At 72.3% G+C, this 57,671-nt stretch carries 35 protein-coding genes and 1 pseudogene (1 of these 36 running past the window's edge); 21 read left to right on the top strand and 15 right to left on the bottom strand.

What is annotated here, in order from left to right; all coding sequences use genetic code 11:
• Positions 1-965, bottom strand: partial view of an ROK family transcriptional regulator gene (locus IF45_RS0120880; protein ID WP_030308900.1) — the 5' portion only. The gene continues 325 nt to the left of window position 1, outside the view; 965 of the gene's 1,290 nt are visible here — the first part of the coding sequence; its start codon is at positions 963-965; its stop codon lies beyond the left edge, outside the window.
• A gap of 204 nt (positions 966-1,169) precedes the next feature.
• Complete coding sequence (locus tag IF45_RS0120875) at positions 1,170-2,234, bottom strand: mechanosensitive ion channel family protein (RefSeq protein ID WP_008408049.1); 1,065 nt, start codon at positions 2,232-2,234, stop codon at positions 1,170-1,172.
• A 395-nt stretch (positions 2,235-2,629) separates the two neighbouring features.
• On the opposite strand from IF45_RS0120875, the gene IF45_RS0120870 reads away from it, so the two are divergent.
• Together IF45_RS0120870 and IF45_RS0120865 are read left to right on the top strand one after the other, a co-directional pair.
• The gene (locus IF45_RS0120870; protein ID WP_003948086.1) at positions 2,630-3,208 is read left to right on the top strand and encodes an HNH endonuclease; all 579 of its coding nucleotides are present in this window, start codon (positions 2,630-2,632) and stop codon (positions 3,206-3,208) included.
• A 378-nt stretch (positions 3,209-3,586) separates the two neighbouring features.
• Positions 3,587-5,173 carry an extracellular catalytic domain type 1 short-chain-length polyhydroxyalkanoate depolymerase gene (locus IF45_RS0120865; RefSeq protein ID WP_242536811.1) on the top strand — a complete coding sequence of 529 codons (1,587 nt, stop codon included), beginning with the start codon at positions 3,587-3,589 and terminating at the stop codon, positions 5,171-5,173.
• 15 nt (positions 5,174-5,188) lie between these two features.
• Here IF45_RS0120865 and IF45_RS0120860 read toward each other — a convergent pair whose 3' ends face one another.
• A complete protein-coding gene (locus IF45_RS0120860) occupies positions 5,189-8,242 on the bottom strand; it encodes a glycoside hydrolase family 84 protein (protein ID WP_015507886.1) in 3,054 nt (1,017 codons plus the stop codon).
• A 351-nt stretch (positions 8,243-8,593) separates the two neighbouring features.
• Between IF45_RS0120860 and IF45_RS0120855 the strand changes: the two genes are divergently transcribed.
• The 5 genes from IF45_RS0120855 (at position 8,594) to IF45_RS0120835 (ending at position 13,946) form a co-directional block, all read left to right on the top strand.
• Positions 8,594-8,944 carry a hypothetical protein gene (locus IF45_RS0120855; protein WP_003948082.1) on the top strand — a complete coding sequence of 117 codons (351 nt, stop codon included), beginning with the start codon at positions 8,594-8,596 and terminating at the stop codon, positions 8,942-8,944.
• A gap of 1 nt (position 8,945) precedes the next feature.
• Complete coding sequence (gene malQ / locus IF45_RS0120850) at positions 8,946-11,240, top strand: 4-alpha-glucanotransferase (protein ID WP_030308896.1); 2,295 nt, start codon at positions 8,946-8,948, stop codon at positions 11,238-11,240.
• 20 nt (positions 11,241-11,260) lie between these two features.
• Positions 11,261-11,491 carry a hypothetical protein gene (locus IF45_RS0120845; RefSeq protein WP_003948080.1) on the top strand — a complete coding sequence of 77 codons (231 nt, stop codon included), beginning with the start codon at positions 11,261-11,263 and terminating at the stop codon, positions 11,489-11,491.
• A 1,081-nt stretch (positions 11,492-12,572) separates the two neighbouring features.
• Positions 12,573-13,484 (top strand): LysR family transcriptional regulator, encoded by a 912-nt coding sequence (locus tag IF45_RS0120840; RefSeq protein WP_008414245.1) that lies wholly within the window; start codon positions 12,573-12,575, stop codon positions 13,482-13,484.
• Positions 13,485-13,556: 72 nt separating this feature from the next.
• The gene (locus IF45_RS0120835) at positions 13,557-13,946 is read left to right on the top strand and encodes a hypothetical protein (protein WP_030308893.1); all 390 of its coding nucleotides are present in this window, start codon (positions 13,557-13,559) and stop codon (positions 13,944-13,946) included.
• Between the two features lie 52 nt (positions 13,947-13,998).
• Here the strand turns inward: IF45_RS0120835 and IF45_RS0120830 are convergent, their stop codons facing one another.
• On the bottom strand, positions 13,999-17,007 hold the full coding sequence (locus IF45_RS0120830) for a DNRLRE domain-containing protein (RefSeq protein ID WP_242536812.1): 3,009 nt from the start codon (positions 17,005-17,007) through the stop codon (positions 13,999-14,001).
• A 218-nt stretch (positions 17,008-17,225) separates the two neighbouring features.
• Here IF45_RS0120830 and IF45_RS0120825 point away from each other — a divergent pair, with 218 nt between their 5' ends.
• The 6 genes from IF45_RS0120825 to alc all read left to right on the top strand — a co-directional run bounded on the left by IF45_RS0120825 (position 17,226) and on the right by alc (position 28,516).
• A complete protein-coding gene (locus tag IF45_RS0120825) occupies positions 17,226-24,248 on the top strand; it encodes an RHS repeat-associated core domain-containing protein (RefSeq protein WP_242536813.1) in 7,023 nt (2,340 codons plus the stop codon).
• Entirely contained in the window at positions 24,248-25,075 is an 828-nt protein-coding gene (locus IF45_RS32485; RefSeq protein ID WP_078842902.1) for a hypothetical protein, read from the top strand. The genes IF45_RS0120825 and IF45_RS32485 overlap by 1 nt, the downstream gene beginning before the upstream one ends.
• 213 nt (positions 25,076-25,288) lie before the next feature.
• A complete protein-coding gene (locus IF45_RS0120820) occupies positions 25,289-25,750 on the top strand; it encodes a hypothetical protein (RefSeq protein WP_030308887.1) in 462 nt (153 codons plus the stop codon).
• 284 nt (positions 25,751-26,034) lie between these two features.
• Positions 26,035-26,424: a HEAT repeat domain-containing protein gene (locus tag IF45_RS31510; RefSeq protein WP_242536814.1), complete on the top strand. Its 390-nt coding sequence runs from the start codon at positions 26,035-26,037 to the stop codon at positions 26,422-26,424.
• Between the two features lie 14 nt (positions 26,425-26,438).
• The gene (locus IF45_RS0120810; protein ID WP_003948073.1) at positions 26,439-26,798 is read left to right on the top strand and encodes a hypothetical protein; all 360 of its coding nucleotides are present in this window, start codon (positions 26,439-26,441) and stop codon (positions 26,796-26,798) included.
• Positions 26,799-27,355: 557 nt separating this feature from the next.
• Complete coding sequence (alc, locus tag IF45_RS0120800) at positions 27,356-28,516, top strand: allantoicase (RefSeq protein WP_030308884.1); 1,161 nt, start codon at positions 27,356-27,358, stop codon at positions 28,514-28,516.
• Positions 28,517-28,603: 87 nt separating this feature from the next.
• Here the strand turns inward: alc and pepN (IF45_RS0120795) are convergent, their stop codons facing one another.
• From pepN (IF45_RS0120795) to IF45_RS0120780, 3 genes are all read right to left on the bottom strand, one after another.
• On the bottom strand, positions 28,604-31,180 hold the full coding sequence (gene pepN / locus IF45_RS0120795) for an aminopeptidase N (protein WP_030308882.1): 2,577 nt from the start codon (positions 31,178-31,180) through the stop codon (positions 28,604-28,606).
• Positions 31,181-31,329: 149 nt separating this feature from the next.
• A complete protein-coding gene (locus tag IF45_RS0120790) occupies positions 31,330-32,358 on the bottom strand; it encodes an aspartate-semialdehyde dehydrogenase (protein WP_018468136.1) in 1,029 nt (342 codons plus the stop codon).
• A 336-nt stretch (positions 32,359-32,694) separates the two neighbouring features.
• Positions 32,695-36,015, bottom strand: coding sequence for a S8 family serine peptidase (locus tag IF45_RS0120780; protein ID WP_030308880.1), 3,321 nt, complete (start codon positions 36,013-36,015; stop codon positions 32,695-32,697).
• Between the two features lie 441 nt (positions 36,016-36,456).
• Here IF45_RS0120780 and IF45_RS0120775 point away from each other — a divergent pair, with 441 nt between their 5' ends.
• Together IF45_RS0120775 and IF45_RS0120770 are read left to right on the top strand one after the other, a co-directional pair.
• Positions 36,457-37,653 carry a serine hydrolase domain-containing protein gene (locus IF45_RS0120775; protein ID WP_003948066.1) on the top strand — a complete coding sequence of 399 codons (1,197 nt, stop codon included), beginning with the start codon at positions 36,457-36,459 and terminating at the stop codon, positions 37,651-37,653.
• Between the two features lie 145 nt (positions 37,654-37,798).
• Complete coding sequence (locus IF45_RS0120770) at positions 37,799-38,218, top strand: peptidoglycan-binding domain-containing protein (RefSeq protein ID WP_018468133.1); 420 nt, start codon at positions 37,799-37,801, stop codon at positions 38,216-38,218.
• 85 nt (positions 38,219-38,303) lie between these two features.
• Here IF45_RS0120770 and pepN (IF45_RS0120765) read toward each other — a convergent pair whose 3' ends face one another.
• Positions 38,304-40,889, bottom strand: coding sequence for an aminopeptidase N (gene pepN, locus IF45_RS0120765; RefSeq protein ID WP_030308878.1), 2,586 nt, complete (start codon positions 40,887-40,889; stop codon positions 38,304-38,306).
• Positions 40,890-41,053: 164 nt separating this feature from the next.
• Here pepN (IF45_RS0120765) and IF45_RS0120760 point away from each other — a divergent pair, with 164 nt between their 5' ends.
• Together IF45_RS0120760 and IF45_RS0120755 are read left to right on the top strand one after the other, a co-directional pair.
• Positions 41,054-41,698, top strand: a complete 645-nt coding sequence (locus tag IF45_RS0120760) for a mycothiol-dependent nitroreductase Rv2466c family protein (RefSeq protein ID WP_003948063.1) — start codon at positions 41,054-41,056, stop codon at positions 41,696-41,698.
• A gap of 86 nt (positions 41,699-41,784) precedes the next feature.
• Positions 41,785-43,239: a pyridoxal phosphate-dependent decarboxylase family protein gene (locus tag IF45_RS0120755; RefSeq protein ID WP_030308877.1), complete on the top strand. Its 1,455-nt coding sequence runs from the start codon at positions 41,785-41,787 to the stop codon at positions 43,237-43,239.
• A gap of 159 nt (positions 43,240-43,398) precedes the next feature.
• On the opposite strand, the gene IF45_RS0120750 is transcribed toward IF45_RS0120755, so the two are convergent.
• The 3 genes from IF45_RS0120750 to IF45_RS0120740 all read right to left on the bottom strand — a co-directional run bounded on the left by IF45_RS0120750 (position 43,399) and on the right by IF45_RS0120740 (position 47,276).
• On the bottom strand, positions 43,399-44,037 hold the full coding sequence (locus tag IF45_RS0120750; protein ID WP_003948061.1) for a superoxide dismutase: 639 nt from the start codon (positions 44,035-44,037) through the stop codon (positions 43,399-43,401).
• A gap of 158 nt (positions 44,038-44,195) precedes the next feature.
• Positions 44,196-45,644, bottom strand: coding sequence for an amino acid permease (locus IF45_RS0120745; RefSeq protein WP_030308873.1), 1,449 nt, complete (start codon positions 45,642-45,644; stop codon positions 44,196-44,198).
• 186 nt (positions 45,645-45,830) lie between these two features.
• Positions 45,831-47,276, bottom strand: coding sequence for an amino acid permease (locus IF45_RS0120740; RefSeq protein WP_018894909.1), 1,446 nt, complete (start codon positions 47,274-47,276; stop codon positions 45,831-45,833).
• A gap of 326 nt (positions 47,277-47,602) precedes the next feature.
• Between IF45_RS0120740 and IF45_RS0120735 the strand changes: the two genes are divergently transcribed.
• Positions 47,603-48,196 (top strand): biotin transporter BioY, encoded by a 594-nt coding sequence (locus IF45_RS0120735; protein WP_008411875.1) that lies wholly within the window; start codon positions 47,603-47,605, stop codon positions 48,194-48,196.
• Positions 48,197-48,881: 685 nt separating this feature from the next.
• Here the strand turns inward: IF45_RS0120735 and IF45_RS0120730 are convergent.
• Positions 48,882-50,318, bottom strand: a complete 1,437-nt coding sequence (locus tag IF45_RS0120730) for an amino acid permease (RefSeq protein ID WP_003948057.1) — start codon at positions 50,316-50,318, stop codon at positions 48,882-48,884.
• A 372-nt stretch (positions 50,319-50,690) separates the two neighbouring features.
• On the opposite strand from IF45_RS0120730, the gene IF45_RS0120725 reads away from it, so the two are divergent.
• Both IF45_RS0120725 and IF45_RS0120720 read left to right on the top strand, forming a co-directional pair.
• Positions 50,691-51,182 carry a ribose-5-phosphate isomerase gene (locus tag IF45_RS0120725; protein WP_008411876.1) on the top strand — a complete coding sequence of 164 codons (492 nt, stop codon included), beginning with the start codon at positions 50,691-50,693 and terminating at the stop codon, positions 51,180-51,182.
• A pseudogene (locus tag IF45_RS0120720) lies at positions 51,182-51,982 on the top strand (Fpg/Nei family DNA glycosylase); the annotation flags it as partial. The gene IF45_RS0120725 and the pseudogene IF45_RS0120720, both read left to right, overlap by 1 nt.
• A 23-nt stretch (positions 51,983-52,005) precedes the next feature.
• Here the strand turns inward: IF45_RS0120720 and IF45_RS32480 are convergent.
• Positions 52,006-53,235 (bottom strand): GNAT family N-acetyltransferase, encoded by a 1,230-nt coding sequence (locus IF45_RS32480; RefSeq protein WP_078503808.1) that lies wholly within the window; start codon positions 53,233-53,235, stop codon positions 52,006-52,008.
• A 159-nt stretch (positions 53,236-53,394) separates the two neighbouring features.
• Between IF45_RS32480 and IF45_RS0120705 the strand changes: the two genes are divergently transcribed.
• Complete coding sequence (locus IF45_RS0120705) at positions 53,395-54,513, top strand: PP2C family protein-serine/threonine phosphatase (RefSeq protein WP_015507892.1); 1,119 nt, start codon at positions 53,395-53,397, stop codon at positions 54,511-54,513.
• Between the two features lie 234 nt (positions 54,514-54,747).
• Here IF45_RS0120705 and IF45_RS0120700 read toward each other — a convergent pair whose 3' ends face one another.
• Together IF45_RS0120700 and IF45_RS0120695 are read right to left on the bottom strand one after the other, a co-directional pair.
• Positions 54,748-55,950, bottom strand: a complete 1,203-nt coding sequence (locus IF45_RS0120700) for a cation:proton antiporter (RefSeq protein ID WP_003948052.1) — start codon at positions 55,948-55,950, stop codon at positions 54,748-54,750.
• Positions 55,951-56,283: 333 nt separating this feature from the next.
• Positions 56,284-57,486, bottom strand: coding sequence for an acyltransferase family protein (locus IF45_RS0120695; protein WP_008411881.1), 1,203 nt, complete (start codon positions 57,484-57,486; stop codon positions 56,284-56,286).
• Between the last annotated feature and the right edge of the window lie 185 nt (positions 57,487-57,671).

Here is a 57,671-nt window from a genome sequence, read left to right as displayed (position 1 = left end):
CGAGGGGCCGGGTCGCCGCCGGGCCGCGTGTACGCCTCGGCCGCCGTCCGCAGCAGCGTCGCCGCGACGGCCTCACCGTCGGCCGGGTCCGCGCCCTCGGGACCCGCCTGCGGCACCGCGACCCCCAGCTCCCCCGCCAGCCGGGGCAGCGCCTGCGCCCCCGCCAGCTCCTGAAAGCCGCCGCTGCCCGTCCTGGCCACACCCCGCACCAGCGGGGTGCCCGCCACGGGCAGGAAGCCGATCTCGCCCGCGCCGCCGGTCCAGCCCCGGTGCAGGCGGCCGCCGATGACCAGGGCGGCGCCCAGTCCGGTGCCGTTCCACAGCAGGACGAAGTCCTCGTGACCCCGGGCCGCGCCGAGACGCCGCTCGGCGACGGCGGCGAGGTTGACGTCGTTCTCGTACTCGACCGGTACGGGGTGCAGGGCGGCGGCCACCTCGGCCAGCAGGCCGGGGGAGTGCCAGCCCGCGAGGTGGCCCGCGTACCGCAGGCGGCCGGTGCGCGGGTCGAAGGCGCCGGGCGTGCCGACCACCACCCGGCGCAGGGCCGGGCGCTCGGTCCCGGCGGCCCGGGCCGCGCCGTCCAGGGCGGCGGTGAGCTGGGCCGGTACGCCGCCGGGGCCCGGCCGGGCGGGGGTGGCCAGGGTGTGGGTGGCGAGGACGGTGCCGGTGACGTCGGCGACCGCCGCCCGGATACGGCCGGGGCGTACGTCGAGGGCGGCCACGTGTGCCACCTCGCCGCGCAGGGCGTACAGCCGCGCGCCGGGGCCGGGCCTGCCCTCGCTGGTGCCGGCGGAGCCGACCAGTCCGGCCGCCTCCAGGCGGGCCAGGAGCTGCGAGACCGTGGGCTTGGAGAGGCCGGTCAGCGCGCCGATCCGGGCCCGCGAGAGGGCGCCGTGCTCGGTCAGCAGGTCCAGCGTGGCCCGCTCGTTCATCACCCGCAGTACCCGGGGAGTCCCCGCCACCATCCGCCGCCCGCCTCCACACCGAACACCGGGACGGCCGCGAGAGGCGGTTCCGGCAACTGACAGGAAACTTTCCTGCCAGTTGGCGAACCTACCGACCCGCGCCCCGCCGGGCAAGCCTCCGGAACCTGCCGGAGAACGCCGCCGCCCCGCCCCCGGAGGACCGGGAACGGGGCGGCGGTACGGAGCGGGCGGGCCGGAGCCGGGCTACTTGCCGAGCCTCGGGCCGGACGCGGGCGGCGGTATCGGGGAGGCGGCCAGCGACTGGGGCGAGGTCGCGGAGGCGTACGCCGAGGGCGCGGCCATCCCGGCCGACGGGTCGGCGGCGTCCTCCTCGGCGAGCTCCGCGGGGCCGCCCACGATGGAGATGCCGGCCGCGTCGAACGCCTTCTTGATCCGCCAGCGCAGCTCGCGCTCGACGGCCACGTCCTGGCCGGGCATGGTCTTGGCGGAGACGCCGACCACCATGGAGTCGAGCAGGACGGAGTCGAGGCCCAGCACCTCCACCGGGCCCCAGAGCCGCTCGTTCCACGGCTCGTCCTTGGCGATCTGCGCGCCCACCTCGGTGAGCGTGTCGCGGACCTTGTCGAGGTCCTCGTCGGAGCGGACGGTGACCTCGACGGCGGCGGTGGACCAGCCCTGGCTGAGGTTGCCGATCCGCTTGACCTCGCCGTTGCGCACGTACCAGACGGCGCCGTTGGGGCCGCGCAGCTTGGTGACGCGCAGGCCGACCTCGACCACCTCGCCGGTGGCGACCCCCGCGTCGATGGTGTCGCCGACGCCGTACTGGTCCTCCAGGATCATGAAGACGCCCGAGAGGAAGTCCGTGACCAGGTTGCGCGCGCCGAAACCGATGGCCACACCGGCGACACCGGCCGAGGCCAGCAGCGGCGCCAGGTTGATCTTGAAGGTGTCGAGAATCATCAGCGCGGCCGTGCCCACGATGAGGAACGAGGCGACCGAGCGCAGCACCGAGCCGATCGCCTGCGACCGCTGGCGCCGCCGCTCCGCGTTGACCAGCAGCCCGCCGAGAGCCGTACCGTCCACCGCCGAGGCGGTGCGGTTCATCCGGTCTATGAGGTTGGTGATCGTCTTGCGGATGACCATCCGCAGCGCCGCCGCCACGACGATGATCAGCAGGATGCGCAGCCCGGTCTCCAGCCACGTCGACCAGTTCTCCGACACCCAGCCCGCCGCGTCGGTGGCCCGCTCCTGGGCCTCTTCGAGCGTGACGGTGTCCTCCCGGCCTGCGGCCGGTGCGGATGGGAACACGGGGTACCTCCGGGCGGTGACGAGCCGCCCACCGGAGTACGTGTCCCGCCGCGCGGTGCGACGGGGTGAAGACGGTGTGGACGGCTCCTCCACACTAACGGCCCCTCACCCGCGCGCCGGGAGCCCGTCTCCGGCGCACCACCCCCGGCCTGCGGCGCTGCCCGCACGCCCCGCCACCGGTGTGGCCGACCGCACACGCGGGTACCCTTCGCGACCCCCGGACCGGTCGCACCCCAGGTCACAGCCGTCCGTCCGGCCCCACGGCGGGCCCGGTCGCGGAAAAACCCCCTCACCCCGTTACCCGGACATGGTGGCGCTCCGGCCAGGCGTGAGGGGAAACTGAAACAGATCGTCCCGGCGCGAGCCACGCGCCGCCGGCGTACAAGGAGGCACACGTGCCGCACGTCCTCGTCCTCAACGCGTCCTACGAGCCACTCGGCGTCGTACCGCTCCGCCGCGCACTCGTGCTCGTGCTGGAGAGCAAGGCGGTGTGCCTGGAGGAATCCGGCGCCTTCCTGCACAGCGAGAGCCGTACCGTCCCCGCGCCCAGCGTCGTCCGGCTCAAGCGCTTCGTGAAGGTGCCGTACCGGGGGCCCGTGCCGCTGACGCGGCGGGCGCTGTTCGCCCGGGACGGCGGGCGGTGCGTGTACTGCGGGGGTGTCGCCACCAGCGTGGACCATGTCATTCCGCGGAGCCGGGGCGGGCTGCACGTGTGGGACAACGTGGTCGCCTCCTGCCGGCGGTGCAACCACGTCAAGGCCGACCGGCACCTCATGGAGCTGGGGTGGAGGCTGCGGAACAAGCCGGCGCCGCCGACCGGGCTCGCCTGGCGGATCATCGGGACCGGGCACCGGGATCCGCGGTGGTTGCCTTATCTGCAGCCGTTCGGCGGGGATGATGCGCTGGCGCGCATCGAGAATGTGGGGGCCGGGGGTGAGGCTGTTGCTGTGCGGCCCGCCCGGGCCGGGGCCTAGCTCAGGCGCCGCTGGGCTCTTTCGGCCTCAAGCGCCGGCCGGGCTGGGGTTGGCCGGGGTCCGGCTTCGTGTGCCGGTTCACGATGGCCTCAAACGCCGGCCGGGCTTGAAAGGTGGCCTCAAACGCCGGCCGGGCTTGGATTGGGTCGGCCGGACTTGGAGTGTGCGGGCCGGGCTCGGGGATGCCGATGTGCAGCCAGGTTGAAGATGCCCGGCGCCCCCGAGGATGCGATGCCCGTCCGTAAATGGGCCCGGGCCCCATAGCCATCCCTCGGTCATGGGGTGTCGGCCCGTGCCGGTGGGGGTTTGGTGCGGCCTAGCGTGCCTGGCCAGTGCCCCGCCGGAGCCGGGTTGCGGGGGTGAGCCGAGGGAGTCGCGATGAGGGTGTCGTTCGTCCGCGCACGGGTGCGCGGGGCGGGGCGGGGGCCGGGCCGTCTGCGGAGGGTGTTCGCGGGGGCCGCGGTCGGGGCGTTGCTGGTCACCCTGGCCGGGGTGGCCGGGCCCGAGTCGGTGACCGCGTCCGCGCGGGCCGCCTCGCTGACCGAGGTGACGGGGTTCGGGAGTAATCCGGGGAACCTGCGGATGTTCCGGTACGTGCCGGACGGGCTGCCCGCGGGGCGGCCGCTGGTGGTGGCGATGCACGGGTGCACCCAGTCGGCGGGCGGGTTCGACGACGAGACCGGGTGGACGAAGTGGGCCGACCAGTGGGGATTCGCGCTGGTGCTGCCGCAGCAGCAGTCGGCCAACAACCTGAACAGCTGCTTCAACTGGTTCGAGGCGGGTGACATCCGGCGGGACGCCGGTGAGGCGCTGTCGATCAAGCAGATGACCGACCGGATGAAGGCGGACGTGGGGAGCGACCCGGCGCGGGTGCACGCCACGGGGCTCTCGGCCGGGGCCGCCATGACCAACGTGATGCTCGCCGCCTACCCGGACGTCTTCGCCTCCGGCGCGCCCGTGGCGGGACTGCCCTACGCCTGCGCCACCAGCGTCGTCGCCGCGTACTCCTGCATGAACCCGGGGAGCAACCTCACCCCGGCCGCCTGGGCCGCCAAGGTGCGCGACGCCTACCCCGGGTACGCCGGGCCCTGGCCGGCCGTCTCCGTCTGGCAGGGGACGACGGACACCACCGTCGTCCCGGCCAACCTCACCGAGACCGTCGAGCAGTGGACCGCCGTGCACGGCACCGACACCACCCCGGACGCCACCGGCACCGTGGGCGGCTACCCGCACGCCGTCTACCGGGACGGCGACGGGCGCGACGTCGTCGAGACGTACACGATCACCGGGATGGGCCACGGGCAGCCCGTCGACCCGGGGAGCGGGGCCGAGCAGTGCGGGACGGCGGGGGCGTACATCCTCGACGTGAACATCTGCGCCGCCTATCACATCGGGCGGTTCTGGGGCCTGGCCGAGGACGGCGGCGGCACCGACCCGGGCACCCCCGCCCAGCGGGCCGTCATCCCCAGCACGGCCGCCGACGACGGGTACGTGAAGGCGTCCGCGAGCGGGACCGGGGCCGCGGTCGGCGCGCTGGAGGGGACCATGGGCGCCGCCGTCGGACGGGGCACCGACGGGCAGCACAACCGGACGCTGCTCTCCTTCGACACCTCGGCCGTACCGGACGACGCCACCATCACCCGGGCCTACGTCACCGTCAGCCGGGCCGGCGGCAGCGGGGACCCGTGGGCCGGCGGGAACCGGCTGCTGATCGACGTGCGCAGCGGTTGCTTCGGCGCGAGCTGCGCCACCGCCGCCGACGACTGGGCCGCGCCCGCCACCGCCTCCGGCGCCGCCGAACTGGCCCGCTTCACCTCCGGCAGCGCCGACTCGACCGCCTTCACCGAGGTCAACCGCACCGGCCCGACCCAGCTGAGGCTGCGCCTCGCCGACGCGCCCGCCTCGACCGCGTACCTCTTCCTGCGCACGGGAGCGGAGGCGAAGCTCACCGTCGAGTGGGAGTGAGGTCCCGGACAGCCCCTAGTCGCGGCCGGGCTTCTCCTCGCCCTTCCCCTTGTCCTGGTCCTTGCTCTTCTCCTTCTCCGTGACCGCGTACGCCTCGACGGAGAAGAGGGAGTAGCCGTACTCGGTGGCGCGCTTGTCGCCCTGGACGCGGAGGAACCGTACGTTCTTCGCGTCCAGGCCGACCCGTTCGCGGCCGCCCTTGCCGTCCTTGACCGTCGCCGCCGTGCGCCAGATCCGGCCGTCCTCGGAGACCTGGACGCGGTAGGCGGCGGCGTAGGCGTCCTGCCAGTGGAGTTCCACGCGGCCGACGCGGGCCGGTTCGGGCAGTTCCGTCTGCCACCAGGCGTTGTCCTCGGCGGGGGAGGACCAGCGGCTCTCCGGGTCGCCGTCGGCCGCCGCCCGGGCCGGGAAGTCCTCCGTCTCGTCGGCCGAGGAGGTGGCCTTGCCGGAGCGGACCAGGTCGCGGTCGTCGGTGGGCGGGAACGCGCGGACCGTCAGCGTCGCCGAGCGGCCGCCGAACTCCACCGGCACCTCGTAACTCCCCGGGCGCACCCCGTCCGCGACCCGTACCGAGACCGGGATGCGGACCTCGGTGCCGCGCGGCAGGACCGACTCGCCGGGGGCGGAGACCTGGATGCCCTTCGGGGTCTTCGCCTTCAGCGCGCCGCGTACGGTGCCGGGGCGGTGGGCCGTCAGACGGGCCGTCACCTCGCTGGTCCCGCCGCCGATCTCGGCGTCCGCCTCGCCCCGGCCCAGGCGCAGCGCGGCCTCGGCGCCGTCCTCGTACCAGGGCACCAGCCGGTCGACCCGCTCCGCCTCGGGACCGGTGACCCGCAGCGCGTCGGCGCGCAGCCCCCGGCTCTCCACATCGGTCCAGCCGCCCGGCTCCAGCCGGGTCACCGGCTGCCACCCCTTGCCCGGGACGCGCGCCTCGACCAGCCCGGAGACGCCCGGGTCGGTCCGGACCGTCACCCCGGCCAGCGGGCGGACCCGGGGCAGCGCCACCGTGTACGCCGAGCCGGTGTCGGCGACCTTCTCGCCGTCGCCGCCGACCGTGCCGTGCCAGCTGTCGGCCGTCTTCTCCACCTGGTCGAGGAAGGGGCCCAGGACGCCGTCGCCGACCGTCACCTTGTTCCGCGAGGTCTCCGCGCGGACCGCCCGCAGCGCCCGCTCGGCGTGCCAGGCGGCCGTGCCGTCGCCGCGCGCCTGTGCTGCCAGCAGGTCGACCGCCAGCTCACCGGCGTGCCCGAACCGCGCCAGCTGCTCCGACCAGGGCCGCACCTCCTCGCCCAGCCCCGACCCGCCGCCGTCCAGCCGCTCGGGCGTCGCCCGCATCACCGAGAAGGCGGCGCGCAGCTCCTTGGCGGCCCGCGCGGCGGCGTCGGCGGCCTCGGTGCCGGGCCGCCCGGCCGCCCGCGCCGCGTCCGCCCGGGTCGCCCAGAACTTGGCCAGCAGCGGCCGCAGGTACGCCGACTCGTCGGCGCCCAGCACCGAGGAGGCGGTGTTGCGGGCCAGCGCCCGGACCGCCTCGCGGGTCTCGGGGTCCTCCCCGGCGAGCGTGTCCATGGCGGCCTGCCAGGACTCCATCGGCCGGTAGTCCTTCGGGTTCCACGCGTAGTCCCCCGAGGTGAACAGGGGGATGCGGGAGGCGGCCGGCTGCTCCATCGCGGTGGCGATCAGCGCCGCCGAACCGGTCGCGACGGCCGGTTCACGGCCCGTGTAGGGGCCGAGGAAGATCCGGTCCTGCGCGTAGTCGTTGACCGGGTAGTTGTCCAGGGTGACCAGCGGGTGGCCGAGCACCTCGCGGGTGCCCGCCAGCTCCCGGCCGGTGATGGTGCGCGGCACCACCCCGACCCCGGTCCACGCCACCTGCACGTCCGCCTCCAGCTCGGCGGCGAGCTTGCGGCGGTACTCCGTCGCGCCCTTCTGGTAGTACTCCGTCGGCATCAGCGACAGCGGGCGGGAACCGGGGTGACGCTCCGCCAGGTGCGCGGCGACCGCGTTGGCCACCCGCGCCTGGGCACGCGCCGCCGCGGCCGGGCCCGAGCCGAACTCCGCCTCGTCCTCGCCGCAGTGCCACTCGCTGTACGACACGTCCTGGAACTGGAGCTGGAAGGCGCGCGCCCCCAGCGCCCACATCGCGTCGATCTTCCGGTTGAGCGCCTTCACGTCGTCCTCGGAGGCGAGGCACATCGCCTGACCCGGCGCCACCGCCCAGGCCAGCGTCACGTGGTTCTCGCGTGCCCGCTCCGCCAGCGCCCGGAACGCCGCCCGCTGCCCGGCCGGGTACGGCTCCCGCCAGCGCGCCTGGCGGAACAGGTCGTCGCCCGGCGCGTACAGGTAGTGGTTCTGCTTGGTGCGGCCCAGGAAGTCCAGCTGGCCCAGCCGCTGCTCGGTCGTCCACGGGGTGCCGTAGAAGCCCTCGGAGAGGCCGCGCACCGGTGTGCCCGGCCAGTCGCGGACCACCACACCCGGCACCACGCCGTCGCGCACCAGCTGACGCAGCGTCTGGACCGCGTGGAACAGGCCGTCCTCGCCCACGCCCGCCATCGCCACCGTCGGCCGGCCTCCGGCCTGACCCGCCGCCAGCCGGTACCCGCCCTGCGGCAGATCGCCCCGGGCGCTCGCGCCCAGCGCGCGCAGCGTCTTCTCCAGCCCCGCCCCGCCCGCTCCCGGCCGGGCGGCGGACTCGCCGCCGACCCGCACCACCGGCGTCGCGCCCGCGGGCACGTCGCCCTCGGCGCTGACCTCGTCGACGTCACGGACCCCGGCCTCCCGCAGCACCTCCCGCAGCGCCTTCAGCGCGTACGGATCGGTACCGAGCGGCGCGACCAGCACCACCCGCGAGCCCAGCGCCACCTTGCCGTCGGCGGCGCGCAGCGACTGCGGGCGCGGCCAGACGGAGGGCAGCCCCGCCGTCTCGCCCTTCGCGTCGTCCGGGGCCTCGTCGGCGGCGGTGGCGGGGTCCGGGGCGGGCGGCGCGGCCAGCGCGGTGGGTGCGCCCCCCAGCGTTCCGGCGATCACGGCCACGGCCAGAGCGGCGGCGGTCCTGCTGCGGCGGAGCTGCACGGGTCCTCTCCCAACGGGCGGCGGGGACGGGTGGGCCAGAAGGAGTATGACGCGCGAGGTGTGGCGCGCGGATGACGGGGCATGCGCGGGACGAGGCTGTTCCGGCCACACGACCGGACGGCAAGGAAGCCCATCACCCCCACGTGCCGGTGTCAACGGCCGGAAGGGGGCGTTCGGCGTTCCCGGCGGCCCCTCCATTGTGCGTGCCCCGGGCGCGTCCCCTCGCGATGGACCGCCCACCGCGCACAATGTGACCCGGAACACGTTGGCCGAACGCACACGTCTGCGTGTCGACAAGCTGGGTAGGGCTGCCCTGACCGTGCTTTCGCACCCGCGACCAAGGAGGCCCCCGTGGCCGCATCGGCACACCTGCTTCTGTCCGCTCTTTCCAAACGTCCGGAACTGCACGACCTCCCGGCGATTCCCAGCCCCACCACCCTCGCCGGCCGACCCGACGACCCCTTCGACCCGGACACCGTCGACTACTCCCTGGTGTCCCACCCCGACTCCGGCCTCGAAGGCTCCTGCGCCTACGGACTCTCCGAGCCGCCCCTCACCAGTGAGCCGCCGCTGGCCGACGCCGCGCCGCTCACCAGCGAACCACCCCTGCCCGACACCGCCCCGCTGACCAGCGAGCCGGCCGCGGCCGCCGCCGTCGTCGCGGAGGACGCCCTGCTCGGAGCGGTTTCCTCAGGAGGCTGAATTGGCCCTGTCCCGGCTCGCCGAGCTCCATGGTGTCGCCACCTCTTACTCCCCCTCCCCGGACCGCACCGTTCCGGCCGCCGAATCCGCCGTCGTGGCCGCCCTGGCCGCCCTCGGCGTCGACGCGAGCAGCCCCGAAGCGATCCGGGCCGCCCTGGAGAAAGCCGAAGCCGGACAGGCCGCCCGCCTGCTGCCGCCCACCGTGGTGCTCCGGTCCGCCGCCCCGTCGGCCGACCCGCGCACCGCGCCCGAGCTGGCGGCACTGCCCCCGGGTACCCGGGTCCGCCTGACCCGCGACCCCGACCCCGTCCCGGCCCGGCCCGCCCCCGCGGGCGGCCGGGACGCGGGCGAGGCGGTCCGCCGCGCCGCCCCTGTCGGCGAGGCCCCGCCGCCCGCCTGGAACTGGACCGTCCCCCTGGTCCCGGCCGCCACCGCGCCCCCGCCCCCCGCCGGCAGCGCCCTCCCTCCCGCCGCCGACGTGCTGTGGGCCGTACCGTTCGGCGTCCACCGGATCGAGGCCACCACGCCCGACGGACGCACCGCCACCAGCCACCTCGTCATCGCCCCGGACCACATCCGCGGGCCCGAGTCCCGCGCCTGGGGCCTGCTCGTCCAGCTCTACTCGCTGCTCTCGCACCGCTCCTGGGGCATGGGCGACCTCGGCGACCTCGCCGAACTCGCCACCTGGGCCGGACGCGTGCACGGCGCCGGATTCGTCCAGGTCAACCCCTTGCACGCGGCCGTCCCCGGCACGCCCACCGACCCCTCCCCGTACCGGCCGTCCTCCCGCCGCTTCCCCGACCCGGTGCACCTGCGCGTCGAGGCGATCCCCGAGTACACCGCGCTCAGCGCCGACGTCCGCCCGCACCTCGACGGGCTGCTGCGCCGCGCCGCCGAACTGCGCGTCCGGGTCCTCTCCGGCGAGGCCCTCATCGACCGCGACGCCGTCTGGGAGCTGAAGCGCGAGGCGCTCGAACGCCTCTGCGCCGTCCCCCTCCCGCCGGGCCGCCAAGCCGCCTACGAGGACTTCACCGCCGCCCACGGCCAGGCCCTCACCGACCACGCCACCTGGGCCGCCCTCACCGAACGCCACGGCCCGCACTGGTCCGAGTGGCCCGCCCCCCTCACCGACCCGCGCTCCCGGCAGACGGCCGCCGCGCGCACCGAACTCGCCGCCCGCGTCGACTTCCACCGCCGCCTCGCCTGGTACACCGACACCCAGCTCGCCGAGGCCCAGCGCGCCGCCCGCGAGGCCGGGATGGCCGTCGGCCTCGTCCACGACCTGGCCGTCGGCGTCCACCCCGACGGCTCCGACGCCTGGTCCCAGCAGGACGTCTTCGCCGCCGGCATGTCGGTCGGCGCGCCCCCCGACGCCTTCAACGCCCTCGGCCAGGACTGGGGCCTGCCGCCCTGGCGCCCCGACCGCCTCGCCGAGAGCGGCTACGCCCCCTACCGCGGCCTCCTCCGCTCCCTGCTGCGCAACGCCGGTGCCCTGCGCATCGACCACGTCATGGGCCTCTTCCGCCTCTGGTGGGTCCCGGTCGGCGCCCCGCCCACCGACGGCACCTACGTCCACTACGACGCCGAGGCCATGCTCGCCGTCCTCGCCCTGGAGGCCCACCGCGCCGACGCCGTCGTCATCGGCGAGGACCTCGGCACCGTCGAACCGGGCGTCCGCGAGACCCTCCAGCGGCACGGCGTGCTCGGCACCTCCGTCCTCTGGTTCGAGCGCGACTGGGACGGCACCGGGCTGCCGCTGCCCGCCGAGGCGTGGCGTGCCTCCTGCGTCGCCACCGCCACCACCCACGACCTGCCCTCCACCGCCTCCCGCCTCACCGGTGACCACGTCCGCCTCCGCCACCGCCTCGGCCTCCTCACCCGCCCCTTGGCCGAGGAGGAGGCCGAGGAGGCAGCCGCCACCGCCACCTGGCTCACCGTCCTCGACGGCCTCGGCCTGATGGGCGCGGCCCCCGGCGGCCACCTGCCCGGCGCTGCCCCCGATGAGGAGGCCGCCGTCCTCGCCGTCCACCGCTTCCTGCTCCGCACCCCGGCCCGCATGATCGGCGTCTGGCTCCCCGACGGCACCGGCGACCGCCGCCCCCAGAACCTCCCGGGCACCTGGGACCAGTACCCCAACTGGCGGCTCCCCGTCGCCGACGCCCAGGGACACCCCGTCACCCTCGAACAACTGACCGCCTCCCCGCGCGTGGCCCGCCTGCTGCGCACCGTCGCCACCGAGGACCAGACACCCGCCCCCATGGTCCGTACGGCACCCCCGGACGCGCGGCCCGTCTAGGCGTTCGCTACGTTGGCACCGTGGACAAGAAGAACTCTCTGCGCGCCGGTGCGGTGGTCGCCGGTACGACGCTGACGACGCTGCTCATGACGTCCCCCGCGCTGGCGCTGACGCGCGATGACGGGGATGACCCGGGGCCGGGGCTGAGCGTGGTGGAGACCCTCGGGCTCTACGTGGCGCTGCCCATCGTGCTCTTCCTGGTGATCGCTGGGCTGGTCATGGTGATGGACAAGTCCGGTAAGCGTTCCTGAACCCTGGTTTGCCTGCCCGGCTCGGTGGCCCTCGGCCTCCCGGCCGGGCTTGTCCTTTTACCTCGGGCCCGCTTGCCCGCACCGGTCACCGATTGGCCTCAACCGCCGGCCGGGCTGTTGGTCGCCGGGCCCCGGTTTGCCCGTACCGGTCACTGATCGGCCTCAAGCGCCGGCCGGGCTGGGATGTGGCTGCGCCGCGACTAGGGGCGCCGGATGTTGCCCGCGCCGGCCCCCGACTGGCCTCAATCGCCGGCCGGGCTATGGGGTGGCGATGTGGCTGGGCTCCGCCTCCGCCTACCCACCCCGACCCTGCGGGTCACTGATGGCCTCAACCGCCGGCCGGGCTGGGTTCGGTTGCGCTGTTGCTGGGCGCCGCCTCCGCCTGCCCCGCCGTGACCTGCGGGTCACTGATGGCCTCAATCGCCGGCCGGGCTATAGGGGTTCGCGGTTTCTCCGGTGCGTGGGTGGGGTGGGGCCGTGCCGGGGTACCTCCTCACAAACTGCAGGGTGCGGGGTCAATTGGAGTATGGCGGCCGTGTGTGCAGTTTGCTGCGGGGGCACCCCGGCCCGTCCCCACCCCACGGTCTCGTACGCGGCCGACCGCCGGGGGGTGGATGAGGCCGTCACCGATGCAGGGCCTCTCCACAGTGACCACCGTGAATGCTTTCGCTCGCCACAAAGATCAATTGGGGACGGTCTGTCTTTTCCCTCCCACCGGCGGGACGACGCCGACGAGACGGGAGGGCGGGGTCGTGCCGGGGTGCCCCCGCAGCAAACTGCACACGCGGCCGCCTTGAAGCGACTGACCCCGCACCTTGCAGTTTGTGAGGAGGTACCCCGGTGCGGCCCCGCCCGGCCCAACCGGCGAACGCACCGCGAACCCCTACAGCCCGGCCGGCGTTTGAGGCCAGTCTTTGACCGGCACGGTCGAGACGGAGCCCGGCCACCAACAGCCCGGCCGGCGTTTGAGGCCAGTCGGGGACCGGCACGGGCTAACCGGGGACCAGCCGGAAGGCAGCCCAGCCGGGCCGCAGGCCAGTGAGCCAGGCCGGCGAGTGAGGCCCGGCGTAGGGTGCCGGACATGGCGCCCCCCGCCCCGGAATGGGACCTCCGCAAACTGAGAATCCTGCGTGCCCTGCACCAGCACGGCACGGTCACGGCAACAGCTGAAGCCCTGCTGATGGCCCCGTCGGCGGTCTCCCAGCAACTGTCGAACTTCGCCCGCCAACTGGGCGTCCCCCTGCTGGAGGCACACGGCCGCCGCGTCCGCCTCACGGACGCCGCCCACTTGGTCCTGCACCACGCCGACGAGGTCTTCGCCCAGTTGGAGCGGGCCGACGCCGACCTGGCGGCCCTGGTCCGGGGCGACGCGGGCCAGGTCCGGATCGGGGCGTTCTCGACGGCGGTGGCCGCCCTGGTCGTCCCCCTGGTGACACGGCTGCGCGAGGAGGCCCCCGGCCTGGAGCTGCGCGTCCGCGAGGCCGAGGCCGGGGAGGCGTACGACCTGCTGGCCGCCGGCGAGGTCGACCTCGCCCTGTCCCTGGCGGCCCACGCCCCGACCGTCCGCGACCCGAGGTTCACGAGGGTCCCCCTGTTGGCGGACCCCCTGGACGTGGCGCTGCCCAGCGCCCACCCGCTGGCCGGGGCCCCGGACCTGCGCCTGGCCGACCTGGCGGCCGACCCCTGGATCTACGGCGCCGACGGCCCGTGGTCGGACATCACCCGCGCCGCCTGCGAGGCCGCCGGGTTCCGCCCGGAGCAGGCCCATACCGCGACGGGCTGGCCCGCCATCCTGGCGCTGGTCGGCGCGGAACTGGGCGTCGCCCTGGTCCCGCGCATGGTCAGCGCCGAGTACACCCCGGGCAGCGTCGTGGTCCGCCCCCTGGAGGCCGACCGCCCGCGCCGCCACGTCATCGCCGCCGTCCGCCGGGGCGCCGAACAGGGCGGCGGCCCCGTCGCCCGGGTCCTGGCGGCGCTGAGGGCCGGGGCCTGACGCACCGTCGGCCGGCCGGGCGCTTACCGTACGGGGGCGCAGGCACGGGGCCGCGCAGAGGGAGGGGAGACCATGAGCGAGCACGACCAGGGGCGGGGGCGCTGGGGCGACGCCGGGGGACTGGACGGGGCGATCACCGGGTCCCCGCGGTTCTCGGTGACCGGGGGCGGGACGCGGCTGCGGGTGGAGTACCGGGTCGAGGGACGCGGCGTCGTCGAGCTGACCTACGCGCCGAAGGGGGAGGAGGGCGAGGAGGAGATCTCCGTCGACCAGCCCCGGCTGCCGTGGCGCCAGGAGGTCACCATGCGCGGCCCGGTCGCCATCCCGGTGCTGAGCGCCACCCTGGACGAGGACGGGGGCCGGGCCGATCTGGTGGTCACCGTCGACGGGCGGGAGCGCGCCCGGGTCACCGTCAGCGGCGCCTCCGCCACCGGCGTCTGCGTCGCCGACCCGGGGGTGTAAACGCGAGCGGCCCCGGCCGGTGAGGCGGGGGCCGCTCCGGACGTCCCGGGCGTCAGGTCAGTGACCTCACCTGGCCCCAGGTGCCGTTCTGCACGGTCACCGGGGTGCCGGGCGCCGAGGTGCCGCCCCGGTGGAAGAGGAGCGCGCCGCCCTGGGCGGAGGGGGCCGTCGTCCACAGGTCGCCCACGCCGTCGCCGTCGGCGTCGCCGGGTGCGGCGAGCAGCGGGTGGGCGGCGGGGGTGAAGCCCGTGCCGTAGGCGGTGCGGCGGGTGTCGTCGGCCAGCGAGAGCGGGTCGGTCGAGCCGTCCGCCCCGGCCCGGCCCCGGTACAGCCAGAGCTTGCCGTCGGCGGTGTCACGGACCAGCAGGTCGGGGTGGCCGTCGCCGTCCAGGTCGCCGGTGGGGACCAGGGTGCGGCCCGCCCAGCCGCTGTCGGCCAGCGGGTAGCCCTCGTCCAGGTAGCCGCCGCCGAACCCGGGCAGGTACCAGAGCGCGTCGCCGATCACCGCGAGGAAGTCGGGGCTGGCGGCCTGGTCGGGCTGGCCGAGGTCGCCGAGGGAGACCAGCTGCCGGAAGGTGGCGGGGTCGATGTGCCCCTCGTCGCCGGGCCGGGTGAACTGGCGGACCTGCTGCCGGGTGAGGTCGGCGACCCGGCCGGTGCCGTCGGCCGGGTAGAGCCAGAGCGTGCCGTCGGCGTGCCGGGCCACCAGGTCCTCGAAGGAGTCGGCGGTCCAGTCCCCGCGCCGGGTGACCAGCGCGTCCTTCAGCCCGAGCGCGGGCAGGGCGGACGCGGTGCCGACGGTGCCGCCGCCGCCGGAGCCGGGGTGCAGCCGCAGCCCGCCGGAGGCGTCGAGCGAGTACAGGTCGGGGAAGCCGTCGCCGTTGGCGTCGCCGGGCTTGTCGGGCGTCCCCGGGCTGTCCGCGTAGAAGGAGTACGCCTGGGTGTCGGACCTGTTGCCGGCGCGGTCGGTGCTGAAGACGTACAGGGTGTGCGGTCCGGCGTAGCCCGGGGTCAGCTTGACGGTGACCGGGCCGCCGGCGGTGGCCGGTTCCGCCTTGGTGGTGGGCGGGGAGACGTTCAGGCCGTAGGTGTACGAGACGACGTCGGAGACGCCGCCGGAGCTGAACGTGAAGGAGCCCGGGGTGCGGGCGGGCGCGCCGACCGAGCCGTCACCGCTGCCGGGGAACTCCGGGGAGCTGACCTGGGGAAGGGCGGAGGGCCGGGCGGAGTCGAAGCCGAACTGGCAGCCGGGCGCGCCCTGGGTCGGCAGCCAGTCCGAGGCGCTGTGCGCGTCCCTGGCCTGCACCTTCCAGGAGAAGCGGCCGCCGCTGCCGAACCCTTCGTACTTCTTCAGGGTGTCCTTGCTGACGGTGTGCTCGGCCCAGCCCCCGCTGGTGATGTTGGTCTTGTCGACGTTGACGACGAAGACGCCGTCGGCCGCGTCGTTGGGGTGCTTGCCGGTCGGCCAGAGGTGGAAGCGGGCGGTGACCTTGTCGCCGTCGGGGTCGCTGACGCGGGCCCGCAGGGTCACGTCGGTGTTGCCGACGAAGACGTACGGGGCCACCGCGCAGGCGGTGTCGTTGGCCGTGCTGGGCCGGGTCTCCATCGCCAGGGCGGTGTTGGGGGCACGGTTGTAGCTGACGATGATCTTCGGGTTGGAGTTGAACCGCTTCCAGGTGTAGGTGTCCGATTCCGAGCTGGCGCGCAGGCCCAGGGTGATGTTGGCCCAGCCGTTGGCGGCGGAGCGCTTGGCGGCCTCGGTGGCGTTGAAGTCGACGGACTTCGCGCCGCAGCCGGTGTAGCCGTGGGCGAAGGACTTGGTCTGCAGGTGGGTCGCCCAGGAGGGCTGCTTGTTCCAGGTGGTGGAGGCGGAGATGCCGCCGGTCAGCCAGAGTTCGACGTTGCGGGCCTGGCAGGACCACGAGTAGGTGTTGGTGATCTGGAACTGGGCGGAGAGCACCGTCGCCCCGGCCAGCTCCTTGGAGTTGAGGCGGAAGAAGGCCCGCGAGGTGCCCTTGGTGTCGCTCTCGTAGCCGACCCGGGCCTCGTTGGCGTAACTGCCGGTCCAGTTGGTGCCGTTCCAGAAGGACGAGTTCTTGTGGCGGTCGTAGGCGATCGTCCAGGCGAGCTTGGAGCCGCTGAAGTTGGGGTCGATGTAGACCGGGTAGCTGGTCTCCTCGCCGCGGAGCAGTTCCTGGTCCGGGGTGAGGGTGAGGGTGGAGCCGGAGGTCTCCATGCCGACCTCGGCGGAGCGGACGTCGGGGGCGAGCGGGTCGACGGGGGAGAGCGTGTCGGCGGTCCGGGCCCCCTGGGACCGCCGGGCCGGGGCGTCGCCCGAGTCCCACATGCGGGGTGTGGCGGTGGCGAACAGCTCCTGGCCGGCCGGGTTGAGGGCGCGCAGCGTGTTGGACTCCGTGTCGCGCTCGACGGTGACGCCCTCGCCCTTCAGGCCGTAGGAGATCTCCTTCAGCGCAGGGTCGGCGGCCGCCTCGGCGCTGTGCACGACGAGGACGTGCGAGAAGCCGTCGACCTGGGCGGTGACCGCGAGGTCGACGCCGTCGAGGACGTTCCGGTACGTGGCGGTGTTGCCCTGGAGGACCGGCGCGGGGAGCGTTTTCGGCCAACTCAGCTCGACGCTGCGGCCCTGGTCGGTGAGGACGGCGAGCGGTCCGTCACCGCCGCCGGAGAAGTTCACGTCACCGGCGGCCGAGCGGGGCGCGACGCGGCCGTCCCGGGCGGAGAGGGTGGTGTCGATGTCCTTCCACACGCCGTCGTGCCGGGTACGGACCGGGGCCGCGTGCTGGGTCAGGCGCAGGGTGCCGTCCGGCATGGCGTGCACCTCGCCGGTCTCGGTGCGGGCGGAGGCCACCTCCACCGGTGTCCCGGAGTCCTCGGCCCGGGCCACCGCCCGCGACTCCTCGGTGAGTTCGCCGCCGGTGACCGGCGGGGGAGCGGTGGGCGGGGCCGCCTGGGCGGGGGCGGCGGTGATCAGGCAGGCGAGCGCGGCGACGGCGGCGGGTATCGCGAGCCGTCCGCGGCGCGGCGCGCCGGGTCTCTTCATGACCGGCATGGCACGTCTCTCTGTTCGGAAGGAGCCGGACCCCGGGCGGGCACGCCTGGGGCGGAGCGGTACGGAAACGAGCTGCAGTGACTGACGTGTGGTCAAGTTTTAGCCAACCATGACTATTTGATGAAGCTGATCACACCTTGCCATTACACAATCATCACTCTTAAGGTGCGTCCGTTCCGGTCGGATCGAACAAGGGCGCACCCGTGTACGTGGACCACACCCTTCCGAAGCTCAAGCACGTCGCGAGAGTGCTGGTCTCCGTGGCGGTCCTCACCGCCGTGGCGCTCCTGGTCGCCCTCATCCCGTCCACCGACGTCGCGTACGCGGCCTCGCTGAAGGACGAGCGGCCCGAGCTGGTCGACGACAAGTCCGTGCCCGGCACCGACCACGTCCCGAAGAAGCGCTCCAGACCCGACGACGCCGCGCGTCCCCACACCCCCGGCGCCACCAGCTGGCCCGCCGGCCGCACCGTCACCCCCGTCACCCCGGCGGGCGAGACCCCCGCGAAGGAGCAGGCGCCGCTCCTTGGTGAGAAGGCCGGCCGCGTCCCCGGCCTCCGCACCGACCTGCCCGTCGCCGCCCGCCCCGCGGGCAAGGCCGCCGCCCGCGCCGCGGCCGAGGGCCCCGCCGCCCACGTCGCCGTCGAGATCGCCGACCGCGCCGCCGCCCGCGAGGCCGGGGTCCCCGACGGCCTGCTGCTGACCGTCGCCCCCGCCGAGCCCGGTCTCCTGGCCCGTTCCGCCGACCTAGACGCCACGCCCGCCGAGGGCACGGTCCGCGTCGAACTCGACTACTCCGCCTACGAGAAGAACTTCGGCGCCGACTGGGGCAGCCGCCTGGGCCTGGTCGACCTCGCCACCGGCGACGAGGTCACCACCGCCAACGACACCGCCGACCGCACCCTGACCGGCGAGATCACCCTCCCCAAGTCCGCCTCGGCCGCCCCCGTCACCCTCGCCGCCGTCGCCTCGGCCGGCGGCGCGGGCGGCAACTACGGCGCCACCTCCCTGTCACCCTCCGGGTCCTGGATGGCCGGCAGCTCCTCCGGCGGCTTCTCCTGGAGCTACCCGGTCGACGTCCCCGAGACCCCCGGCGGCCCCGCCCCCGACATCGAGATCGGCTACTCCTCGCAGGCCGTCGACGGCCGCACCGCCTCCACCAACTCCCAGTCCTCCTGGATCGCCGAGGGCTGGGACTGGGAGCCCGGCTTCATCGAGCGCCGCTACCGCCCCTGCGCCGACGACCAGGGCAGCGGCGCCAACAACCCCGGCGAGAGCGGCAAGACCGGTGACCTGTGCTGGGGCACCGAGCAGATGGTCATGTCCCTCGACGGCTCCAGCAACGAGCTGGTCAAGGACGACAAGACCGGCGTCTGGCGCCCCGCCGACGACGACGGCACCCGGCTGGAGCGCAAGACCGGCGCCGAGAACGGCGCGTACAAGGGCGAGTACTGGGTCCTCACCACCACCGACGGCACCCAGTACCACTTCGGCCTGAACAAGCTGCCCGGCGCCGGGAGCCAGCGCACCCACTCCGTGCTCACCGTCCCCGTCGCGGGCAACCACCCCGGCGAGGACTGCCACGCCTCCGCCTTCGCCTCGTCCTTCTGCACCCAGGGCTGGCGCTGGATGCTCGACCAGGTCGTCGACCCGCTCGGCGACGCCATGACGGTCTGGTGGACCAAGGAGACCAACCGCTACGGGCAGAACGACAAGCCCGCCGGTGTCACCTACGACCGGGCCGCGTACCCGCACCGCATCGACTACGGCCAGCGCGCCGACAAGCTCTTCACCAGCGACCCGGCCGCCCGCGTCGAGTTCGGCGTCACCGAACGGTGCGTGCCCACCGAGGCGTTCGCCTGTGCCGAGGCCGACCGCAAGGCCGCCAACGCCAAGCACTGGCCCGACACCCCGCTGGACCAGCAGTGCCTGCCCGGCGAGGAGTGCAAGAACAAGAACACCCCGACCTTCTGGTCCACCAAGCGGCTCGTCAAGATCACCACCAAGGTACTGGCCGGCTCCACCCTCCGCCCGGTCGACACCTTCACCCTCGACCAGAGCTTCCCCGCCACCGGCGACGGCACCTCGCCCGCCCTCTGGCTCAAGTCCGTCGGCCGCACCGGCCACGCGGCCGACGGCGCCACCGCCGACATGCCGAAGGTCACCTTCCGGGGCCAGCAGCTGGACAACCGCGTCGACGGCTTCGAAGGGCTGGAGCCCTTCTCCCGGCTGCGCGTCCAGGCGGTCGACACCGAGACCGGCGGCACCATCGGCGTCACCTACTCCGACGCCGAGTGCAGCGCCCGCACCCCCGTGAAGCTGCCGGCCTCGCCGCACACCAACACGATGCGCTGCTACCCGCAGTTCTGGACCCCGAAGGGCGCCACCGACCCCGTCCAGGACTGGTTCCACAAGTACGTCGTCACCAAGGTCCGCGAGGAGGACAACGTCGCGGGCGCCCGCGCCACCGTCACCTCCTACGAGTACCTGGGCGGCGCCGCCTGGGCGTACGACGACAGCGAGCACACCGCGGCCAAGGAGCGCACCTGGTCGCAGTACCGGGGCTACGAGCGGGTCCGCACCCGCGTCGGCGACACCAGTGACGGCGACCCCCAGCAGCTCACCGAGCACCGCTACTTCCGCGGCATGCACGGCGACAAGCTGCCCTCGGGCACCCGCACCGCCTCCGTCACCGACTCCGAGGGCGGCACCCACCCCGACCGCACCGAGTTCCAGGGCCAGTTGCGCGAGGAGATCACCTACGACGCCGTCGGCGGCTCCGTCGACTCCGCCGTCAAGGTGACCCCGTCCGCCGTGAAGACGGCCTCCCGGGCCCGCACCGGCACCACCGCGCTGGAAGCGTGGATGGTCCACCCGGTCACCTCCGAGACCCGCGAACTGGTCAAGGGCGACACGTACCGCCGCTCCACCGAGACCACCGCCTACGACAGCTACGGCATGCCCACCAAGGTCGAGGAGAAGACCGCGGGCGGCCGCCTGGTCTGCACCCTGACGAGCTACGTCCGCGACACCGACGCGTACATCGTGGACACCGAGTCGCGCGAGGTCACCAGGAACGGCGCCTGCGACGACGCCTCCGCCACCGTCATCGACGACACCCGCTCCCTCTACGACGGCGGCGCCTTCGGCGACAAGCCCACCAAGGGCCTGGTCACCGAGGTCCAGGAACTGGACGTCGACGGCAAGAGCTACACCACCACCGACCGCACCGCCTACGACCTGCACGGCCGCGAGACCGCCACCTGGGACGCCGAGGACAACAAGACCACCGTCGCCTTCACCCCGGCGACCGTCGCCGTCCCGCACACCCAGGTCACCACCGACCCGCTCGGCCACACCGAGACCACCGAGTTCGACGTCCAGCGCGGCCTGAGCACCGCCGACATCGGGCCCAACGGCGAGCGCGTCGACATGGAGTACGACCCGCTGGGCCGCCTGCTCAAGGTCTGGGACATCGACCGCGACAAGACCAAGGCGCCCAACGCCCGCTACCAGTACGCCATCACCAAGACCAAGCCCACCGTCGTCACCAACGAGACCCTCAAGGACGACGGCAGCTACGCCGTCAGCCACGAGATCCTCGACGGCCACCTGCGCGTCCGCCAGACCCAGGACCCCGCCGTCGGCGGCGAGGGCCGCATCGTCAACGACACCTTCTACGACTCCGCCGGCCGCGAGCTCGTCACCAACGACGGCTACTACAACGACCAGCCCGTCAGCACCACCATCCTGGTCGTCGGCGACAACGTCGTCCCCAGCCAGAACCGCGTCACCTACGACGGCTCCGGCGAGGCGGTCCGCGAGGTCTCGTACGCCTACGGCGAGGAGACCACCCGCACCACCCTGGAGAAGGACGGCGACGCCTCCACCGTCGTCCCGCCCGAGGGCGACACGGTGACCACCACCTACACCGACGCCGAGGGCCGCCAGTCCCGCCTGCGCGAGTACACCAAGAAGGACCGCAGCGCCTGGCGCGACACCACCTACCACTACGACGCCCTCGACCAGCTCACCAGGATCGTCGAGCCGGGCGGCGCCGAGTACACCTTCAGCTACGACGCGCGGGGCCGCCAGACCGCCACCACCGACCCCGACGGCGGCCGCACCACCTACGAGTTCGACGCGACCGACAACCTCGTCGCCACCACCAACCCCAACGGCGAACGCCTCGTCACCACCTACGACAAGGCCGGCCGCCCCACCTCCCTGCGCGAGGACTCCGCCGACGGCAGGAAGCGCCTGGAGTGGACCTACGACACCCTCGGCAAGGGCCTGCCCACCGCGGCGATCCGCTACGACGACGAGGGCAACGCGCACCGCGAGGAGATCACCTCCTACGACAAGGCCAACCGCCCCCTCGCCACCCGCACCACCATCTCGGCGGCGGCGGGCAAGGTCGCCGGCACGTACGACTACCGGTACGACTACACCGACACCGGCAACCTCGCCTGGGTCCAGCTCCCCAAGGCCGGCAACCTCGCCTCCGAGCGCCTGGTCTTCCGCTACACCACCACCGACGACCTGCCACTCTCCATCACCGGCAACACCACCTACGTCGCGGGCGTCACCTACTCCCGCTTCGGCGAGGTCCTGCGCACCGAGGCCGGCCCGGCCGGCCGCAAGCTCTTCTCCTCGTACTACTACGACGAGTTCAGCCGCCAGCTCACCCGCACCGTGCACGACCGCGGCGTCCAGCCCGCCCTCATCGACGACACCGGCTACACCTACGACGACGCCGGCAACCTCACCTCCATCAAGCGCACCCCCGGCCAGGGCATGCCCGACGGCCAGGCCGGCCCCGACACCCAGTGCTTCGTCTACGACCAGCTCCGCCGGATGACCTCCGCCTGGACCGCCGCCGACGACACCTGCACCGGCGGCCCCGGCAAGGCGACGGTCGGCGGCGACCAGCCGTACTGGCACAGCTACACCTTCGACGACTCCGGCAACCGCACCGCCCTCACCGAGCACGACCCCGCCGGGAACACCGCCAAGGACATCAAGCGCACCTACTCCTACGGCGGCGAGGCCGGCGGCCCCAACCGCCTGGCCGAGGTCACCTCCGAGGGCCCGGGCGGCACCACCCGCTCCGTCTACGGCTACGACAAGGCCGGCAACACCACCACCCGCCAGCACAACGGCACCACCCAGACCCTCAAGTGGGACCCCGAAGGCGCCCTCACCGAGGTCAGCGAGCCCGTCGAGGGCGGCACCACCAAGACCACCAAGTACCTCAACGACGCGAGCGGCGAACGCCTCCTGCGCCACGGCCCCGACGGCTCCACCACGCTCTACCTGGGCGAGACCGAGCTGACCGCCAAGCCCGACGGCACCACCACCACCGAACGCTTCTACTCCCACCCCGACGGCTCCACCACGGTCCGCAGCAGCGACGGCGGACTCCAGGTCCTCCTCGCCGACCACCACGGCTCCACCCAGACCTCCGTCGACATGACGCAGGCGTCCATGCCGGTCACCCGCCGCCAGCTCACCCCGTTCGGCGAGGACCGGGGCGAGGCCCCGTCCCGCTGGCCCGGCGGACGCGGCTTCGTCGGCGGCCTGAAGGACGAGGACACCGGCCTCACTCAGCTCGGCGCCCGCCCCTACGACCCGGCCACCGGCCGCTTCCTCTCCGTCGACCCCATGGTCGACTTCACCGACCCGGCCACCATCAACCCCTACGCCTACGCCAACAACGCGCCGGCCACCTTCTCCGACCCCGACGGCCTGTTCTTCCCGATCCTGGTCGGCATCGCCGCGCGCATCGCGATCCGCGCCGCCATCCGCGCGGCCGCCCGCGCCGCCGCCAAGCGCGCCGCCCGCATCGCCGCCCGCAAGGCGGCCCAGCGCCGGGCCCGCGCCCTGGCCAAGGCCCGCGCCAGGGCCGCCGCCAAGGCCCGTGCGAAGGCCCGCGCCAAGGCCCGCCGCGAGGCGGCCCGCAAGCGCGCGGCAGCCGCCCGCGCCGCGGCGAAGCGGGCGGCTGCCCGCGCGGCGGCCAAGCGGGCGGCGGCGAAGCGCGCCGCCGCGGCCGCCCGCCAGCGGGCCCAGCGCGCCGCCGCCAAGCGCGCCCAGGCGGCCCGCGCCGCGGCCCGCAAGGCCCGCGCCAACAAGGCCCCCAAGGCAAAGGCCAAGCCCAAGTCCCAGCCCAAACCGAAGTCGAAGCCCTCCCAGAAGTCCAAGCCGACCCAGCGCAAGACCAACAAGGTCAAGGAAGAGGCCCGAGAGCAGACCAAGGACGCGGTCAGCGAGGAGGCACAGGCACAGAGCTGCGAGGTCAACAGCTTCGTCCCCGGCACCAAGGTCCTGATGGCCGACGGCTCGAAGAAGCCCATCGAGGACGTCAGGACGGGCGACAAGGTCCTCGCCACCGACCCGAAGACCGGCGAGACCAAGCCACAGCCGGTCGCCGCCACCATCATCGGCAAGGGCGACAAGACCCTCGTCACCGTCACCATCCGCACCACCACCGAACGCGCCCCGACCACCCTCACCACCCCACCGCCCGACGGCTCGGTCCCGGTCGACGCCACCCAGTTCGCCCCCGGCGACGAGGACGGCGACACCACCTCGACCATCGTCGCCACCGACGGCCACCCGTTCTGGGTCCCGGAACTGAACACCTGGCTCGACGCCGGCCAACTCCAGCCGGGCCAGTGGCTCCACACCTCGGCAGGCACCTGGGTCCAGATCACCGCGGTCTCCAGCACCACCCAGCGCGCGACCGTCCACAACCTGACGGTGGCGGACGTCCATACGTACCATGTGGTCGCAGGCGGTACCTCAGCACTCGTTCACAACTGCTCCACTCCGGATGAGCGGGCGCATGCCAGAGCCTCGGAGAATGCTGCATATTCCAGCAGGCCGGACGTTGCTACCGGCGGGTACCTCTGGGTTCAGGGGCACGGAGAGTTTGACCTGGCTTCCGATCGGCTCCATCCGTTGATCAGAGCCAACAGGGGTGCGATTCCTGCTGCGGCGAGCCCCGGCGGCGGCCAATTCTTTGGCTCGCATGTCGAGGTTCAGGCGGCCACTATCATGAGGATTCTGGCCAAACAGTCGGGATCCAGGGGTTTGACCGGACGACTGATGGTTTCAAAGCCTGGCGGGCCATGCAGTTTCTGCGCGCCGAACGTGGCAGGAATGTTGCCGGGGAACTCATCGCTAGTGGTCAGATTTCAGCGCGGGCGAGTTTTCGGTGAGGTAACCTTCTGATGCGTTCGCCAAAGCGCGGCCCAGTTGCCGCGCCTTGGCTGCTTTTCTACAGCCGCTATGCTGGTTTTATGGACATGAACGGCGATAAGTTGAATCCAGGCGCGATCATCGATCTCACCAATTGGGCTGAGCTTGAGAATGCCGATGGGTCGGCCTTCCCGGTTACTCCGGCCAAGCTGCATGACTTGACGTCGGGTGACTTTTTTAAAGTAACGAGTTCACTCAGCCACCTGTATCACGCTCTCCTCAACGACGGAGTCGTCTACTCTGCGACCGCCCCGGCTTTCAGGTATGTCGCCGCACTCTTGGGCGACCGCGAAAGTCGAGCCGCACTCACCCCTTCATGGGATGGGGATAAATTTCCACTCCGAGGCAAGCTCCTTTCATGGCTGGCCGATGTGGCCTTCGATGTCAGCATTGAGCACGAGCAGCGCATTCGAGAATGGGGGGGATATTCGCCGACCGAGCCATTTCCCGATTTCCTGAACATCAGGAGTATCTACCCGGAAGCATTTCCGAGCGTCGCCTCCTACTTTGATGACCTTGATCCGAGAGTGGTTGAGGCGGCTCTTGTCGCGGCCGTCCGATTTCTGGAGTCCCCGGCGTTGGCGGTGCACCGCGGGAGGTTGACTTTTTTGCTGGAGAACGTTCTAGCGCAAAGCTCCAGCGAACGGCATAGAAGTCTGGCCTCCGAGGCGTTGGCGTCCTGGGAGCAAGGGCGCGTGCTGATGGAACCGTTTACCGATCCACACCCCTCCGAGGAGCATGGGAAGGATCATCGCCATTCGCACGGGAAACGGGGATCAGTTGACGAGCCGCCGTTTTAGTGGTCGTGCCCGGACTCGGTCGGCTCAGCCCGCGAAGTCCCGTACGCCTTGGGGCGCCGCGTCGTCGCGGCCACCCCATCGGTAGAAACCCGCGAGAATCCGCCCCTGCTTTCCCAGTCGGAGATACCGGGTCGCCGCGACCAGTGGCGGCAAATAGGCAATAGGGTTCCCCGGCGGGAGCGGGAGTATCTCGACGTGGTTGAGGCGGAATGTATGACCGACGGTAGTTCGTACGGGAGTCGTCCAGAATACCTTCCGGACTTCATGAACGATCCTCATGATGATGACGGTCGGCAGGTGGTGAAATTGGATCTCGCCGAGAACCGCACGCTGGCGGCAGCGACGTTGAGCAGATTTCCGGCTGCGACCGGCGACGTGATCGACTTCGAGTCCACGCCGTTCGAAGGCCGCCTCTGGTGGGACGACGAGGAGCACTGGACGAGGATGGCGGCGGATCTCCTCTCCTCGCACGTACAGCGGGGTGAGCGGATCGCCGTCATCTGGGGCAACTACCTGATGCCGGTCGTGGCGATGCCTGCGGATGTCGCGGTGCGACGTGCGAGGGACATCCTGGACGCCGGGCCGCACTTCTGGATGCACCCGCTCGGCGGTTCGGTGCTCATCGAATGTCTGATGGATGGGCAAGTCACAGTCGCGACGATTCCGTCAAGCTAGGTGCAGGACCAGCGATTGTTCGCAGATGGCCGGCAGGATACGGAATTGCCTGAGTGGGTAAACGCGGGCCCGAGTGTGGGAAGCTTGATTCTCCATTGAGTTCGGTAATTCAGGCGTCGCGAAAAGGGAGGTGGTGCGGTGGTGAAGCCCGAAGATCAAAGGGTGATCCTGGACCTTGTCACCTATCCCGGATCTGCGCCCCGTGGGACACCTGAGGAAGTGCTACGGCATTTCGGTGCTGATGACGGACGGGCCCTGGGGCTGGAACTGCTCAGGGGGGGGCTGTGGCCGAACGGGACGGTGATCAGGTGGAGATGGCCCTGATCGTCGCTGACCGGTTCGGCTTGTCCCCGGCCTGCCTCGAACCGTTGATCACCTTGTGCTCTGCCGACTGGCATCATGCGCATGAGGGGGTCGTCAGCGCGCTGGGTACGTTGCGCAGCCCGGCTTCCGTCCGCGCTCTCCAGCATCTGGCGGACTGGGTGCCTGACTACCTCGACTACGACGACAGCAGGGCCATGGGCGTCAAGGCGGTCTGGGCTCTGCGCCGTACGCCTGGTCCGGAGGCTGAAGAGGCGTTGTGGGGCTTGCTCGCCTCCGGTAGCGGCGACGTTCGGGAAGCTGCCGCGAAAGGGCTTCGGAGCCGCGGCGTGTCCGAGTCCGAGGGAACCTGAGAAGCGAGAGAGCGGTGGAACTGCCGGTGCGTGAAGAAGAACTCCAGGAGATCGAGGAGCTGTGCTCCGCCGCCACCCCGGGACCTTGGCATGTCAGGACCCTGAACGACGACTCCGCCATGAATCTCGTCGCGGTCAGCACGGTCCCGGGAGCCGGTGCCGGCGAGCGTTGGCCGGACTTCGATCACCGGGATCTGGTCGCGGCGACGCTCGTCCAGCATCCGCGCTACGTCGATGTCGGCGATGAATGCTGGGACGAGAACGCGGCCTTCGTCGCCATGGCGCGGGATGCCGTACCGCGCCTGGTCGAAGAAGTGAGGCGTCTGAGAGCCCTGCTCGCGGACAAGGACGAGGGCGAGGGGGTGAGCGCGTGACGGGCCGGTCGCCAGCGATGCGCTTCGCCGGTGGCGGCTGAGGAGTTCGGGCTGCGGGTCGCCTCGTACGGGCCGCTTGTGGGGGTGCGGGATGACCCGTCCCACACGCGGGCCCGGGCGTGTGTGGGCCCGCTGATCGACTCCGGCAGGCTTGACCGAGAGGGGCTGCACCTGGTCATGCCCATGGTGCGGAACGGTGTTCCGCCGGCGGGGGAGGAGCCTTCGTACCGGTGCTACCTGTGGTTTCTCGAACGGGGGCGGGGTGAGCGCACGTTGGTGCTGGTCGATGTCTCCGAGCGGCGGCTCAAGGCGCGGGCGAGGTGAGGTTCCGGTGACGTTCCCGCTGAGGGTGGTGGAGCTGTCGCGGCGCCTGGAGGGCACGTTCGAGCCGTGGGCCATCGGGGTCGGGCGCGGGAAGGTGCTCCTGGGCACGTCCATCAGGTCCAGGGAATCCTGCGTGGCCGCCCCTGACCCCGCCCGACCGTTCACCCCACCCGAACATTCCCATCGGAAAGTTTCGATGGACGCGAGCATTCGGCCCCTGTCACAGTCGACCCATGACCACACACCCCGCCACCCCGGACAGCCAGGACGCCCACGCCGACGACCCGCACGCCAACGATGCCGCGCCGTACCCGGGCGGTGACCCGTACGGCGACTACCGGACCCACGGAGTCGACTTCTCCGCCACCGACCTGGTCGACCTCGCCGACCGGCGGCTGGGGGCCGGGGTGATCGCGGCCAACGACGAGTTCTTCGCGCAGCGGGAGAACCTGCTGGTGCGCGAGCGGGCCGTCTTCGACCCGGAGCACTTCGGGCACAAGGGCAAGGTCATGGACGGCTGGGAGACCCGGCGCCGGCGCGGCGCGGGCCCCGAGACGCCGTTCCCGGCGCCGGAGGAGCACGACTGGGCGCTCATCCGGCTCGGCGCGCCCGGCGTCGTCAAGGGTGTGGTGGTCGACACCGCGCACTTCCGCGGCAACTACCCGCAGCGCGTCTCGCTCCAGGCCACCGCCGTCGAGGGCAACCCCGGCCCGGAGGAGCTGCTCGCCTCCGACGTGAAGTGGGAGGAGCTGCTGCCGCCCACCCCGGTCCTCGGCCACGCCGCCAACGGCTTCGCCTTCGACGTGGAGCGCCGCTTCACCCACCTCCGCCTCTGCCAGCACCCCGACGGCGGCATCGCCCGCCTGCGGGTCTACGGCGAGGTCGTCCCCGACCCCGAATGGCTCGGCCTGCTCGGCACCGTCGACCTCGCCGCCGTACTCAACGGCGGCGTGTACGAGGACGCCTCCGACCGGTTCTACTCCTCGCCCACGCAGATCATCCAGCCGGGCACCTCGCGGAAGATGGACGACGGCTGGGAGAACCGGCGCCGCCGGGTCCGCGACACCAACGACTGGGTGCGGTTCCGGCTCGCCGCCCAGGGCGTGATCCGCGCCGTGGAGATCGACACCGCCTACCTCAAGGGGAACTCGGCCGGCTGGGTCGAGCTGAGCGCCCGCGACGGCGAGGACGGCGAGTGGTACGAGATCCTGCCGCGCACCCGGCTCCAGCCCGACACCCCGCACCGCTTCCGCCTGGCCACCCCGGCCACCGCGACCCACGTCCGCCTCGACGCCTTCCCCGACGGCGGCGTCGCCCGGATGCGGCTGCACGGCGAGCTGACCGAGGCCGGGGCCGCCGCCCTCGCCGACCGGTACCGGCGCCTGGCCGGCTGAGGCGGCACCCCGCACGGACGACGGTCCCGCCCGCCCCTCGCGACAAGGGGCGGGCGGGACCGTTCGCGTCCGGCGGGGGAGGGGCGGTCAGGCGCGCCCGGCCGCCGCGTCCGCCTCGCGGGCGCGCAGGGCGCGCTCGACGCCCGCCCGGCACTCGGTGATCATGCGGCGCAGGCCCGGGGCCGGGTCGTTGGCCGCGATCCAGGCGTCGGTGGCGTCCAGGGTCTCCTGGGAGATCTGGAGCGCCGGGTAGAGCCCCACCACGATCTGCTGGACCATCTCGTGGCTGCGGCCGGCGGCCACGTCCTTGACGGCCGCGAAGTACTTCGCGGTGTACGGCGCCAGCAGCTCGCGCTGGTCGTACTGGACGAAGCCGCCGATGACGGCCTCCTGGACCGCGTTGGCCAGCTTGTCGGACTCGACGACCGAGGCCCACGCGGTGGCCTTGGCCTCCTCGGTCGGCCGGGCTGAACGGGCCGAGGCGGCGTGCCGCTCACCGGCGGCCGTGCGGTCCCGGGCCAGCTCGGCGTCGACGGCGCCCTCGTCGGCGCGGCCGGTCGCGGCCAGGCGGTGCAGCAGGGCCCAGCGCAGCTCGGTGTCGACGGCCAGGCCCTCGATGGTCTCGCCGCCGTCCAGCAGCGCCTCCAGCAGGTCGAGCTGGGTGTCGGTGCGGGCGGTGTCGGCGAAGGCGCGGGCCCAGGCCAGCTGGTGGTCGCTGCCGGGGGCGGCGGCGCGCAGCTGCTCCAGGGCGAACTCCGTCCAGCGGGCCAGGCCCTCGGGACGCCAGGCCGGGTCGGCGTACTGCTCGATCGCCATGTGGACCTGGCGCTGGAGCGACTGGACCACGCCGATGTCGCTCTCCTTGGGGATGCCGGAGATCACCAGGTCGAGGTAGTCGCGGGTGGCCAGTTCGCCGTCGCGGGTCATGTCCCAGGCGGAGGCCCAGGACAGGGCGCGCGGCAGCGACTCGGCGAAGTCGCCCAGGTGGGCGGTGACGACGGCGAGGGAGTCCTCGTCGAGGCGGACCTTGGCGTACGACAGGTCGTCGTCGTTGAGGAGGAAGACGGCCGGGCGGCCGGTGCCGACCAGTTCGGGGACCTCGGTCAGCTCCCCGTCGACGTCCAGCTCGATCCGGCCGGTGCGCACCAGGCGGCCCGCGTCGTCCAGGTCGTAGGAGCCGATGGCGATGCGGTGCGGGCGCAGCACGGCGGTGCCCTTGGCGCCGGCGGGCAGCGCGGGGGCGGTCTGGCGGACCGCGAAGGAGGTGACCGTGCCGTCGGCGTCGGTGGTGATCTCCGGGCGCAGCACGTTGATGCCGGCCGTCTGGAGCCACTTCTGGGCCCAGGTGGTCAGGTCGCGGCCGGAGGTCTTCTCCAGCGCGCCGAGCAGGTCGGTCAGCTTGGTGTTGCCGAAGGCGTGCTGCTTGAAGTACGCCTGCACGCCCGCGAAGAACGCGTCCTCGCCGACGTAGGCGACGAGCTGCTTGAGGACGGAGGCGCCCTTGGCGTACGTGATGCCGTCGAAGTTGACCAGGACGTCGTCCAGGTCGTTGATCTCGGCCATGATCGGGTGCGTCGAGGGCAGCTGGTCCTGCCGGTACGCCCAGGTCTTCTCGGCGTTGGCGAAGGTGGTCCAGGAGTGCGGCCACCGCGAGCCGGGGGCGGCGGCCTGGCAGGCGACCGAGGTGAAGGTGGCGAACGACTCGTTCAGCCAGAGGTCGTTCCACCACTCCATGGTGACCAGGTCGCCGAACCACATGTGGGCCAGCTCGTGGAGGATCGTCTCCGCGCGCCGCTCGTAGGCCGCGTCGGTCACCTTGGAGCGGAAGACGTACTGGTCGCGGATGGTGACCGCGCCCGCGTTCTCCATCGCGCCCGCGTTGAACTCCGGGACGAAGAGCTGGTCGTACTTGGCGAACGGGTAGGCGTAGTCGAACTTCTCCTGGAACCAGTCGAAGCCCTGCCGGGTGACGTCGAAGATGTGCTCGGCGTCGAGGTGCTCGGCGAGCGAGGGCCGGCAGTAGATGCCGAGCGGCACCCGCCGGCCGTCCTTCTCGTAGACCGAGTGGACCGCGTGGTACGGGCCGGCGATCAGCGCGGTGATGTACGAGGAGATCCGCGGGGTCGGCTCGAACTTCCAGACGTCGCCCTCGGGTTCGGGCGTCGGCGAGTTGGAGATCACCGTCCAGCCGGTGGGCGCCGTCACGGTGAAGGTGAAGGTGCCCTTGAGGTCGGGCTGCTCGAAGACGGCGAAGACCCGCCGCGAGTCCGGCACCTCGAACTGGGTGTACAGGTACGCCTGCTCGTCCACCGGGTCGACGAAGCGGTGCAGGCCCTCGCCGGTGTTGGTGTAGGCACAGTCGGCGACGACCCGCAGCTCGTTGCGGCCCTGGAGCAGGCCGTCGAGGGCGATCCGGGAGTCGCGGAAGACGGCGGCCACGTCGAGCGCGGTGCCGTTGAGGACGACCTCGTGCACGGCCGGGGCGATCAGGTCGACGAAGGTCGAGGCACCGGCCTCGGCGCTGTCGAAGCGCACCGAGGTCACCGAGCGGAACGTGCCGCCGTCCTGGGCGCCGGAGAGGTCCAGCTCGATCTCGTACGCGTCCACGGTCAGCAGGCGCGCCCGCTCCTGCGCCTCTTCACGGGTCAGATTCGTGCCAGGCACGCGGTCATCTCCTTCGATGGGTACGCCGATGGTGACGTTCGGCTCATCCTTCCACGGGCGCCCCGGGGACGGGGAAGGGCGGGCACCGATATCCGGTGCCCGCCCTCCGGTGAGCGGTACGCGCGGCGCGGCGGCTCCGCGCGGCGGTGTCAGCCCTTGAGCTCGGCGGCGACCAGCTCGGCGATCTGGACGGCGTTGAGCGCCGCGCCCTTGCGCAGGTTGTCATTGGAGACGAAGAGCGAGAGGCCGTTCTCGACGGTCTCGTCCACCCGGATGCGGCCCACGTACGACGGGTCCTGGCCGGCGGCCTGGAGCGGGGTGGGGATCTCGGACAGCTCGACGCCCTCCGCGCCCTTCAGCAGCTCGGTGGCGCGCTCGACGCCCAGCGGGCGGGCGAAGCGGGCGTTGATCTGGAGGGAGTGGCCGGAGAAGACCGGCACGCGCACGCAGGTGCCGGAGACCTTCAGCTCGGGGATCTCCAGGATCTTCCGGGACTCGTTGCGGAGCTTCTGCTCCTCGTCGGTCTCGAAGGAGCCGTCGTCGACGACCGAGCCGGCCAGCGGCAGCACGTTGAAGGCGATGGGGCGGGCGTAGACGCCGGGCTCGGGGAAGTCCACGGCGGCGCCGTCGTGGGTGAGCTGGTCGGCCTCGGCGACGACCTTCTGGGTCTGGCCGTGCAGCTCGGCGACGCCGGCCAGGCCCGAGCCGGAGACGGCCTGGTAGGTGGCGACGACGAGGGCTTCGAGGCCGGCCTCGTCGTGGAGCGGGCGCAGCACCGGCATGGCCGCCATGGTGGTGCAGTTCGGGTTGGCGATGATGCCCTTGGGGCGGTCCGCGATCGCGTGCGGGTTGACCTCGGAGACGACCAGCGGGACCTCGGGGTCGCGGCGCCAGGCGGAGGAGTTGTCGATGACGACCGGGCCCTGGGCGGCGACCTTCTCGGCGAGCGCCCGGGAGGTGGCGCCGCCGGCCGAGAAGAGCACGATGTCCAGGCCGGAGTAGTCGGCGGTGGAGGCGTCCTCGACGGTGACCTCGCTGCCCTGCCACTCGATCGTGGACCCGGCGGAGCGGGCCGAGGCGAAGAGGCGCAGCTCGGAGACGGGGAAGTTCCGCTCGGCGAGGATTCTGCGCATGACCGTGCCGACCTGACCGGTGGCTCCGACGATTCCGACCCGCACTGTGACTCCTTCAGTCTGGCTCACCGGCGGGCGCCCGCCGGACGTACGAAATGGGCAGCCTGCCCATGATGCGACAGCCTGCCCATGATGCTTATGACCAGCACCTTCCTGTCCAATCCTTTGTCCGGAGGGTGGGACGTGATCGTCCGCCTGGTGAGCGGCACGACCGGGCCGATCCGCCGTCGTGTCCGCTTTCGCCCCGATTTTCTGTGACGCACCTCCCACCGTACGGGCCCGGACATGCGGAAGGGGCGGGTCCCCGGAGGAACCCGCCCCGAACCCGGTGGCCGTACGCGGTGGCCCGGGTGGGTGGGGGCTACCGCGTACGGCCGGGGGTCACTCGGTGACCTTGCCGATCTCGACGCTGCCGCTGCCCGCGGCGGTGCCCTTGGCGTTCAGCACCTGCACCTGGCCGAAGAACTTCCGGCCCTCGGGCGCCGGAGCGGCGACCAGGACCTCGGCGGCGATCTTCGCCGAGGCGCCGGTGGCGAGCTTCACGGTCTTCGCCGTGTCGACCTTCACCTCGCCGAGGGCGGCGGAGAAGTACACGTCGCGGTAGTCGTACGCGGTGCTCCCGGAGGGGACCGAGTAGGCGTAGACCTCGACGGTGTACGTGCCCGGCTTCGGCTTGGCGACCGACAGGGCCTCCTCGGAGTCGCCGTCGGCGGTCTGCGCGACCTGGTTGCCCTGCTCGTCGTAGAGGGTCAGGTCCAGGTCGGCGGCGACGTCGGAGACGTTGCCGATGGCGACGTCGAGGCGCTCGACGCCCTCACCGACGGTGATCTCGCTGGTCTGCGCCTCGCCGTTCTTGATCTCGGGACGCTTGCTCAGCGAGGAGCCGAGCGGGCCGCCCTTGAGCTTGCCCTCCAGCGCGGCGTTCTCGTTGGTGATCTTCCACTCGACCGGGGCCGGGGTGCCGACCTTGGCCTCGGGGACGGTCTGGACCGCCGGGTCGAAGGCGACGCCGAGCAGCGACACCTCCAGCTGGTACGGGTTGCGCAGCAGCGGCGAGGTGCGGCGCGCCTCGACCTCGATCTCCCAGACGCCCGGAGCCGGGTCGGCGTAGGAGCGCAGGTCGGGGCGGCAGCCGTTGCCGTTGTTGTAGTTGTTGTAGCAGTTCGGGGTCGAGGTCGAGTCGACCGGGACGCCGTACGGGTGGATCGAGATGAACCGGACCTGGCTCTTGCCGAAGAGGCCGCCGAGGGAGACCTCCAGCGACTTGGCGCCCTCGGGCACCTCCACGAAGTAGGAGCGGGTCTCGTTGCGGTCGACCTCGCCCGACTTCTTCACCGTGAAGGAGGGCTTGGCCAGCTCGTCCGCGGCGACCACGGTCGTCATGATCTGCTGGTCGGTGCCCTGCGTGGACGGGTCGTCCACGGTCAGGATCGCCGAGTGCAGGCCCTTGGTGGCCGCCTTGGCGGAGACCGTCAGGGTGACCGGCTTGTTCAGCTTGAGGTCGACCTTCTTGCCGCCGACCAGCTTGAACGTCTCGTCGTGGTTGTTGACCAGGGCCAGCTTGTGGCTGACGGCCTTCTTGGGACCGGTGGTGCGGGTCACCGTGATGTCGTACAGCCGCTTCTTGCCGACCTTCAGGCCGCCCTCGCGGTCGTAGACGCCGGTGCCGTGGCCCGGGTCCTTCAGCAGCTCGTCGATGGCCGTGTCGACGGGGGCGCGCACGGTGTACTCGTGCGTGTCGCCGTCCTGCTTGTTGATCTGCTTCCAGGCGTCGACGATGTTGATCAGGCCGGCGCCCTGCTCGTACGCCTGGACGCCGTCGATCTGGGTGGCGGTCGAGGTGAGCGCGGAGCGCAGCTTGGCCGGGGTCAGGTCGATACCCTGCTGCTTCGCCTTGGAGAGCAGCAGCGCGGAGGCGCCGGCGGCCTGCGGGGAGGCCATCGAGGTGCCCTGGAGCATCGAGTAGCCGGCGGGCAGGTCGTAACCGGCCTCCAGCGTCGGGCCGCCCGGGAACCAGGTCTGCGTGGTGTTGATGGCCGCGCCGGGCGCGGAGAGGGTCGGCGTGAAGCCGCCGTCCTCACGCGGGCCGCGCGAGGAGAAGGGCATCATCGCGTACGGCTTGCGGACCTCGGAGCCGTAGTTGGCGAGCCAGGTCTCCTTGGAGATGGTCGCGCCGACCGAGATGACCTTGTCGGCGAGGCTGGGGTCGCCGATGGTGTTGGCGCCGGGGCCGCTGTTGCCCGCCGAGATGACGAGCTGGACGCCGAAGGCGTCGATGATGCGGGTGTACAGCTCGGCGCGGGCGTTGTTGCCGTCGTTGAGCGCCGGCAGGCCGCCGATGGACATGTTGATGATGTCCACGCCGCGGTTGGCGGCGAGGTCGATCATGCCCTCGGTCAGCGCGACGGAGGTGCAGCCGCCGCTCCAGGTGCAGGCCCGCGAGGAGACCAGCTTGGCGCCGGGCGCCGCGCCGTTCATCTTGCCGCCGAAGAGCGAGTTGGCGGCGGTGATGCCCGCGACGTGGGTGCCGTGCGAGCCCTCGATGATGCCGATGTTGACGAAGTCGGCCTTCTTGCCGACCCAGCTGCCCCCGTACGGGTCCATGGGGACGCCCTTGCGCAGCTCCACCACGAAGGGGATCTGCTCGACCACGTCGGTCTTCGGGTCGTCCTTGCCGAAGTAGCCGACCTGGAACTTGTCCTTGTACGGCCGCAGCACCTCGTCGTCGGTGAAGTCGCCGTTGTCGTTCAGGTCGACCCGCACCGTGCCGTTCTTGGCGTCGTAGAGCACGCCCCAGGTGTCGGTGGTGTCGCCGTCGCGGTTGAGGTCGCCGTCGGCGTCGCCGCCCTTGGAGGCCGCCTCCGCGAAGACGCTGACCTGGTACGAACCGGCCGGGGCCTTGTACGTACGACCCTTGTAGGTGAAGGACGGCCCGGAGACCGCGTCCACCATCGGGCGCCAGGTCTGGTCGCCGTCGACGATCGGGTCGGTCGCGGTCACCCAGTCGGTGATCTTGCGCTCGCCCGTGGTGGTCTTCTGCAGCGCCGGGTGACCCAGGTCGATGCCCGAGTCGAGGATGCCGATGGTGATGCCCCGGCCGTCCGCCTTCGGGTTCTTCTCGACGAACTCGACGGCGCCGGTCTCGAAGGACGGGTTGAACGGGTTCTTCGCCGGGGTCTTCGCGTTCGGGGCCCCGTAGAAGTCGTCGCTGTCCGTGGTGGCGCTCTTGACGCCCTTCGCCCGGTCGCCCGAGGGCGTCGGGTCGTCCAGCTGGATCTCCTGGTTCAGGTCGATCCCGTGGACGGCGGAGAGCTTGGCCGCGGCCTTGATGGCGGCGTCGGCCTGGCCGGTGGGGACGGTCGCCCGGACGTACCCGAGCTTGTCGTGGGTCTTGCCCACCGACCCGCCCTTGACCGCCTTCAGCTTCCCGGCGACCTCGGCGGTCCTGCCCGGCTGGGTGGCGATCATCATGGTGACGTGCTTGTCGCCGTCGGCCTTGGCCTCGGCGAGGCGTTCGGCGTCGGCGGAGCCGAGCTTGTCGGCGGCGCTCTTGACGGTCGGCGCGGTGGCCGGCTCGTCGGCCGCGAAGGCCATGGGCAGCGGTGCGCCGGCGCAGAGGGCGGCCACCAGGCCGGCCGCGACCGCGACGCGGGCGGCCCGTCTGGCACCCGATATGGGCGCCTGCGGGGATTCGGAGGTCATCAGCATCCCTGTATGTGGAAGAAAGGGTCCGGATTTCGGTGCCGGATGACCGGTCAGCTTTGCGTAAGTGGCCGTTGTTTGGGGAGAGTTGCCCGGGCCTGACGGGGAAGCTGGCGGCATTCCGCCATACGCCAACGGCGCCGTATGCGCCCATAGGTGGACAGGTCCACGTCAGGCGGAGCGGCTTCTTCCGGTCACCCGGGCCGTCCCGGCCCCCGGAATGTGCCGCTTCCGTGAGGGAAGTGGAGGGGGCACGGGAAATCGCTGGGCCCACAGCCCCGTCCGTGCTGTCATGCCCCCTGCGGATACGGCCGGGCAAGGCCGAAAACCGCCTCTTGCGCCCGGCGCCCTCGCAACTTCCCCGCCCCCCGCGCCGGTCCCTCCCCGCACCGGACGAACCGCCCCGGACCGGGGCTGCTCCACCCGAGGAAGGGACCACCGATGGCCGCGCCCACCACACCGCCGCGCCCCGCCCGCAGACACCGGCGCCCGGCCCGCCTCGCCGCCGCGCTCGCCACCGCGACCGCGCTCGCCACCCTCACCCCGGCCCCGCTGGCCGCCGCCTCCACCACCCGCGGCCACGAGGGGACCCAGCGGGTCCTGGACACCGCCGTCGCCGACGGCGTCCCCGGCGCCCTGGCCCGCGCCCGCGACCGTCACGGGGTCTGGAACGGCACGGCCGGCACCGCCGACCTCGACACCGGCCGGGCGCGCGGCGCCGACGACCGCTTCCGTATCGGCTCCGTCACCAAGACCTTCGTCGCCACCGTCCTCCTCCAGCTCCAGGGCGAGCGGCGGATCGACCTCGACGACACCGTCGACCAGCACCTCCCCGGCCTCGTCGACGGCCACGGCCACGACGGCACCGCGATCACCCTGCGCCAGCTCCTCAACCACACCAGCGGCATCAGCAACTACACCGCCGACCCCGAGTTCCGGCGCAGGGCCTTCGGCGAGGAATTCCTCGACCACCGCTACGACACCTGGAAGCCCGGACAGCTCGTCGCCGTCGCCATGCGCCACGCCCCGGACTTCGCCCCCGGCACCTCCTGGAACTACTCCAACACCAACTACATCCTCGCCGGGATGGTCATCGAGAAGGTGACCGGCCACGGCTGGGAGAAGGAGGTCGAGCGCCGCATCCTGCGCCCCCTCGGCCTGCGCGCCACCAGCGCCCCCCGCACCGATCCGCACCTGCCCCGCCCGGCCGGCCGCGCCTACTCCTTCCTCGGCGACCCGGACCGCGAACACCCCTACGACGTCACCGAGCTGAACCCCAGCCAGGCCGGGGCCGCCGGAGCGATGATCTCCACCACCGCCGACCTCGACCGCTTCCAGCGCGCCCTGCTCGGCGGCAGGCTCCTGCCGCCCGCCCAGCTCCGCCAGATGACCACCACCGTCGAGGTCCACCCCTCCGCACCCCACGTCCGGTACGGCCTGGGCCTCATGCGCCAGACCCTCTCCTGCGGCATCCGGATCTGGGGCCACGACGGCGGCATCCACGGCTCCGCCACCCTCGCCTTCACCACCCGCGACACCCGCCACAGCTATCAGGCCAACCTCAACGGCGAATGGTCCCCGTCCGACCCCGCCGACGCCGTCGCCCTGACCGAGGCGGAGTTCTGCCGCGAGGGCTGACCCCCGGAACGCTCCCGTCCCCCCACGTCCCCGCAGGCCGGAGGCTGGGACGGTCCACGATCTCCCGTCCCGGCCCGGAACTGTGGCCACCGCCGGCCCGCCTCCCGCAGCCTGAGGGGGCAGAGACCGCACGCCGTACCGAACGATGGGGGACCCCGTGACACACCGCCGCCGCGCCTTCGCCCTGCTGACCGCCTCCGCCGCGCTCCTCGCCGGCGCCGTGACCGCCGCCCCGGCCGCCACCGCCGCTCCCACGGCCGCCGCCGCCCCGAAGAAGTGCTACACCCAGTCGACGATCGGCCTCACCTGCCACCACCACTACGGCGCGAAGTGGGCCGAGTACGGCTCCACCGGCGCCCACGTCAAGGAGATCCAGGCCCTGATCAACGGCACCACCACGTACTACGGCACGCACGGCAAGGCGCTCGCCGTGGACGGGATCTACGGCGCGGGCACCCGGTCGGCGGTCCGCTGGTTCCAGCAGAAGTACATCGGTGCCTCCGCCGTCGACGGCATCGTCGGCCCCCGCACCTGGGACGCCCTGCGCGGCTTCGGCCGCAAGTGACCCTGCCCCGGCACGCCGACGGGCCCGCCGCCCCACCCCGAGCGGGGGAGGGGCGGCGGGCCCGCCGGCCGGAGCGGGGACCGGCTCAGGCCCCCGTACCGGCGTCCGTCACCTGTGCCCGGTGGGCTCGCGCCAGGTCGTCGCGGGACTCCAGGACCAGGCGGCGCAGGGCCGGCGGCGCGTCCGTGTGCTCGCCCAGCCAGGCGTCGGCCGCCGCCAGCGGCTCGGGCCCGTCCTGGAGCGAGGGGAACAGGCCCCGCACGACGAGCACGCCGATCTGGATGGACCGCTCCTCCCAGACCCGCCCGATCGCCTCGAAGTACTTCGCCGCGTACGGCGCGGTCAGCTCGCGCTGCGAGGGCTGCGCGAACCCGGCGATCGTCGCCTCCACCAGCGCGTTCGACAGGGCGTCGGACTCGACCACCTGCGCCCACGCCTGCGCCTTGACCGCCTCGGAGGGCCGGGCCGCCAGGCACCGGACCTGGTGCCGCTTGCCCGAGGCGGTGTCGTCCCGGGCCAGTTCGGCCGCGATCCGCTCCTCGTCGACGACGCCGTAGGTGGCCAGCGGCTCCAGGAAGGTCCAGCGCAGCTCCTGGTCCATGTCGAGGCCGTCGATCCGGGCCGGCCCGTCGAGCAGCGCCCCCAGCAGCTGGAGGTCCGCCTCGTCGGAGGCGACCGAGGCGAAGAACCGCGCCCAGGTCAGCTGCGCGGGCCCGCCCGGCTCGGCCGCCCGCAGCTCGGCCAGCGCCCCCTGCGCCAGCGCCCGCCCGGCCTCGTCCCGGCGGGCCGGGACGACGTAGTGCACCAGCGCGGTGCGCGCCCAGGCGTGCAGCATCTGCAGGACGCCGATGTCGGACTCGCGGCCCGCGTGCTCCAGCACCAGGGAGAGGAAGTTCCGGGCGGGCATCAGCCCGTCGCGGGTCATGTTCCACAGCGCCGACCAGCAGAGCGCGCGGGCCAGCGGGTCGGCGATGTCGCCGAGCCGGGACCTGAGCGTGGCCAGCGAGTTCTCGTCGAACCGCACCTTGCAGTACGTGAGGTCGTCGTCGTTGACGAGGACCAGGTCGGGCGCCTCGGCGCCGACCAGCTCGGTGACGACGGTGCGCGGCCCGGTCACGTCCAGCTCGGCGCGGGCGTACCGCACCAGCGCGCCCTCGACGCCGTCCAGCCGGTAGAGGCCGACGGCGACCCGGTGCGGGCGCAGCTCCGGGTGGGAGGCGGCGGCCTCCTGGGCGACGGCCAGTTCGGTGATCCGGTTCTCGGCGTCCAGGGTGAGTTCGGGGGTGAGCGCGTTGACGCCCGCCGTCTGGAGCCATGCCTTCGACCAGCCGGCGAGGTCGCGCCCGGAGGTCTCCTCCAGCACGGCCAGCAGGTCGGCGAGGGTGGTGTTGCCGAAGGCGTGGCGCTGGAAGTAGCGGCGGGCGCCCTCCAGGAAGGCGTCCCGGCCGACGTAGGCGACGAGCTGCTTGAGGACGGAGGCACCCTTGGCGTAGGTGATGCCGTCGAAGTTGAGCTTGGCGTCCTGGAGGTCGCGGATGTCGGCGGTGATCGGGTGGGTCGAGGGGAGCTGGTCGGCGCGGTAGGCCCACGCCTTGCGGTTGTTGGCGAAGGTGGTCCAGCCGTTGGTGAACCGGGTCGCCTCGACCAGCGCGAAGCTGCCCATGAAGTCGGCGAAGGACTCCTTCAGCCACAGGTCGTCCCACCACTTCATGGTGACCAGGTCGCCGAACCACATGTGCGCCATCTCGTGCAGGATCGTGGTGGCGCGCCGCTCGTAGGAGGCGGCGGTGACCTTGCCCCGGTAGATGTACTCCTCGCGGAAGGTCACCATCCCCGGGTTCTCCATCGCCCCGAGGTTGTACTCCGGCACGAACGCCTGGTCGTACTTGCCGAACGGGTACGGGTAGCCGAAGTGGTCGTGGAAGAAGTCCAGGCCCTGCTTGGTGACGAGGAAGATGTCGTCCGCGTCGAAGTGCGGCGCCAGCCCCTTGCGGCACATCGCGCCGAGCGGGATCCGCAGCTCGGAGCCGTCGGGCAGGGTCCGCCGGTAGTCGTCGGTCACGTAGTGGTACGGCCCGGCGACCACGCAGGTGATGTACGTGGAGATGGGCTCGGTCTCGGCGAACCGCCACACCCCGTCGGCGTCCCGCTCGCCCGCGCCGTTGGACCAGACGCCCCAGCCCTCGGGGGCGGTCACCGAGAAGCGGTAGCGGCCCTTCAGGTCGGGCTGCTCGAAGTTGGCGTAGACCCGGCGGGAGTCGGCCGGCTCGTACTGGGTGTAGAGGTAGACCTCGCCGTCCTGCGGGTCGACGAAGCGGTGCATCCCCTCGCCGGTGCGGCTGTACGCGCACTGGGCGTCGACCACCAGGGTGTTCTCGGCCTCCAGCCCCTCCAGGGCGATCCGGGTGCCGTCGAAGACCTCGGCCACGTCGAGGGCGCGGCCGTTGAGGGTCACCGCGCTGACCGAGGGCGCGATCAGGTCCACGAAGGTGGCGGCGCCGGGCCGCAGCCCGGCGAACCGGATGGTGGTCACCGACCGGAAGGTGCGCGGCCCGTCCCCGGTCACCTCCCCGAGCGCCGAGCGCAGGTCGAGTGCGACGTCGTAGGACTCGACGGCGACCAGGGCGGCCCGCTCACGGGCCTCGTCTCGGGTCAGGTTCTCTCCGGGCACTGCGTACTCCTTCGTGGCGCATTTCCGACCGTCCGATCCTGTCATGGGCGCTTCCCGGTACTTCCCGTGACGCCCGGGAATGCGCCCGGTCCCCGCGCGGTTGCCGCTCGCGTACGGCCGCAGCCGGCCCGCCGACCACCGAGCCCGACCACCGAGGGAGAGACATGACCGACCCGCAGCAGAACACCGAGGTCACCGCCGATTTCTGGTTCGACCCGCTGTGCCCCTGGGCCTGGATGACCTCCCGCTGGATGCTGGAGGTCGAGAAGGTCCGCCCCGTCCGCGTCCGCTGGAACGTCATGAGCCTCGCCGTCCTCAACGAGGACCGGCTCGACGAACTCCCCGAGGGCTACCGCGAGCTGCTGACCCAGGCCTGGGGCCCGGTACGCGTCGTCATCGCCGCCCAGCAGCTGCACGGCGCCGAGGTCGCGGGCCCCCTCTACACCGCGCTGGGCACCCGCTACCACAACCAGCAGCAGCCCAAGGACCGCGCCACCCTGGTCGCCGCCCTCGAAGAGGTGGGCCTCCCCGCCGACCTCGCCGACTACGCCGACAAGGACACCTACGACGCCGAGCTGCGCGCCTCGCACGCCGCCGGCATCACCAAGGTCGGCCAGGACGTCGGCACCCCCGTCATCGCCGTCCCCGGCGCCGACGGCGAGGAGGTCGCCTTCTTCGGCCCCGTCGTCACCCCCGCCCCCAAGGGCGACCAGGCCGCCGCCCTCTGGGACGGCACCCTGCTGGTCGCCTCGGTCCCCGGCTTCTACGAGCTGAAGCGCACCCGCACCGCCGAGCCCAGCTTCGACTGACCTTCTCGTGAGGGGCCCCGCCGCACCACCGGCAGGGCCCCGCACGGGCATTGCCCCGCACCAGGGGCGGCGGCAGGATGGCGCGCATGCCGACGCCCGAACCGCCCGCGCGCCCCGACGTGCTGAAGGAACTCGCCGCCCTGCGCGAGGCCGACGCCCCCACCCGGGGCGGCCGCACCTTCGCCTACGTCTACGACCCGGCCGTCGAGGGGCTCGACGCGCTGGCCGCCGACGCCTACCGGGCCTTCGCGGACGTCAACGCCCTCGACATGACGGTCTTCCCGAGCGTGGCCCGCCTGGAGAACGACCTCGTCGCCCGGGTCGCCGCGCACCTCGGCGCCCCCGGCTGCCAGGGGACCTTCACCAGCGGCGGCACCGAGTCGATCCTGCTCGCCGTGAAGACCGCCCGCGACCACGCCCGCGCCACCCGCGGCGTCCGCGCCGGCGAACTGGTCCTCCCCGCCACCGCCCACGCCGCCTTCCACAAGGCCGCCCACTACCTCGGCCTCACCCCGGTCACCGTCCCCGTCGACCCGGAGACCTACCGCGCCGACCCGGCCGCCACCGCCCGCGCCCTCACCCCCGACACCGTCCTGGTCGTCGCCTCCGCCCCCAGCTACGCCCACGGCGTCCTCGACCCGGTCGCCGAGATCGCCGCCCTCGCCGCCGAGGCGGGCGTCCTCTGCCACGTCGACGCCTGCGTCGGCGGCTGGCTCCTGCCCTTCCTGCGCCGGGCCGGCCGCGAGGTCCCCGACTTCGGCCTGACCGTCCCCGGCGTCACCTCCCTCTCCGTCGACCTGCACAAGTACGGGTACGCCGACAAGGGCGCCTCCGTCGTGCTGTACCGGGACGCCGCCCTCCGCCGCCATCAGTACTTCGCCCACGCCGACTGGCCCGGCTACCCCGTCGTCAACCCCACCGTCCAGGGCACCAAGTCGGCCGGCCTGCTCGCCCAGGCGTGGGCGGTCCTGCGGTACCTCACCGACGAGGAGTACACCGCGCTGGCCGCCCGCGTCGCCGACGCCGAGACCCGCCTGCTCACCGGCCTCGCCGCCCTCGACGGCCTGCGCGTCCTCGGCACCCCCGCCGCCGGACTCGTCGCGGTCACCGCCACCGGCCCGGACGGCACCCCCGACCTCTCCACCGTCCTCCACCTGGCCGACGAGATGCGCGCCCGTGGCTGGTACCTCCAGCCCCAACTGGCCCACGGCGCCCTCCCGCCCAACCTCCACCTCACCCTGACCCCCGCCACCGCCGACCGCGTCGACGCCCTCCTCGCCGACCTCACCACGGCCCTGGCGACCGCCCGCACCCTCCCCCCGGCCACCCCCGCCCCGGACCTGGCCGCCCTCGCCGCCACCCTGGACCCCGACACCCTCACCGACGAGGAAGCCGCCGCCGTCCTCACCTACGCGGGCCTCGGCCCCGACACCGGCACCCCCGACCGCATGGCCCCGGTCCTCGCCCTCCTGGCCGCCCTCCCCACCCGCCTCAAGGAACGCCTTCTGACGGAGTACATCGGGTCGCTGTTCCAGATCTGACGCCGGGCGGGCGAAAGTCAGCCCGGCCGGCGCTTGAGGCCGATCGTGTACGGGCACAGAAAGGCCCCCGTGAGTCACGTCCTCACGGGGGCCTCCCCTTCATCCGCCCGCCGAGCGAAGGTTGAGAAGACGATCACGAGGCGGGACGCACAAGAGGGCTCAGGGAGCGAGCAGAACGTTCTCCCGAGCCTTGGCCGAGGCATAGCGCCGAGCGACATCCTGCCAGTTGACGACCCGCCACATCGCCTCGATGAAGTCCACCTTCTGGTTCTTGTACTGGAGGTAGAAGGCGTGCTCCCAGGCGTCGAAGACCAGGATCGGCGTGGAGCCCTGCCCCACGTTCCCCTGGTGGTCGTAGATCTGCTCGACGATCAGCCGGCCGGAGAGCGGCTCGTAGGCGAGGACGCCCCAGCCGGAGCCCTGGGTGGTGGCGGCGGCCTTGGTCAGCTGCGCCTTGAACCCGGCGAAGGAGCCGAAGGACTCGCGGATGGCGTCGGCCAGCTCGCCGACCCCGTCCTCGGCGAGGGGCTCCCCGCCGCCGTCGCCCGTCATGTTGTGCCAGTAGATCGAGTGCAGGATGTGGCCGGAGAGGTTGAAGGCGAGGCTCTTCTCCAGCCCCGTCACCGCCCCCCACTGGTCCTTGTCCCTGGCCTCCGCGAGCTGCTCCAGCGTGTCGTTGGCGCCCTTGACGTAGGCCGCGTGGTGCTTGTCGTGGTGCAGCTCGATGATCGCGGGATTGATGACGGGCTCGAGCGCCGCGTAGTCGTAAGGGAGTTCAGGAAGCGTGTAGACGGACAAGGCGTATTCCCTCCGGACTGCAATTGCGAACGACTTGCAAGAGCACGCTATCAACAACAGGTCAGGGCCGCGCGTCCGGACCGCGTGCCTACGACGAAAGGACCCCCGCCCCTGGGTCCCGGGGCGGGGGTCCTGACCTGCTGGAGAGGCGGCGGGGGTCAACCCTTGCCGACCCCGGCGGGCGCTGCGGCGCGCTTGCGCTGGAGGAGGTACCCGGCCAGCGCCAACGCCACCGTCAGGGAGCCGGTCGACAGGAGCTGGACGCGGGTGTCGGGCTCCTTCGCCATCAGGACGAAGACGCCGGCCATCGCGGCGAGCGCCACCCAGGTCAGCCCGGGGAACAGCCACATCCGCACCACCAGCCGCTCCGGCGCCTCCCGCTCGGTGCGGCGGCGCAGCAGCAGCTGCGAGGCGGCGGTGAAGAACCAGACGACCAGGATGACCGCGCCGATCATGTTCAGCAGCCAGGCGAAGACGTCGTCGGGCCGCCAGTAGCTGAGCAGCACGCAGACGAAGCCGAAGAAGGAGGAGGCCAGCACGGCGATGCGCGGCACCCCGTCGAAGACCCGGCCGAGCTTCCTCGGGCCCTGGCCGCGGGCCACCAGCGAGCAGGCCATGCGGGAGGCGCCGTAGACGTTGGCGTTCATCGCGGAGAGCAGCGCGATCAGCACGACCACGTTCATGATCTGGCCGGAACCGGGGATGCCCAGGTGGTCCAGGGTCGCCACGTACGGGCCCTTCTCGGCCACCGCCGGGTCGTCCCACGGCACCAGCGTGACGATGACCGCCATCGAGCCGACGTAGAAGACGCCGATCCGCCACATCGCGGTGCGCACGGCCTTGGCGACGCCCTCGGCCGGCCGCTCCGACTCGGCGGCCGCGATGGTCACCGTCTCCAGTCCGCCGTACGCGAAGACCGAGGCGAGCAGGCCGATGATGAACCCCTCGGAGCCGTTCGGCAGGAAGCCGCCCTCGCCGGTGAGGTTCGAGGTGCCCGGGGCCTCGCTGCCCGGCAGCACGCCGAGGATGGCCAGCACGCCGATGGCCAGGAAGACGACGATGGCCACCACCTTCAGCGTGGCGAACCAGAACTCGAACTCGCCGAAGTTCTTCACGGCGGCCAGGTTGGTGCCGCAGAAGATCACCATGAAGAGGGCCACCCAGGCCCACTCCGGGGTGCCCGGCAGCCAGCCCGACATGATCTCGGCCGCGCCGATACCCTCCAGGCCCACCGCCACGCAGAGCAGGAACCAGAACGCCCAGCCCGAGGTGAAGCCGGCCCACGGGCCGATCGCCCGCTCGGCGTGGACGGAGAACGAGCCGGAGGCGGGGTTGGCCGCCGACATCTCGCCCAGCATCCGCATGACCAGCATCACCAGCAGGCCGGAGGCGGCGTAGGCGAAGACGATCGAGGGGCCCGCGGCGGCGATGCCCGCGCCCGAGCCGACGAAGAGGCCGGCGCCGATGACGCCGCCGAGGGCGATCATCGACAGGTGGCGCTGCTTCAGCCCGTTCGACAGGGCGGAACCGGTGTCGGACGCCTGGTCGCCGCCGGGACGCTGGTCGGCGCCCGGCGTGTCCCCAGGAGTGAGGGTTGTCCGAGTCATGGTCGTATCGGTCCAGTACGTGAGACGACGGGGGAGTCCCTCAGTCTGCTCGCAGCGTCCGCTCAGGCGAAGAGTCCGCCCGTTATCCGGACACTTCCCTCACCTGGCGTGAACACCCGCGCACAGCGGCGCCGCATCCCGTCCACACCGCCGCCCCCTCCGTACGGCCCCTGCCCGTCCCTGCGCTCACCCGGCGGCGGCCGCACCCGTACCGCGCCGCAGCCGCCACTCCCGCACCCCGGCGACCAGCAGCACCAGCGCCGCCGCACCCGAGGACCAGAGCAACTGCGGCCGGGCGGTGGAGTCGAAGAGCATCAGCGTGAAGACCGCCGCCATCGCCACCAGCGCGGCCCAGGTCAGCCACGGGTACCCCCACATCCGCAGGACGAGCCGCTCCGGCGCCTCCCGCTCGATCAGCCGCCGCAGCCGCAACTGCGAGACGGCGATCAACGCCCAGACGAAGATCAGTACCGCGCCCACCGCGTTGAGCATGTAGAGGAAGACCGAGTCGGGCCACTTCAGATTGAGCAGCACCGAGACGAAGCCGAACGCCACCGAGGCCAGCACCGCCCGCCGCGGCACCCCGCCCCGTGCCACCTTCAGCAGCGCACGCGGCGCCTCCCCGCGCTCCGCCAGCGAGAAGACCATCCGCGAGGAGCCGTACAGGTTGGCGTTGAGGGCCGACAGCAGCGCCACGAAGACCACGATGTTCATGATCTGCCCGGCCGAGGGGATGCCGATCCCGTCCAGCACCGCGACGTACGGGCTCAGCCCCGGCCGCATCGCCGTCCACGGCAGCAGCGTCACGATCACCAGCATCGAGCCGACGTAGAAGAAGAGAATCCGGTAGACCGCGCTGCGCACGGCGCGCGCCACCGAGCGGGCCGGGTCGTCCGACTCGGCCGCCGCGATCGTCACGACCTCCAGGCCGCCGAAGGCGAAGACCACGGCCAGGACGCCGGAGATCACCCCCGACCAGCCGTTCGGCAGGAAGCCGCCGTCGCCCGAGAGATGGGCCAGCCCCACCGGCTCCGTCTCCGGCAGCAGGCCCAGGATCGCCAGCACGCCGAGCACCAGGAAGAGGACGATCGCGCCCACCTTCAGCGCCGCGAACCAGAACTCGAACTCACCGAAGTGCTTCACCGCCGCCAGATTGGCCCCCGTGAAGACCAGCATGAAGACGAGCACCCACGCCCACTGCGGTACGGAGGGCACCCATCCGTTGGCGATCTGCGCGGCCCCGGTCGCCTCCACCGCCAGCACCACCACCAGCAGGAACCAGTACAGCCACCCCACACTGAACCCGGCCCACCGCCCGAGCGCCCGCTCCGCGTGCACCGAGAACGAGCCCGAGGACGGCATCGCCGCCGACATCTCCCCGAGCATCCGCATCACCAGCATCGCCAGCGTCCCCGCGATCAGGTACGAGACCACGATCCCCGGTCCCGCCACCGCGATGCCCGCGCCCGAGCCCACGAAGAGGCCCGCGCCGATCACCCCGCCGAGCCCCAGCATCGTCAGATGACGCTGTTTCAGTCCGTGGCCGAGCGGCTCGGCGGAGTCGAAGGGGTCCCGGGCCGTGGTGGCGCTGGTGGCCCCGGGATCGCCGGGGCCCGCGGGGGCGTCGTGCATGGCGGTGCTCGCTGCTTCGTCGGTCCCCGCGGGGCCGGGCCGCGCCCGGGTGCGGGGGTGTGGGGGGTGTTCCGCGAATTGGCGGGACCCTACAGTCTCCCCATCTCACGGCCCCGGGAGCAACGCGGTAAAGCCGCCGCACGGGGGCGAGTGAGCAGCATCACGCCCTCGCGGGTGTACAAGCGGACCTTTGTGCGGAGTCCACCAAGGGCCCAACCGCCGCTTTGTCGGCGGCTGCTGGTGATCGCGTGGACGCGCTGGGATAGCGTCGGCCTGTCCTCAGCTGTCCCATGAGCTGTCCCACCCTTCACCCTCGGGGAGCCCCGATGAGCACTGCCGCCGCCTCCACCCGCCCGGGACAGGTCCTCGCCGACCTGCTGCCCGCCTCCACCGTTCCGAGGGCGCGGCTGCGCGACGCCGCCCTCGTCACCGGCGGTGCCGCTCTCACAGGGCTGGCGGCGCAGATCGTCCTGCCCGTCCCCGGCTCGCCCGTCCCCGTCACCGGCCAGACCTTCGCCGCCCTCCTCGTGGGCACCGCGCTCGGCGCCGGGCGCGGCTTCGCCTCGCTCGCCCTGTACGCCCTCGTGGGCATGGCCGGGGTGCCGTGGTTCGCCGAGGGGACCTCCGGGGCCTCGATGCCGTCCTTCGGCTACGTCCTCGGGATGCTCCTCGCCGCCACCGTCGTCGGCGCCCTCGCCCGGCGCGGGGCCGACCGCTCGGTGCTGCGCACGGCCGGCCTCATGGTGCTGGGCTCCGCCCTCATCTACGCCGTCGGGGTCCCCTACCTCGCCCTCTCCACCGGCATGAGCCTCACCTCCGCCGTCGCCGCCGGCCTCGTCCCCTTCCTCATCGGCGACGCCCTCAAGGCCGCCCTCGCCATGGGCACCCTCCCCCTCGCCTGGCGCCTCACCCGCGACTAGCCCCACCTGCCACGCGGCTTGCCCTCCGGCCGGGGGTTGGCCGCGCCGCGACTGGGGGGCTGGGATGCGGTGTGGCTGGGCTCCGCCCCTGCGTGCCCGTCCGTGACCCTGCGGGTCACCGATGGCCTCAATCGCCGGCCGGGCTATGGGGGTTCGCGGTGCGTTCGCCGGTTGGGTCGGGCGGGGCCGCACCGGGGTACCTCCTCACAAACTGCCAGGTGCGGGGTCAGCCGCTTCAAGGCGGCCGAGCACGGCAGTTTGCTGCGGGGGCACCCCGGCACGACCCCGCCCTTCCGTTTCGTCGGCGTCGTCCCGCCGGTGGGTGGGGAAAAGACAGGCCGTCGCCCATTGGTCTTTGTGGCGAGGTGGGGTCGTGTCGGGGTGCCCCCGCAGCAAACTGCACACACGGCCGCCTTGAAGCGACTGACCCCGCACCATGCAGTTTGTGAGGAGGTACCCCGGCGCGGCCCCGCCCCACCCACGCACCGGAGAAACCGCGAACCCCTATAGCCCGGCCGGCGTTTGAGGCCAGTCTTTGACCGGCACGGTTGAAACGGAGCCCGGCTACCACCAGCCCGGCCGGCGTTTGAGGCCTCCCCACCCCACAGCGCGGGCACAAGCCCCACGGCTAAAAAGGGCGCCCCGGGCCCACAAAGGGACCCGGGGCGAGAGAGGGGAAGGCGGGCTAGACCCGCGCCCCCCGGTGCTTCACGAGGGAGACGGCCACCACCAGCACGGCCACGAGCAGAGACAGCGCCATCTGCGTCCGGCCCGCCTCGTCGAAGAGCATGTACCCGATGACGAAGACGATCCCGGCGATGGTCACCCAGGTGAGGTACGGGAACAGCCACATCCGCACCACCAGCTTCTCGGGCGTCTCCCGGGCGATGACGCCCCGTAGCCGCAGCTGCGAGAAGCAGATGACGAGCCACACGAACAACGCCACCGCTCCGGAGGAGTTGAGCAGGAACTGGAAGACCGTCTCCGGCCACTGATAGTTGAACCACACCGCGGCGAAGCCGAAGACGACCGACCCGAGAATCGCCGCCTGCGGCACCCCGCGTGCGTTGACCCGGGCGAAGGCCGCGGGCGCGTCCCCGCGCTTCCCGAGCGAGAAGGCCATCCGGGAGGCCGTGTAGAGCCCGGAGTTGAGACAGGACAGCACCGCGGTGAGCACGATGACGTTCATGATCTGCCCGGCATGCGGAATCCCGATCGAGTTGAGCGCGGCCACGTACGACCCGTCCTCGACGATCGACTTGGAGTCCCAGGGCAGCAGCGCCACGACGACGAAGATCGACCCGAGGTAGAAGACGGCGATCCGCCAGATCACGCTGTTGGTCGCCTTGCGCACCGCCCGCTGCGGGTTGGCCGACTCACCGGCGGCCAGGGTGACGATCTCGCTTCCCATGAAGGAGAAGACGACCATCAGCACACCGGTGAGGATCGACCCCGCCCCGTTGGGCAGGAACCCGCCGTGCGCCGTGAGGTTGGCGAACCCGGCGCCCGGGTTGTCCGAGCCCGGCAGCACGCCGAAGACGGCCAGCACGCCGATGAGGACGAAGGCCGCGATGGCCACCACCTTGATCCCGGCGAACCAGAACTCGAACTCCCCGTAGGAGGCGACCGAGGCGAGGTTGGTCCCGGTGAGGACCACCATCACGATCAGCGCCCACCCCCACTGGGGCACGGCCGGGATCCACCCGTTGAGGATCACGGCCCCGGCGGTCGCCTCCACGGCGAGCACCACGACCCAGAAGAACCAGTAGAGCCAGCCGATGGAGAACCCGGCCCAGCGGCCGAGCGCCATGTCGGCGTAGGCGGAGAAGGAGCCCGAGGAGGGCCGGGCGGCGGCCATCTCCCCGAGCATCCGCATCACCAGGACGACCATGAGGCCGACGATGGCGTACGAGACGAGGATGGCCGGTCCGGCGGCGGCGATGCCCGCGCTGGAGCCGACGAAGAGGCCGGCGCCGATCACACCGCCGATGGCGATCATCGACAGATGGCGGTTCTTGAGTCCGGCCTGGAGGCCGTCGCTCCCCTGTCCCTCGGCCGGAGTGGGGCCGGCGGGTCCGTCGGGGGCTTGTTCCACCTTCGCAAGTGGGGGCTGCGAGGTCATGCGCCTTATTCCTTTGCTCTCGGGTTCCGAGCTGAGCCAATGAATCCACAAGAACCCACGGTTCGGAACCCCCGATTCCGTTTTGTCCTGTCGCTCGGCGTCGTCCCGGGCCGGGATCAGGGGCCGCAATCCCAGTTCCCCCAGGGGCTGCCGGTACCGGCCGGACGGTGTGTGGAACAGATCACACCGGGCGCCGCTGTGGAACGAATCACGGCCCTCGGACGTCCCCTGTGAGCGCATCCGGAACCGCCCGGACACCCAGGTGGCGACGGTGGAACTCCCGCAGGCGGGCCTCCGGCGCCCCAGGCGCCACCCGCCCGCCCGCGGACCCGGAATCAGCTACCCCGCCCCGGGCATGCCACACTCCCCTTCATGCGCGTGTACCTCGGCTCCGACCATGCCGGCTACGAACTCAAGAACCACCTCGTCGACTGGCTGAAGGCCAACGGCCACGACCCGGTGGACTGCGGCCCCCACCTCTACGACGCCGCCGACGACTACCCGCCGTTCTGCCTGCGGGCGGCCGAGCGGACCGCCGCCGACCCCGACTCGCTCGGCATCGTCATCGGCGGCTCCGGCAACGGCGAGCAGATCGCCGCCAACAAGGTCAAGGGCGTCCGCTGCGCCCTCGCCTGGAGCAAGGAGACCGCCGCCCTCGGCCGCGAGCACAACAACGCCAACGTCGTCTCCGTCGGCGCCCGCATGCACACCGAGGAGGAGGCGACCGACTTCGTCGCCACCTTCCTGGCCACCCCGTACTCCGACGAGGCGCGCCACACCCGCCGGATCGACATGCTCTCGGCCTACGAGACCACCGGCGAGCTGCCCCCGATCCCGGCCCACCACCCCCAGCACGACGCCTGATGCCCGAAGGGCACACCCTCCACCGGCTGGCCGCCGACCACCAGGAGTGGTTCGGCGGCCGGCCGGTGCGCGTCTCCAGCCCCCAGGGCCGCTTCGCCGCCTCCGCCGCCCTGCTCGACGGCGCCGAGTTCGCCGGGGCCGAGGCGCACGGCAAACACCTCTTCCTGGACTTCGGCGGCCACGGCTGGGTCCACATCCACCTCGGCCTCTTCGGCAAGGTCGCCCGCGGCACCGGCGCCCCGCCGCCTCCCACGGACACCATCCGGCTCCGGATCACCGCCGAGGACGCCTGGTCGGACCTGCGCGGCCCCACCGCCTGCACCCTCCTGACCGACGAGGGCAAGCAGGCCGTCCACGACCGCCTCGGCCCCGACCCGCTGCGCGCCGACGACACCCCCGACGCCGCCTGGCGCCGCATATCCCGCTCGCGCACCACCGTGGCCGCCCTGCTCATGGACCAGAAGGTGGTCGCGGGCGTCGGCAACGTCTACCGGGCCGAGGTCCTCTTCCGGCACGGCATCGACCCGTACACCCCCGGCAACCGCCTCACGCGCGCCACCTGGGACACCCTCTGGTACGACCTCGCCGCGCTGATGCGCGAAGGCGTGCGCCACGACCGGATCGACACGGTCCGCCCCGAGCACACCCCCGAGGCGATGGGCCGCCCGCCCCGCGTCGACGACCACGGCGGCGAGGTCTACGTCTACCGCCGCGACGGCCGCCCCTGCCTCGTCTGCGGCGAGCAGATCCGTACCGCCTCCCTCGCCGCCCGCAACCTCTTCTGGTGCCCGCGCTGCCAGACGGGCACCACCGCCGAGGAGCCTCAGAAGCCGTGCGGCAGCCAGGGCGCCACGTCGGAGCCGAACGCCGTCGAGGTCCGGGCCAGCGCCCCGGGCCGCAGTTCGCGCACCCGCCCGGCGGCGGCCAGCCCGCTCAACGGCACCCCGCCGAGGTAGGCCGCCCCCAGCTCCCGTACCGACAGCGCCAGATCGGGCTCGGCCTCGGTCCGTTCGCAGGCGGCGCCCTCGGCGTCGGCGCTCAGCCGCCAACGCCCCTCGTTCCAGGGGCAGAACGCGTCGGTCACCTCCAGCACCACGTCCAGCGGAGCCTGGTAGGAGCGCTGCTGGAGCGCGGCCCCCACCTCGACCAGCCGCACCTGGAGCACGTCCCCCAGCCGCGGCACACACCGCCGCGCGTCGCTCACCAGGTACTGCCAGGCGTCGTCCACCGGCCGGCTCGGCAGCTTCACCGTCCGCATCAGGTCGATCCCGCACAGGTAGCGGAGCAGCGCCGCGTGGGCGGCCGGGCCGGACGCCTCCAGGTCCTGGACCGTCACCGCCCCGTCGGGCCCGCCCAACCCCCAGGAGGGATGGGTGCGGTAGCGCGTGTACCCCACCACCTCACCGTCCCGCTCGGCCAGTACGCACTGGAGCGGCGAGCCCCCGGCGCGGTTCCCCGGCGGGTCGAGCAGCCCCTGCTCCTCCCACCCCGGCGCCCGGACGAGCATCCCCGGCCGCCCGGCCACCTGCCGCGCGTACACCTCCTCGCAGACCTTCAGCGCCTCGCGCGGGTCGGCCCGCCGCAGCACCACCTCGTCCGTCCCCTCCGGAACGGTGAGCCGCACCTGCGCGGTGTCGATCTCGGCGCTCAGCCTCATCGTGGCGATCCCGTACCCGAACCGCCCGTAGATCCCCGGCTCGGAGGCGGTCAGCATCGCGAGCGCCTCCCCGCGCGCCCGTACGTCGTCGAGCTGGCGGCGCATCATCGCGGTGAGGATCCCCCGGCGCCGGTGCGTGGGCGCCACCCCGACCATCGTCACCCCGGCCGCCGCCACCGGCCGCCCGCCGGGCACCGTGACCCGGAAGGTGAAGGCCCCCGCCGTCCCCACGACCTCCGACCCGTCCCACACCACGAGTGAGCGCTCCGGCTCGGTCAGCCGCTGGTACAACTCCCGCTCCTCGGGAGCCTCCGGCACACCGCCGAAAGCCAGCTCCAGCGTGCTGTACCACTGATCCCAGTCCTCGGCCCGCAATACCTCTGCACCAGATGTCATACGCCATCCCTACCAGCGAAGACGGGACGCGGCGAGGCGTTTTTGCTCCGCCCGGAGCAGGGGACAAGAGGGACCTCCCGTGCGAAGTGACGGCCCGGCTCGGTAAGGTCCCGAACAATGGCACAAGCAAGGGCGGCAGCAGAGACGACCCGGGCCCGGATGCGCAAGCGCTGGCACCGGGCCCGCACCGGGCTGCGCAAGTCCGCCGTCGACTACTTCCGCGGGGACGGCTCCGACTGGGTCGCCTTCGCCGGCCTCTTCCTCACGGTCCCCGCGATCGCCGTCGGCACCATCGTCGGTCCCGAATGGTGCGACCCCGCCGCCCTGGTCCTCCCGGTCATCGCCGGCGGCCTCGTCCTGCGCCCCGCCACCCTCCTGCTCCTCTACGCCTCGGCCACCGCGGCCCTCGTCGTGGAGTCGCTGGTCCTCGGCAGCGGCCCCACCAGCCAGGTGCCCGTCGGCGTCACCCCGGGCACGGTGCTGACGGTCGCCGCCGCCGGCCTCTTCGGCCTGGTCATCGCCCAGTTCCGCAGCCGGGTCGGGGTGCCCTGGCGGCGCGGCGGCACCATGCTCTTCGACCTGCGCGAACGCATCCGCGTCCAGAGCCGCCTGCCGCACCTGCCCTCCGGCTGGCACCACGAGATGGCGCTGCGCCCGGCCGGCGGCCAGTCCTTCTCCGGGGACTTCGTCGTCGCCGCCCGCACCCACGGCGGCCGCACCCTCGAAGTGGTCCTCACCGACGTCTCCGGCAAGGGCATGGACGCCGGTTCGCGCGCCCTGCTCCTCTCCGGCGCCTTCGGCGGCCTCCTCGGCTCCCTGCCCCCGCACGCCTTCCTCCCCGCCGCCAACGGCTACCTCCTCCGCCAGGACTGGGACGAGGGCTTCGCCACCTCGATCCACCTCGTCCTGGACCTGGACTCCGGCGACTACGAACTCTTCTCCGCCGGCCACCTCCCCGCCGTCCAGCTCCACTCCGGCACCGGCCAGTGGGAGGAGAAGGCCGCCGAAGGCCCCCTCCTCGGCGTCTACGACGGCTGCCAGTTCGACCCGGTCAAGGGCTCCCTCGCCCCCGGCGACGTCCTCATGCTCTACACCGACGGCCTCGTCGAGGCGGCCGGCCGCGACCTCTCCGAGGGCATCGACCGCCTCACCGGCGAGGCCGACCGCTACGTCCCCGGCGGCTTCGAAGGCGCCGCCTGGCACCTCATAGAAGCCGTGGCCAAGGACGTCAACGACGACCGAGCCCTCCTACTCCTCAGCCGCAAGCCGACCACCTGACCCGGTCCGGACCGGCCCATTCCCTTCAAGCCCGGCCGGCCTCCGAGGCCATCTGTGACCGGCACGGACAAGCGGCCTCACCCCCGGACAACAGCCCGGCCGGCGCTTGCGGCCCCCCACCCCAGGGCGCGGCCCCCGGCCCGCACCGAAGGCCCCCCAGCAGCGCCGCAGGCAAACGCCGCAGGCCCGCCCCCCGAAGGGAACGGGCCTGCGAAGGACGGGCAATCGGAAACGTCAGACGGACACCCGCTCGGGCACCGAGGCTCCCGACGCCCCCGCGTCGCCCCCGTCCCCGCCCGACGTCCCCCCGGGCAGAATCCGCGCCAGCCAATTACTCTGCTTGGCCGCCAGCGGCGCCATGATCGCCAGCAGCAGCACATACCCGGCGATGAACGGCGACAGCCTCGCGTCGAGCCCCGCGGCAGCGGCCATCGTGGCGAGGATGAGCGCGAACTCACCGCGCGCCAGCAGGGTGGTGGCGATGTTGGCGGCGGGCTGCGCACCGAACCGGTAGATCCGTGCCGCGGTGATACCCGAGATGACGTTCATGGAGAGCGTGAGGGCCACGGCGATCAGCACGGGCCACACGACGCCCGGCAGGTCACCCGGGTTGATGGAGAGTCCGAAGACGAAGAAGAAGATGGCACCGAACGCGTCCCGCAGGGGATGGACCAGCTTGAGGATCCGCTTGCCCGATGTGGTGGAGCCGAGCATCAGACCGACCATGAAGGCACCAATGGCGTCGGCCACGCCGAACCACTCGGAGACGCCGGCCATCAGCACCGCCGCACCGAGGAAGGAGATGGTCAGGATCTCGTCGTCCGGTGTGTTGATGAGCCGTCCGACGACGCGTGTGCCGTAGCGGGCCACGAGCGCCAGCGCGATCAGGAAGCCGAACGCCTTGCCACCGTCGACCAGGGCGGTGCTCAGGCTGTCCGCGCCGGACAGGATGGGCTGGAGCGCGGCGAGGTAGAGCGCGATGAAGACGTCCTCGACGACGATGATGCCGAGGATCGGTTTGGTCTCCGGATTACCGAGGCGCCTGGTGTCGACCAGGATCTTGGTGACGATCGCCGAGGAGGAGAAGCCGAGGACTCCGGCGAGGACCAGCGCTTCGGAGACCCCCCATCCGAGGGCGAAGCCGAAGCCGAGGCCGGCGCCGACGTTCAGCGCCAGATAGATCCCGCCGGCGAGTGCCATGTTGCGCCCACCGGCTTTGAGGTCGTCGATGTGGAACTCAAGACCGAGGTAGAAGAGGAGCAGCACCAGGCCGAGGGCCGAGAGCATCTCCAGGTCGTGCGGGTCGGAGACGAGCACGACTCCGGGGGTGTGGGGGCCGAGCAGTATGCCGGCCAGGATGAACAGCGGAATGGTCGGCAACCCGATACGGCCGCCGAGGCGTGCCAGCACAGCCGCGGCGACAAAAGCACCGCCCATGGCTATCAGCGTTTCTGCGTGTCCGATGAGCCCGTCCTCCTTCTTGAGTCAAGGGGGCGTCAAGGAATCGTCAATACTTAGCTTACCAAAGCATTACCTCTGCTCGGGTGCGACTGTGAGCAGCGCGACACAGGTCGTCAACTCGCTGTCACCAATGGGAAGTTGGGGGAGTCGAGCGGGGCTGGGGCGGCGGTTGCGCCGTTCCGTTCGCGTGCGGCCCGTACCCGCAAAGGCGGGAGCCCGGCCGGGGGAGTGGAGAACTCCCCGGCCGGGCTCCCGGACGTTCCGTCACCGGCCCCGGCGGCCCGCCCTCGGGCGTGCCGCGCGGGCGGGTCAGCGGATGGCCGCTCCCGACTTGGCGCGCTCGCGCGCCAGCTCGGTCGCGTCCCGCTTGAAGGCCCAGTTCATCTTCGGCTCCATCGCGAAGCGGAAGAGGCGCTGCACCGGCGGTGTGCAGAGGACGGTGACGATCGCGCCGGCGATCAGCGTCACGCCGATCATGCCGAGCGGCGTCCGCACCCAGTCGTACGTCTCGTACCAGCCCCAGAAGCGCGACCCCTTGGCGAGGAAGCCGTGCAGCAGGTAGCCGTAGAGCGTGCCGGCGCCGAGTGCGGTGAACCACATGTGGCGGCGCGGCACCCAGGCGAAGAAGCAGGCGGTCAGGACCATGGAGCAGCCGAAGAGGGCCAGGGTCATGATGACCCCCACCCACCAGGCGAAGCCCATCTCCTGGGCGCTGTCGCGGTGGTAGAACCACGCCGACGACATCCGCGGCGCGGCCCAGTAGCCGACCAGCAGCGCGGCGGCGAAGACCGGCAGCGCCAGCAGCCGGACCTCGCGGCGGCGCACCATCTGGAAGTGCTCCGGCTTGAGGACCAGGCCGACCACGAAGAACGGCAGGAACTGCAGGACCCGCTGGAGGTCCAGGTCGTCGCCGATGTCGGGGGAGACCGAGGCGAGCAGCGCGAGCGCCAGCGCCAGCGGCACGGGCCAGCGGACGATCTTCCACAGCGGCGTCGTGAGCCGCCAGATGAAGAGCGCGATCAGGAACCAGGTGAGGTACCAGGGATCGAGCAGGCTGATCGGATGGGTCGGATCGTCGTCGGCCCAGCGCTTGAAGAGGCTGTACGCGGTCTCGAACAGGATGTACGGGACGGCGACGCCCGTGACGAGCCGCTGGAGCCGGTCCTTGCGCATGTCGAAACTGCGCGAGAAGTAGCCGGAGATCACGATGAACGCCGGCATGTGGAAGGCGTAGACCACCATGTACAGGGCTTCGGCGGCCCGGCTGTCGCTGGTCAGCGGCTGCCAGGCGTGGCCCATCGCGACCAGCACGATCGCGAGGTACTTGGCGTTGTCGAAGAAGGGGTCCCGCGACTTGGCGGGTTTCGCGGCTGCGGCGGGGGGTCTCTCAGGACCGGGGGGCCGCTCCTGTGACGTGGGGGAGGGCCGTGGAGCCGTCATGCCGTCCGCCGGTTCCTGGACAGGGGGCAGCGGCTGACTGTGGTGGCCGTGCGGACGCAGCGAGTTCGTCACCAGGCGCCCTGCCCGAGTTCGGGGGAGACGCGCCATGACCTCACTGCACGGGTGGGGGTCGGGGCGGTGGGGAACATTTTCAGCACCCTAAGGGTTGTCCCGCAAATGATCTTCGGGTCGCCTCGGGTATGGGGGAGGCCGTTGTGCGGACCGCCGGTTTATCCGGTGAGGGCGAGGTTGTGCAT

Origin of the sequence: Streptomyces albidoflavus, from assembly GCF_000719955.1 — a bacterium.
Lineage (GTDB): Bacteria > Actinomycetota > Actinomycetes > Streptomycetales > Streptomycetaceae > Streptomyces > Streptomyces albidoflavus.
This window is presented reverse-complemented; position numbering and strand designations above follow the sequence as displayed.

What these genes read in the sequence shown, in the direction of transcription:
- IF45_RS0120865 (WP_242536811.1), top strand. Translation starts at nt 3,587, where the DNA reads ATGAGGGTGTCGTTCGTCCGCGCACGGGTGCGCGGGGCGGGGCGGGGG.
- IF45_RS0120840 (WP_008414245.1), top strand. Translation starts at nt 12,573, where the DNA reads ATGGCGCCCCCCGCCCCGGAATGGGACCTCCGCAAACTGAGAATCCTG.
- IF45_RS0120835 (WP_030308893.1), top strand. Translation starts at nt 13,557, where the DNA reads ATGAGCGAGCACGACCAGGGGCGGGGGCGCTGGGGCGACGCCGGGGGA.
- IF45_RS0120830 (WP_242536812.1), bottom strand. Translation starts at nt 17,007, where the DNA reads ATGAAGAGACCCGGCGCGCCGCGCCGCGGACGGCTCGCGATACCCGCC.
- IF45_RS32485 (WP_078842902.1), top strand. Translation starts at nt 24,248, where the DNA reads ATGCGTTCGCCAAAGCGCGGCCCAGTTGCCGCGCCTTGGCTGCTTTTC.
- IF45_RS0120820 (WP_030308887.1), top strand. Translation starts at nt 25,289, where the DNA reads ATGACCGACGGTAGTTCGTACGGGAGTCGTCCAGAATACCTTCCGGAC.
- alc (WP_030308884.1), top strand. Translation starts at nt 27,356, where the DNA reads ATGACCACACACCCCGCCACCCCGGACAGCCAGGACGCCCACGCCGAC.
- IF45_RS0120780 (WP_030308880.1), bottom strand. Translation starts at nt 36,015, where the DNA reads ATGACCTCCGAATCCCCGCAGGCGCCCATATCGGGTGCCAGACGGGCC.
- IF45_RS0120775 (WP_003948066.1), top strand. Translation starts at nt 36,457, where the DNA reads ATGGCCGCGCCCACCACACCGCCGCGCCCCGCCCGCAGACACCGGCGC.
- IF45_RS0120770 (WP_018468133.1), top strand. Translation starts at nt 37,799, where the DNA reads ATGGGGGACCCCGTGACACACCGCCGCCGCGCCTTCGCCCTGCTGACC.
- IF45_RS0120760 (WP_003948063.1), top strand. Translation starts at nt 41,054, where the DNA reads ATGACCGACCCGCAGCAGAACACCGAGGTCACCGCCGATTTCTGGTTC.
- IF45_RS0120755 (WP_030308877.1), top strand. Translation starts at nt 41,785, where the DNA reads ATGCCGACGCCCGAACCGCCCGCGCGCCCCGACGTGCTGAAGGAACTC.
- IF45_RS0120745 (WP_030308873.1), bottom strand. Translation starts at nt 45,644, where the DNA reads ATGACTCGGACAACCCTCACTCCTGGGGACACGCCGGGCGCCGACCAG.
- IF45_RS0120740 (WP_018894909.1), bottom strand. Translation starts at nt 47,276, where the DNA reads ATGCACGACGCCCCCGCGGGCCCCGGCGATCCCGGGGCCACCAGCGCC.
- IF45_RS0120735 (WP_008411875.1), top strand. Translation starts at nt 47,603, where the DNA reads ATGAGCACTGCCGCCGCCTCCACCCGCCCGGGACAGGTCCTCGCCGAC.
- IF45_RS0120730 (WP_003948057.1), bottom strand. Translation starts at nt 50,318, where the DNA reads ATGACCTCGCAGCCCCCACTTGCGAAGGTGGAACAAGCCCCCGACGGA.
- IF45_RS0120725 (WP_008411876.1), top strand. Translation starts at nt 50,691, where the DNA reads ATGCGCGTGTACCTCGGCTCCGACCATGCCGGCTACGAACTCAAGAAC.
- IF45_RS32480 (WP_078503808.1), bottom strand. Translation starts at nt 53,235, where the DNA reads ATGACATCTGGTGCAGAGGTATTGCGGGCCGAGGACTGGGATCAGTGG.
- IF45_RS0120705 (WP_015507892.1), top strand. Translation starts at nt 53,395, where the DNA reads ATGCGCAAGCGCTGGCACCGGGCCCGCACCGGGCTGCGCAAGTCCGCC.
- IF45_RS0120700 (WP_003948052.1), bottom strand. Translation starts at nt 55,950, where the DNA reads ATGGGCGGTGCTTTTGTCGCCGCGGCTGTGCTGGCACGCCTCGGCGGC.